The organism is Streptomyces sp. NPDC101178, assembly GCF_044767965.1.
Taxonomy (GTDB): Bacteria; Actinomycetota; Actinomycetes; order Streptomycetales; family Streptomycetaceae; genus Streptomyces.
This window is the reverse complement of sequence record NZ_JBIWOZ010000010.1, coordinates 1-57,671: the sequence shown is the minus strand read 5'-3', so window position 1 is coordinate 57,671 and position 57,671 is coordinate 1. Positions and strand designations below refer to the sequence as shown.

Here is a 57,671-nt window from a genome sequence, read left to right as displayed (position 1 = left end):
GACGCGCATGGCGACGTGGCGCGGGCCCCGGTCGACGACGAACTCGACGTTGACGCCGTCCGGGTAGACCGCGGCGGGGCTCACCGGAGGAGCGGAGAGCAGGTCGCCGGCGTGGGCCAGGTCCTCGACGAAGGCGACGGCGTGCGGGTTGCCCATGTTGACGTTGCGGGAGGGCCAGCTGCGCTCCCCGACGGCGACCGTGGCGCTCTCCTCGGGGAGGAGGGCACGGCCCATGGAAACGGTGATGTCGCCGTCCTTGGCGAGGTGCACCTGCTTGACGCCGCCGCGGGTGGCGACGGCGATGCCGCCCTGCTCGACGAGGCCCGCGCGCTGGAGGTAGTGCGCGAAGACGCGCACCCCGTTGCCGCACATCTCGGCGATCGAGCCGTCCCCGTTGCGGTAGTCCATGAACCACTCGGCCTCGGCGGCCATGTCCCGGGCTTCTGGATGGGCGGCGGAGCGGACCACGTGGAGCACACCGTCGGCGCCGATACCGGCCCGGCGGTCGCAGATCCGGGCGACGACGGACGCGGGCAGCGCGAGGGCGTTGTCCGGGTCGGGGACGATCACGAAGTCGTTCTCGGTGCCGTGACCCTTGAGGAAGGTGATCTGCGAAGTGCTCACAGGGCAACTGTACGAGCCACCGCTGGCAGTCGGCGAGGCCGGACCCGCCGGGCCTCATCCGAGGACGCCCCGGGCCGCTGACGAGGACGTCAGCGCAGGCGGGCCACGCGCCAGACGGCGAGGGCGACCAGTCCGGCACCTGTGGCGACGTACAGCGCGATCACACGCCAGTCGATGCGGTCGGCGGAGCCCCTGGCGGGCAGGCCGGGCCAGGTGTGGCCGACGCGGCGGGCCGCCATCATGCCCCAGCCGGCCGCACAGCAGCTGATCAGGAGCCCCAGCATGGCGACGACGGCACCGCCGTCACCGAACTCGAAGGCGAGCGGGAAGGCGAACATCAGGGAGCCGACGGCGGCCAGCGTGATGATGGGTGCGAGCTGCCAGATCCGCAGTCTGCGGGCGGGCCGCAGCTCGACCTCGACCTCCGGGGCCACGTCCTGCTCGTCGGGCCCGTCGGGACTCAGCCGCCCCGCGATCTCCCGCGGCGGCGGTACGTCGTACTGCTCCGTGTCGCGAGGGCCGGCCTCCATCGCCACGCGCCCTCCCTACTCGGACTCCACTGGTGGATCGATGCTCGATGATGGCACGATCACGGGTGCCGAATTGACTGCCTGAGCGTCCCGATGCCATCACGTGATCAGGCTGTGACCGCTCGTTCGATCAACGTCAGCGCCCGGTGCGGGAGTTCTTCCCGGTCAGCCTGTCCGCCGCCGAGCCAGTGGACGCGCGGGTCGCGGCGGAACCAGGAGTCCTGCCGGCGCGCGAAGCGCTTGGTGGCGCGCACGGTCTCGGCCCGCGCCTCCTCCTCGGTGCACTCCCCGGCAAGCGCCGCGAGGATCTGCTGGTAGCCGAGGGCCCGTGAGGCGGTGAGCCCGTCGCGCAGTCCGGACGCCTCCAGGGCACGCACCTCGTCCACGAGGCCCGCCCCCCACATCCGGTCGACGCGCACGGCGATGCGCTCGTCCAGTTCGGGGCGCTCGACGTCGACGCCGATCTGCACGGCGTCGTAGACCGGCTCGTCGCCCGGGAGGTTGGCGGTGAAGGGCTTGCCGGTGATCTCGATGACTTCGAGAGCGCGGACGATCCTGCGGCCGTTGCTCGCGAGGATGGACCGGGCGGCGTCGGGGTCGGCGGCGGCGAGCCGCTGGTGCAGGAAGCCGGAGCCGCGCTCGGCCAGCTCCGCTTCGAGGCGGGCGCGCACCCCGGGGTCCGTACCGGGGAACTCCAGGGCGTCGATGGCGCCCTTCACGTACAGTCCGGAGCCGCCCACGAGGATCGGTGTCCGGCCTTCGGCGAGCAGCCGGTCGATCTCCAGCCGGGCCAGGCGCTGGTACTCGGCGACGCTGGCGGCCTCGGTGACGTCCCAGATGTCCAGCAGGTGGTGCGGGACGCCCGCACGCTCGGCGGGTGTCATCTTCGCCGTACCGATGTCCATGCCCCGGTAGAGCTGCATGGAGTCGGCGTTGACCACCTCGCCGCCGAGTTCCCGGGCGAGGAGGACCCCCAGATCGGATTTTCCGGCCGCGGTGGGGCCGACGACGGTGATGACACGGGGGGCTGAAGCGGGACGGTTCACCGGGACAGTCTCCCAAATCCCCGGGGGGCTCCCGCCACACCGCCGAAAGCGTGGAAGGGCATCAGGGAAACGCTAAAGGGCGAGTAAAATCGGCAGGAAGGGACAGGTGACGGACAATGGGAGAGGGAGAACGCTCCCGCAGACCGTCCTCACTGCACGGAAGGTGACCCAATGGGGTTCCTGGACAACCTGAAGGCCAAGCTTGGCCCGGCCAAGGAGAAGGTCGGCGACCTCGCGCAGCAGCACGGGGGCAAGATCGAGCAGGGTCTCGACAAGGCCGCGCGCACGGTCGACCAGAAGACCAAGGGCAAGTACAGCGACAAGATCGACACGGGTACGCGCAAGGCCAAGGAGGCCGTGGACAAGCTGGGCCAGAAGGACGGCGGCACCCCCGGCGGGCACGGCACGCCCGGTACGCCCGGCGCCCATGGCACACCCGGCGGCGCCCCTGGTGCTCCGGGTACGCCCGGCACTCCTGGCACGACCCCGCCTCCTCCCCCGCCCGCCCACTGAGCAGGCGGCGGCAAGGCCACCGACGGCGGCACCGGAGGACTCCGGTGCCGCCGTCGGTGCGTTCGGGTCAGGACCAGGCGGCGACGGTGTAGCCGACCCCGTAGGGCGCGTCCTCGTACAGCAGCCGGCCTGCGAGGCCCGCTCCCCGCGCGGCACCGCTGAGCAGCTGCCAGGGCGCCCGGCCGGCCACCTTGAGTTCGTACGCGAGTGTCTCGTCCAGCGCGTCGAGTGCGGCCAGGTCAGCGGAGCCCAGCGCCTCGGTCGCCCGCGCGTCGAAGGCCTCGGCCCGCTCGTCCAGGTAGCCGGGCGCCTTGAGCGTGCGGCAGGCACTGCCGTCGCCCATCACCAGGAGCGCGACGCGTTCGGCGCGGGCGGCCAGCTCCTGTCCGGTCCGGGCGCACACGGCGGCGGGGCCGCGCCCGTCGACCGCGAGCCCTTCGACCGGTGCGCCGGTCCAGCGGGCCCGGTCCAGGAGCCAGGCGCCGACGGCGAGCGAGTCCGCGAGCGCCGGCCCCGGTGCGGCCGGGTCCGGTGCGCCGAGGGTGACGTCCAGGGCGACGCCGAAGCCGCGGAAGGAGCCGTGTCCGCCCGCCGGGTACTCCCGGCCGTCCCCCGGCCCCACGACCACGAGCAGATCGGGACGGGAGGCGGCGAGCACTCCCACAGCGTCGAGGCACGCGGCCCGCGCGGTGTCGAGTTCGGGCGCGGCCCCGGCGGCGACCTCGGGCACCAGGAGCGGCGGACAGGGGCACACGGCGGCGGCGACAAGCATGCCGGTCAGGGTACTTGCCGTGCTCGTAACCCCTCGTACGGACCGGGACGCCGACCTCCTCGCACCGGCCGGGGCGGGGAACCCCCCTTACGGGCCGGGGCGCGGACCCTCCCCGTACGGACCTGTCGCCCAGAGCCCGCCGCCCGGAGCCGTCAGCCGATCCCGCAGGCCGGGGCCGCGGCGGCCGGGAGCGGGGCCGGGGCCCCGATCGACGGCAGGCCGAGCATCACTCCGGCCGGCTTGGCGGCGGCCGCCGTGGTGCGCTTCTCCCAGGCGTCGCCCGCCCGGGTGGCCCGTACGGCGAGCGGGGTGCCCTCGGCGAGCAGGTGGTGCGGTGCGGCGTAGGTGATCTCGACGGTCACCACGTCGCCGGGGCGCACGTCCTGGTCCGGCTTGGTGAAGTGGACCAGGCGGTTGTCGGGGGCGCGGCCGGAGAGGCGGTGGGTGGCGCCGTCCTTGCGGCCCTCGCCCTCGGCGACCATGACCTCCAGGGTGCGGCCGACCTGTTTCTTGTTCTCGTCCCAGGAGATCTGCTCCTGGAGGGCGGACAGGCGCATGTACCGCTCCTGCACGACCTCCTTGGGGATCTGGCCGTCCATGTCGGCGGCCGGGGTCCCGGGGCGCTTGGAGTACTGGAAGGTGAACGCGTTGGCGAAACGCGCCTCGCGGACCGCGTGCATCGTCTGCTCGAAGTCCTCCTCGGTCTCGCCGGGGAAGCCCACGATGATGTCGGTGGAGATGGCGGCGTCCGGCATCGCGGCGCGCACCTTCTCGATGATGCCGAGGAAGCGCTCCTGGCGGTAGGAGCGACGCATCGCCTTGAGGACGCGGTCCGAGCCGGACTGCATCGGCATGTGGAGCTGCGGCATCACGTTGGGCGTCTCGGCCATGGCGGCGATGACGTCGTCGGTGAAGTCGCGCGGGTGCGGCGAGGTGAAGCGGACGCGCTCCAGGCCCTCGATCGTCCCGCAGGCGCGCAGCAGCTTGGAGAAGGCCTCGCGGTCGCCGATGTCGGAGCCGTACGCGTTGACGTTCTGGCCGAGCAGGGTGATCTCGGACACGCCTTCGGCGACCAGGGCCTCGATCTCGGCCAGGATGTCGCCGGTGCGGCGGTCCTTCTCCTTGCCGCGCAGGGCCGGGACGATGCAGAAGGTGCAGGTGTTGTTGCAGCCGACGGAGATGGAGACCCACGCGGCGTAGGCGGACTCGCGGCGGGTGGGGAGCGTGGAGGGGAAGGCCTCCAGGGATTCGGCGATCTCGATCTGCGCCTCCTCCTGGATGCGGGCGCGCTCCAGCAGCACGGGCAGCTTGCCGATGTTGTGCGTACCGAAGACGACGTCCACCCAGGGGGCGCGCTTGACGATGGTGTCGCGGTCCTTCTGGGCCAGGCAGCCGCCGACGGCGATCTGCATCCCGGGGCGCGTGGTCTTCATCGGGGCGAGCCGGCCGAGGTTCCCGTAGAGCTTGTTGTCGGCGTTCTCGCGCACCGCGCAGGTGTTGAAGACGACGACGTCCGCGTCGCCGTCGGCGCCCTCGGGAGCGCGTACGTAACCGGCGTCCTCCAGGAGGCCCGACAACCGTTCGGAGTCGTGGACGTTCATCTGGCACCCGTAGGTGCGCACCTCGTAGCTCTTCTGGACGTCCACTGCTTCTTCGCTCCGGTTGCCGCTGCTCATGTGACCAGGGTAGGCGGTGGGCGGGCGCGCCTTCGTCCCTGCCCGGCCGGGCCTGGTCACAGGGGCGGTGAGCTGGCAGGATCGCCCGCATGCTCCACGCTCTGTCCCGATTCGGCCGACGCCGCACCCTGCAGACGGGCGCCGTTCTCGCGGTCGTGCTCGGGCTGCTCGCGTGGTGGCTCCTGCCGCTGGGAGAACGGACCCCCAGTGGGTCGCTGACCTTCTCCACGGGGGTGCCGAGCGGCGTCTACCAGCGGTACGGAGAACGGCTGGAAGGCGCTCTTGCCAAGGACATGCCCGAGGTGTCGATAAAGCTCCTCACCAGTGAGGGCTCCCAGCAGAACCTCGCGCGGGTGGCGACAGGTGTGGCGGACTTCACCATCGCCACCGCCGACGCCGTGGCCACCTATGTACGCGACGGAAGGCCCGGCGCCCATCTGCTGCGCGGCTGTGTACGGCTCTACGACGACTACGTCCAGCTGGTCGTACCGCGCGACTCCGACATCGGCAGCGTCGCGGACCTGCGCGGCAAGCGGGTCGGCGTCGGCCAGGAGGGCTCCGGTGTGCGGCTGGTCGCCGACCGGCTGCTGAGCGCGGCGGGCGTCCATCCGAAGCAGGACGTGACGGCGGTGTCGGCGGGCATCGACACCATGCCGGACCGGCTGATCGCCGGTGGCCTCGACGCCTTCTTCTGGTCCGGCGGGCTCCCGACGGGAGCCGTGCAGGAGCTTTCGCAGCGGTTCGCGATCAAGCTGGTGCCGCTGGACGAGGCCCTGGTCAAGGAGTTGCAGTCGAACGGCGGCTCCGCCCGCTACTACCGGTCGGCCACGATCCCCGCCGACGCCTACCGCTTCGCCCAGCGCGGCACCTCGGTCGCCACCGTCGCCGTCGCCAATCTGCTCATCACCACGGACCGCACGGATCCGGCCATGACCGAGGCCTTCACCCGTACCGTGATCAACAGCCGGGACGGGATCGGCCGCGAGGTGCACGCGGCGCAGCTGGTGGATCTGCGGACGGCGATCTACACGGACCCGCTGGAGGTCCACGACGGCGCCAAGCGCTACTACCGCTCGGTCAAGCCCTGAGCCGTCTTCGCCGGCAGACGTGGCCCTCAGGGCGTGTGCGGCAGCTCGCGCGGCACGGAGACGGTGACCCGCAGCCCGTGCGGCTCATGGCTCTCGTACGTGATCGAGCCGCCGCCCGCCGCGAGCAGCACGCGGGAGATGGAGAGGCCGAGCCCGGACCCGTTCACGTTCTGGTGGCGGGTGGAGCGCCAGAAGCGGTCGCCGACGCGCTCCAGCTCCTGCTCGGTGAGGCCGGGCCCCCGGTCGGCGACCACGACGGTGGTCGCGGTGGTTCCGGCGGCCACCGTGACCCGTACGTCCTGTCCGGCAGGGGTGAACTTCAGGGCGTTGTCGATGACCGCGTCCAGCGCGCTGGAGAGCGCCACGGGGTCGGCCCAGGCGGTGGCGGCCGGGGCGCCGTCCTGGACGAGGCGCACGCCCTTCTCCTCCGCCATCGGGCGCCAGGAGGCGACGCGCTCGGCGGTGAGCGGGACGATGTCGGTCAGCTGGAGGTCCGCCTCTGCGTGTTCGGCCAGCGCCAGGTCGAGCAGATCGTCCAGGACCCGGGCCAGCCGCTTGCCCTCGGTGCGTACGGCGGCGATCTCCTCGTTGCCGTCGGGCAGCTCCAGGGCGAGGAGCTCGATGCGCAGGAGCAACGCGGCGAGCGGGTTGCGCAGCTGGTGCGAGGCGTCGGCGACGAAGGCGCGCTGCTGCTCCAGTACGTCCTCCACGTTGTCGGCCATCTCGTTGAAGGACCGGGCCAGCCGCCTCAGCTCCGGCGGTCCGCCCGAGGCGGCGACCCGGGAGCGCATGCGGCCGACGGCGATGTCGTGGGTGGCCGCGTCCAGGACCCGGACCGGCAGCAGCACCCAGCCGGTGAGCCGGACGGCGGCGCCCACCGCGACCAGCATGGCCAGGGCCTCGCCCAGGGCGATGAGGAGCCAGGTCCGCAAAATCCGGGAGCGCATCTCGTCGGTGGGCGAGTCGATGACGACCACGGCGACCACGTCGCCGTCGCGCACGACGGGCGAGGCGACGACGACCCGGCCGTCCTGCCAGGGCCAGACCTGCGGAGGGTCGTGCGAACGGCGGCCGAGCAGCGCCTCGTTGAAGGCGGTCCGCCCCTCTCCTTCGGCGGGCAGCATCCAGCCCTCCGGGGCCTTCGCCAGGGCCAGGTCGTTGCGGTAGAAGACGCCGGCCCGGATCCCGTACACCGAGGCGTAGACCTCCAGGTCGGTGGCGAGCGTCAGCCGGCGCTCGTCGTAGGCCGGGACGGTGTCGGTGATCGGCTGGGCGAGGGCGGCGAACCGGGCGGTGTCGTCGATCCGGTCGATGACCAGGCGCTGCTGCTCGGCGGCGGCCACGCTCACCGCGAGCGGGAAGCCGAGGGTGAGCAGGACGGCCGCCATGAGGGTGATGAGCAGCGGGAGGAGACGGGTGCGCACCGGGGAACGTACCGGCCGGTTACGCGGACGGCGCGACGAGCCGGTAGCCGACGCCCCGCACGGTCTCGATGAGGGCGGGCAGGCGCAGCTTGGAGCGGAGCGAGGCCACGTGCACCTCCAGGGTGCGCCCGGTCCCCTCCCAGCTGGTGCGCCAGACCTCGCTGATGATCTGCTCACGGCGGAAGACGACGCCGGGCCGCTGCGCGAGGAGGGCCAGCAGATCGAACTCCTTTCGGGTGAGCTGGACTTCGGTGCCGTCGATGCTGACGCGGCGGGTGGGCAGCTCGATCGCGACGGGGCCGAGGCGCAGAGCGGCGACGGGCGTCGGTGCGGTGTCCTCGCCGCTGGTGGCGCGCCGGGCGACCGCGTGGATACGGGCGAGCAGCTCACCGGTGTCGTACGGCTTGGTGACGTAGTCGTCGGCGCCGAGGTTGAGTCCGTGGATGCGCGAGCGCACGTCGGCACGGGCGGTCACCATGATCACCGGGGTGGCGGTGCGCTTGCGGATCTTGCCGCAGACCTCGTAGCCGTCCTGGTCGGGCAGGCCGAGGTCGAGCAGGATGACACCGAAGGGCTCCTTCTCCGCGGGCAGGAGCGCGCGCAGTGCCTCCTCGCCGTTGCGGGCGTGCACGACCTGGAACCCGTGCCGGGCGAGCACGGCGGACAGGGCCGCCGCGACATGGTCGTCGTCCTCGACGAGCAGCAGTCTCATGGCCCTCCTCTCCGTACGCCGGGTCTTCTGTCTCGCCGAGTCTTCCGCTCTGGCCGAAACACTCCGTTCAGCGGTGCTTCACGTTCATTTGCCGCACAGGGCATCCACTCCGATGACGGGTACGCCAGTCAAGGGGTTGCCGGTTACAGCAGGGTTTCCGTTATGCACCCGGTACGCCCGGGAGCCGCGCGTAGCGTCCCCTTCACACGGAGTGTCCGGTTGCCGCCGGATCGTTATGCTCAATTTCCGCTCAGATGTAATGACGCTGGTCGCACCGCGTCATTAGTGTCCTTGGAACCCGAGGAGGACGGAGCAAGAAGCCGATGAGCGGAGTTTCAGTGACCAAGGCCGCCGAGGAAGCCGCGCCCGCGGGCGACGACCTTGTCGTACTGAGCGACGTCAACAAGCACTTCGGCGCGCTGCATGTGCTCCAGGACATCGACCTGACCATCGCCCGTGGCGAGGTCGTGGTCGTCATCGGGCCCTCCGGGTCCGGGAAGTCCACGCTGTGCCGCACGATCAACCGCTTGGAGACGATCGATTCGGGTGCGATCTCGATCGACGGCAAGCCCCTGCCCCAGGAGGGCAAGGAGCTGGCGCGGCTGCGCGCCGACGTGGGCATGGTCTTCCAGTCGTTCAATCTCTTCGCGCACAAGACGGTGCTGGAGAACGTCATGCTGGGCCAGATCAAGGTCCGCAAGGCCGACAAGAAGGCCGCAGAGGAGAAGGCCCGGACCCTGCTCGACCGGGTCGGCGTCGGTGTGCAGGCGGACAAGTACCCGGCACAGCTCTCCGGTGGCCAGCAGCAACGCGTCGCGATCGCGCGGGCGTTGGCGATGGACCCGAAGGTCATGCTCTTCGACGAGCCCACGTCGGCTCTCGACCCGGAGATGATCAACGAGGTCCTCGAAGTCATGCAGCAGCTGGCCCGGGACGGGATGACGATGATCGTCGTCACCCACGAGATGGGCTTTGCCCGTTCGGCCGCCAACCGCGTGGTGTTCATGGCCGACGGAAAGATCGTCGAAGAGGCGACCCCCGAGCAGTTCTTCAGCAACCCGCGCAGCGACCGGGCCAAGGACTTCCTGTCGAAGATCCTTCACCACTGACGACCGTCGACAACGACCTACGGCATAAGGAAAACTCACATGAAGCTCCGCAAGTCGGCCGCCGTCGCGGCCATCGCCGTCCTCGCCCTGACCGCGACCGCGTGTGGTGGCAAGGAGGGCTCCGCCGGTGACAAACCGGGCGGCACCCAGCCCGGTTCCTCCGAGGCCCCCAAGCTCCCCACGTACGAGGTCGCCAAGGACGTCGCGCTGAACTCGCCGGTCTTCAAGAAGGCCAAGCAGCGCGGCAAGCTGATCATCGGCGCCAAGGCCGACCAGCCCTTCCTCGGCTTCGAGGACCAGTCGACCAAGGAGCGCTCCGGCTTCGACATCGAGCTCGCCCGGATGATCGCGGCGGACCTCGGCTTCTCGGAGGAGCAGATCGAGTGGAAGACGGTCGACTCCGGTGTCCGTGAGACGGCCATCTCCAAGAACCAGGTCGACTACTACGTCGGCACGTACACGATCAACGACGAGCGCAAGAAGCAGGTCGGCTTCGCCGGTCCGTACTACAAGGCGGGCGCGGACCTCCTGGTCCGCAAGGACGACGACTCCATCACCGGCAAGGAGTCGGTGAAGGGCAAGAAGGTCTGCTCGATCGTCGGTTCCACGCCGCTCCAGGAGATCAAGAAGCCGGAGTACGGCGCGAGCGTCGTCGAGCTGGCCAAGTACTCCGACTGCGTGCAGCAGCTGCTGACCAAGCAGGTCGACGCCGTCACCACGGACGACTCGATCCTCAAGGGCTACGCCGCCGCCAACTCCGGCAAGCTCAAGGTCGTCGGCAAGCCGTTCACCGACGAGCCCTACGGCGTCGGCCTGAACAAGGACGACAAGGTCCTGCGCGACGCGATCAGCGACTCGCTGGAGAACCGCGTCAAGGACGGCACGTACAAGAAGATCTACGAGGCCACGCTGGGCCTGTCCGGCTCGGACTACGTCGAGCCGCCGGCCCTCGAGCGCTACTGACGCCGTCCCCCGGCCGACGCCCCGTCACTGATGAACGTGTGACCCAGGCGTCCCGTACGCAGCCGCCGCTCCTGTGGGGCACGGCGGCGTACGGGGCGCCCCTTCCCCTGCCCTGATGCCGCTGCCCGCCGACGCGGAGACCTCATGAACGTACTGCTCGACAATTTCCCAGAGTTCCGCGACGGCTTCATAGGAACCGTGTCGATCACCGCCGTCAGCTCGGTTATCGCCCTGGTCCTCGGTGTCGTCATCGCCGGGTTCCGGGTCTCGCCGGTGCCACCGCTGCGGTTCTTCGGCACCGCCTGGGTGACGCTGATGCGCAACACGCCGCTGACGCTGCTCTTCCTGATCTTCTTCTTCGTCGTCCCGGAGATCCTCTTCCCGGGGATGAGCCCCTTCGTGCTCGGCTCGCTGGCGCTCGGCTTCTACACCTCCGCGTTCGTCTGCGAGGCGGTCCGCTCCGGTATCAACACCGTGCCGCTGGGCCAGGCCGAGGCCGCGCGCTCGATCGGCATGACGTTCTCCCAGACCCTGAGCATCGTGGTGCTCCCGCAGGCGACGCGTACCGTCATCCCCCCGCTGAGCAGCATCTTCATCGCACTCACCAAGAACTCCGCGATCGCCGGTGCCTTCAGCGTCGCCGAGCTCTTCGGCTGGCAGAAGCTGATGAGCGACAAGGGTTACGACATCGTCCCCGTCTTCATCTGGGTGGCCCTCGGCTACCTGGTGGTCACCTTTACCATCAGCGGCCTCTTCCGGCTGCTGGAGCGTCGCATGGAGGTCGCCCGATGAGCGCCAGCGTTCTCTACGACGCCCCGGGCCCCAAGGCTCTCGTCCGCAACCGGATCTACGCCGTCGTCGGCACCCTCGCCATCGCGGCCCTGATCGCCGTCAGCCTGATGCGCCTCGCCGACAAGGGCCACCTGGCCCCGGCGATGTGGGACATCTTCAACTACGCGGGCATCCGGCAGAACATCGCCGACGCCCTCGTCGCCACCCTCAAGGCCTTCGGCCTGGCGGCGGTCGGCTCGCTCGTCCTCGGCGTACTGCTCGCGGTGGGCCGCCTCTCCGACCACAAGCCGGTCCGCTGGGCGGCGACCACCTTCATCGAGCTGTTCCGCTCGCTCCCGCTGCTGATCACGATCTACGCCATCTGGGTCGGCTTCCTCACGGACTACTCGATGTGGGCGCTGGCGGCGGGCCTGTCCATCTACAACGGCTGCGTCCAGGCCGAGGTGCTGCGCGCCGGCGTCAACGCCGTCCCGCGGGGGCAGAGCGAGGCCGCGTACGCGCTCGGCATGCGCAAGACGCAGGTCATGGTCACCGTGCTGATGCCGCAGGCCGTCCGGTCGATGCTGCCGACGATCATCAGCCAGCTCGTGGTGACCCTCAAGGACACCTCGCTCGGCTTCATCATCCTGTACCCGGAGCTGCTCCAGACCGCGCGTCTGATCGCCTCCAACACACAGGTGAACGGCCAGTACCCGTACGTCTCGACGATCGCCGTCATCGGCACGATCTACATCGTGCTCTGTCTGCTGCTCTCGTCGCTGGCGACCTGGATCGAGAAGCGCGGCCGCCGCGCCAAGACCGGCATCGCGGTGGCGCCGGCCGTCCAGGCCCCCGGAACCATCGACGCGACGGCCGGCACGTTCGGCCCGGATGCGGGGGGCGCAGGGGGCGCGGGCGCCGGTATCGACGGTGCCGGTGGGGCCGGAGTGTCGAAGGACTGACCCTCACCGGTCTCTCCCGGCGGAAGCATTCGAGGCAGCGGCGCACGCGTCGCTGCCTCGGTCACTTGACGCAAGCACCACCAATGGGTTGCATACGTTCTGTGATCACGCACCCGGCTACCTCTGCCGCATTTCGCACGACCGTACGGGTCGGAGGGCACGCACCGTGGACCCGGTGATCGTCGTCGGCGCCGGACCCGTCGGTCTGACGCTGTCGCTGGCCCTCGCCGCCCAAGGCGTCCCGTGCGTGCTCCTGGACGAGGGGCCGGGTCCGGAGGAAGTACGTCTCGCCCGCACGGTCGTGCTGCGTGAGGACACCGCCGACCTGGTGCAGCGCCTCGGCGCCGCCGACCTGGAGAAGGACGGACTGCGGTGGAGCGGGTGGCGCTCCTTGCGCCGGAAGCAGCTGATCCGCGACGTACCGCTGGGCACCGACGACGACGGTACGGAGGAGGCTCCGCCGCCCTCCCCTCTGCACATCCCGCAGCACGCGCTGGCCTCCGCCCTGCGCACGGCCGTCGAAGCGGCGCCGCTGGTGAACCTGGTGGAACTCAGCCGCCTCGACACCCTGGAGCAGGACCGCGACGGCGTCACCGTGCACACCAAAGGGCCCGGTTCGACCTGGTGGCGCGGCAGCTATCTGGTCGGCTGCGACGGCGCCCGGTCGACCGTACGCAAGCTCCTGGACATCAGGTTTCCCGGTCGTACGGCGGTGGAGCGGCACGCCGTCGCCGCGCTCCGGGCCGAACTGCCCTGGCCCGGTGAGGCCGTGCTGCACCGGCAGCCGCCGTGGCGCAACGGAGGCGCCGAGGTCTGCGCGCGGCCACTGCCGGGCGGGGTCTGGCGGCTGGACTGGCTGCTGCCGCCGCGCGGCGAACTGGTCACCCCGGACGCCCTGATCGCCCGGATCCGGGACACCCTGGCCGGCTGGTGCGGCGAGACCCCGCCGTACGAGCTGCTCGACACCGGCGTCCACACGCTCCACCACCGCCTGGCCCGGCGTTGGCGGGTGCGGCGGGCCTTCCTGGCGGGCGACGCGGCGCACCTGCTGGGAGCGCTCGGGACGCAGGGGCTGGACGAGGGGATCCGCGACGCCGAAAACCTGGCCTGGAAGCTCGCCCACGCCTGGCACCACGGCGGCGCCGACCCGTTGCTCGACAGCTACCAGGCCGAACGCCGGGCCGCCGTGGCCGCCCGGCTGCGCGCCGCCGACCAGTCCCTGCCGATACTGCGGGGCGGCGGCGGGCTGCGGACGCTGGTCCCGGGCGCGGTCCGGGGCCACGACACGCTGCTCGCCGACGGCCACCTGGGCCGTGGAGCCCTCGGTGCGCCCCCTTCGTACTCGCACTCCCCCCTTGCACCGCCGCACGCCGAGGCGCACACCGCGGTGGGTACGCCCCCCGGTGCGCCGGTCGCCGATGTACGGGTGACGGCACCGGACGGGACCGCCGTACGGCTGCGCGAGCGGCTCGGGCGGGGCCACCCGCTGGTGATCCTGGTGGCGCCCGGCACCGGGGTGTGGGACCGGCGGCACTGGCTGACCGCCGGGATCATGCCGCGCCTGGTGGAGGCCGTGGAGGCGCTGCCGTCCACGGCGGAACTGCTGGTCACGGAGAGCTATCCGGGCGCGTCGGCGCACACCGTTCTGCTGGTGCGGCCCGACGGTCACCTGGTGGCCGCCTTCGCCGGCGTACGGCCTGCGGAACTGTTCGCGGCGGCGCGGGCGGCGCTGGGCGGGGCGCCGGAGGCATCGGGCCGTCCCGGTTCTCCCGAGGAGGGCGAGGACGGCGACGAGAAGCCGCAGGCGGCGCGCGCTCCGGGGCCTCGCGAGCGGGTTCACGCCGATCGGACCGCCAGGATCAATTGACCGTCATGGGCGCGCGTGGTGTACTCCAGATCATGACCGACACCGATGTGCGCCTGTGGCGGAGGGTCCATATGGACCTGCTCCTTTACGCGGGCTGCGTGTGTCGCCCGTCCTGCTGAATCGCCTTCCCCTGCCGGTCCGTGCCGCTCTCCGCACGGCCGGGATCTCACGCGAACTCTCAGGACGGTCCCTGTGTCTTCCCCTTCCTCCGCCGTGCCCACGGCCGCCGCCTCCGTACCCTCTCCCGCCACCGCGGTGGCTTCCGCTCCCGCCGTCTCCGCGCGGGTCGGCTCGGCCCGCTCCGCCTCCTCGGGCCCCACGGTCGCGGAGCTGCTCGACTTCGTACGCCGCACCGCCGAGGACACGGCGCTCATCGCCTCCCTCCCGCTGGATCCGGAGGGCCGCACCTGGGTGCGGCTGGACGGTCCCGGCGGCAGCGAGGCGTGGCTGATCGGCTGGCCGCCGGGGACCGGGACGGGCTGGCACGACCACGCCGACTCGGTCGGCGCCTTCACCACCGCGTCCGGCACCCTCAAGGAGCACTCGCTCGCCGTGCGGCTGCCCACCGACGGCTGGAAGACCCTGGAGCTGAACGAAGGGGTGGACCGCTCACGGGAGCTGGCGGCCGGTCAGGGCCGGGCCTTCGGGCAGAACCACGTGCACGAGGTCCTCAACGAGTCCGACGGCGTGCACGCCGTATCCGTCCACGCGTACTACCCGCCGCTGCCACGGATCCGCCGGTTCAGTCGGACCGGTGCCGTGCTCCGGCTGGAGCAGACCGAGAGCCCGGAGGACTGGCAGTGAGCGGCGACGAGAGCGGCGGGGCGGAGCGCGTGGACGCCGGGGAACAGGTGGTCTCCACGGAACGGGCGGTCTCCACGGAACAGGTGGTCTCCACGGAACAGGTCGGCATCGATGAGCTGCTGGAGCGGGTCCGGGCCGGTTACGAGCGGATCGGCCCGCACGAGGCTGCCGCGGCGGCGACGGACGGGGCACTGCTGGTGGACATCCGGTACGCGGAGCTCAGGGAGCGGGACGGGCTCATCCCCGGCGCGCTGGTCGTGGAGCGCAACGAACTGGAGTGGCGGCTCGACCCGCAGGGCAGCCACCGCGCCGCCGAGGCGGTGAGCCACGACCTCACGGTGGTCGTCATCTGCAACGAGGGGTACGCGTCCAGCCTCGCGGTGGCTTCGCTGCGGCAGCTCGGGCTGCACCGGACCACCGACCTGATCGGCGGCTTCCAGGCCTGGCGCGCGGCGGGCCTTCCGGTGTCCCCGGGCGCCGACGGCGGCTGATGCAGGGCCGGTGAGGGAGGGGGCGGCCACCGGCGTGACGTGGCCGCCCCCTCCCTCACTCGTGCCCATGGCTCATTTCTGAGCGGGACACCGAGCGGGACACACCCGAACGCCACACTCCGGTAGAGCGATCGCCGTACGCGACCGACATTCACCTCATACAGAGGCGAAATGTACGGAGATGGCGTACTTATGGCGATTCCTGCTCTCACCCCCGACCAGCTCGACGCCCAGGCCTCCCAGTTGTACGACACACAGGCGTGGCAGAGGATCGTCTCGGGGTGGGAGCACACTGCCCCCGAGCCCGTGGCGTCCCCGCCGGACCGTACGGAACCGGCCCGCGCTCAGCTCCCGGCGGCGGCTCACCCGCGGCCCCCGGCCGAGGCACCGGGCCATCCATCCGACTGGCGGAGCCTGCTGTCCATCCCCGTCGACCGGCTCATCGAAGACACGCTGCGGGCACTGCCGGCGGCGGCTCCGGCCGAGCGCGCCCTCCCCGGCCGGCTGGGTGCGGTCCTGCCCGATCGCGTCCACGCCTGGCGACGGGTCGGCCAGACCGATGTGCGGCCCTCCGTCCACCTCGGCTACGCCCGGCAGATCCTCGCCGAGTGGGGCTGGCAGAACACCCCGTACCGGCTGCGCAACGCCCGTGGGGCCCGCTGCGTCTGTGGCGCGCTGCTCACCGCGCACCGGCTCGGCTACGGCTCCACCGCCACCGTGGACCGAGCCGGCGCCTGGCTGATCACCGAGCTCCGCTCCCAGGGCTGGCCCGGCCTGATCGGCCCGTGGAACCGCGCACCGGGCCGCACCGCGACGGATGCGCTGGCCCTCGTAGACGCGGCCGCCCGCCGCGCGGCGGCAGCCGGACACTGACCACCGCCGACCTCGGCACGACGACAGATCCCGACGACAGATCCTGTCCCGCCCCGCCCCTCAGAACGGCTCGTCCAGACCCTCCGTGTCCTCGCCCTCCTCCTCCAGCGCCTGGCGCACCACCCGCAGGGCCATGCCCTCCCCGTACCCCTTGCGGGCGAGCATGCCGGCAAGGCGGCGCAGTCGTTTGTCGCGGTCCAGGCCGCGGGTGGAGCGGAGCTTGCGGGCCACCAGCTCCCGGGCCGTCTCCTCCTCCTGGTCCGCGTCGAGCTGCCCGACCGCCTCGTCGATCACCGACGGCTCGACGCCCTTCGTCCGCAGCTCACGGACGAGGGCGCGGCGGGCGAGGCCCCGGCCGTGGTGCCGGGACTCGACCCACGCCCCGGCGAAGGCCGCGTCGTCGATCAGCCCGACGTCCTCGAAGCGTGCGAGGACCTCCTCGGCCGCCTCGTCCGGGATCTCCCGCTTACGCAGGGCGTCCGCCAGCTGCTTGCGCGTGCGCGGCGTCCCGGTGAGCAGGCGCAGACAGATGTTGCGCGCCTGCTCGACCGGATCGCGCGGCTCCCTCTTGTCCCGCCGGTCGCGCGGCTCCCCCTGCTCGGCCCTCGACGAGGAGGGGGAACCGCTGCTTCTGGTGGTGGAGCGGGCACGGCGGCCCGCCCCTTCGCCGAACCCGCCGTCCGTCTCCGCTCCCCCGCGTGAGCGGCGCCCGGACCGCGCCCCGCGACCGGTCCCCGGCTCGTAGCCGGACCCGTCGGTGGGCCCGTCGACGAATTCGGGGCCGCCGGGGCCGTCTCCGGGCTCCGCCGGGCTGCCCGGCCACTCCGTACGACGTGTCACGGCCTAGCTCTTGGCCGCCGCGGTCTTGGCCGGCTTCGCCTTGGTGGCCGAAGCGGTCACCGGCTTCGCCGCACCGTCCGCCGCCGCTCCCGTGGTCGCGGCTCCTTCCGCTGCCGGCTCGGCGGACTCGGCCTCCGGCCGGACCCCGACACCCAGCTTCTCCAGGATCTTCTTCTCGATCTCGTTGGCGAGGTCGGGGTTGTCCTTGAGGAAGTTGCGGGCGTTCTCCTTGCCCTGGCCGAGCTGGTCGCCCTCGTACGTGTACCAGGCGCCGGCCTTGCGGACGAAGCCGTGCTCCACGCCCATGTCGATCAGCCCGCCCTCGCGGCTGATGCCCTGGCCGTAGAGGATGTCGAACTCGGCCTGCTTGAAGGGCGGCGCGACCTTGTTCTTGACGACCTTGACGCGGGTGCGGTTGCCGACGGCGTCGGTGCCGTCCTTGAGCGTCTCGATCCGGCGGATGTCGAGCCGCACCGAGGCGTAGAACTTCAGCGCCCGTCCACCGGTCGTGGTCTCCGGCGAGCCGAACATCACGCCGATCTTCTCGCGGAGCTGGTTGATGAAGATCGCCGTGGTCTTGGACTGGTTGAGCGCACTGGTGATCTTACGGAGGGCCTGGCTCATCAGACGGGCCTGGAGACCCACGTGCGAGTCACCCATCTCGCCCTCGATCTCCGCACGGGGCACCAGGGCCGCGACGGAGTCGATGACGATCAGGTCCAGCGCGCCGGAGCGGACCAGCATGTCGACGATCTCAAGGGCCTGCTCACCGTTGTCCGGCTGGGACAGGATGAGGCTGTCGATGTCGACGCCGAGCTTCTTGGCGTACTCCGGGTCCAGCGCGTGCTCGGCGTCGATGAACGCCACCGAGCCGCCGAGCCTCTGCGCGTTCGCCACGGCGTGCAGCGTCAGCGTCGTCTTACCGGAGGACTCCGGTCCGTACACCTCCACCACGCGGCCGCGCGGCAGGCCGCCGACGCCGAGCGCGACGTCGAGGGCGGTCGATCCCGTGGGGATGACCTCGATGGGCTCGTTGGGCCGCTCACCGAGGCGCATCACCGCGCCCTTGCCGAACTGTCGTTCAATCTGTGCGAGTGCGGCGTCCAGCGCCTTCTCGCGGTCGGTTCCTGCCATGGGTTCCACCCGATTTGCTTGAGTCGATCGCTTCACGTCAAAGACGCTAACCCCTGCCACTGACAATGGGCCTCGACGTCCTCCCGGCCTGTGGACAACTCCACGGTCGGGCCCGGAAAAACCCGGCCGAAATCCATGAGAATGGATGTTCGATTTTGGTGTCAAGCGCACCACGCGGGGCCGGGCGGCCGGAGAGGCGGGGCCCGGCCGGGCCGGAACGCCGCCGGAACGGTTGGGTACACCTACGCATTGTTCGACCTGCCCCCAGGGCTCGATTCTTCCTGAGGCGGCGGTGGCTCCGCCCCTCGTACATCCGCCGGCCCCCCAAGATCGGCATCCGCCGTACGAGGTCGACGTCGCATTCGTCCGGAGCCTCCGCCGCGCCCCTTCCTTCGCCCGTGCCCGGTGTTCGCCGTGCGCGGGCCCAGCCGGGACCGGAGCCGGTCCCGGCCAACCCCTCAGGAGGAATCGCATGGTGTCTCAAGCTGCGGTGTGGCGTGTCGCCGCTGCCGCGTGTGCGGTCGGCGCACTGATCGCCGGTGCCGGTACGGCCGGGGCGGCACCCACGCCCCCACCCACCGAAGGGCGCATCCTGGGCGCCGACCGGGCCGGCGCGGTGAAGGGCTCGTACATCGTCACCTTCAAGGACTCGGTGGCGCGGGCCGACGTCGACAAGGTGGCGAGATCCCTCACCGGTCGGCACGGCGGCACGATAGGCCACACCTACACCGCCGCCCTGCGCGGCTTCTCCGTGAAGGTGGGCGAGGAGCAGGCCCGGAAGCTGGCCGCCGACCCCTCCGTCGCGCGGGTGGAGGCCGACGGAGTCGCGTACGCCCTGGGCACCCAGAACGATCCGACCTGGGGCCTGGACCGCATCGACCAGCGTGACCTGCCGGGCGACCGGAAGTTCACGTACCCCAACACCGCCTCCGACGTGACGGCCTACGTGCTCGACACCGGGATACGCACCTCGCACCGGGAGTTCGGCGGCCGCGCGGCCAACGGCTACGACTTCATCGACAACGACGCCATAGCCCAGGACTGCAACGGGCACGGCACCCATGTGGCGGGCACGGTCGGCGGTGCGACCTACGGCGTGGCCAAGGCCGTGAAGCTCGTGGGCGTCCGGGTCCTGAACTGCCAGGGCTCCTCCGGCTCCACCTGGGCCCCGGTGCTCGCCGGCATCGACTGGGTGACGAAGAACGCGGTCAAGCCGGCCGTCGCCAACATGAGCATCGGCGGCGGGCGCACCTCCTCGGTGGACGACGCGCTGGCGAAGTCGATCGCCTCCGGCGTCACCTATGTCGTCGCCGCGGGCAATGACGGCGCCAACGCCTGCAACACCTCGCCCGCGGCGGTGCCGAGCGCGGTGACGGTCGGCGCCACCGACAGCCGCGACGCCCGGTCGATCTGGCCGAGCGGCAAGTCCTCCAACCACGGCACCTGCCTGGACCTCTTCGGCCCCGGTTCCGACATCGTCTCCGCCTCCCACCTCAACGACACCGGCTCCCGCTCCGACGGCGGCACCTCCATGGCCTCCCCGCACGTGGCGGGCGCGGCGGCCCTCATCCTCTCCGCCAATCCGTCCTGGACGCCCAAGCAGGTCCACGACCGGCTGATCGCCGACGCCACGCCGAACAAGGTCACCGACGCGAAGACCGGGTCGCCCAACCGTCTGCTGTACGTCCCGAACGACGGCGACACCACGCCTCCGCCCACCGGCAGGACCTTCGAGAACACCACCGGCTACCCGATCCGCGACAACGCGACCGTCGAGTCCCCCATCACCGTGAGCGGCATCACGGGCAACGCGCCCGCGACGCTCTCCGTCACGGTCGACATCCGGCACACCTTCCGCGGTGACCTGCGGGTCGACCTCGTCGCACCCGACGGCGGTGTCTTCCGGCTGAAGGACTACAACGCCAACGACAGCGCCGACGACGTACGCGGCACCTTCACCGTGAACGCCGCGTCCAAGCCCGCCAACGGCTCCTGGAAGCTGCGGGTGAGCGACAACTGGGTCAACGACACCGGCACGCTGAACTCCTGGTCGCTGAAGTTCTGATGGTCGCTGAAGTTCTGACCCGCGCCCTTCGGTAACACCCCACCGGACCGCCGGCGATCCATGCCCCGAACCCTGCTGGATCCCGGCGAACCCGGCCGGTGAGACCTCTCCGCGAACCTCACCGGCCGGTCGGGGGGACGCCTGCGGCGCCCGCACATGCGCCGCAGGCGTCACTCCTCTTTCGCCCCACCGCCGCGAAGCGCCATCATGCGCAAAAGCTCCCGCGAGGCCGGAAGGAAGCCGTGAACGCCGACCCGCCGATCCCCCTGCCAGGTGCCTTCATCGGGCGTTCCGCGCTCCTGGACGGCCTCCGCCCGGAGCTCGGCCGACGGCCCTCCGTCGTGGTGATCACCGGCGAGGCAGGCGTGGGAAAGAGCCGGCTGGTCCGCGAACTCCTCGACACGACAGTCTCGTCGGACACCCTGGTGGTCCGCTGCCGGGAATCGGACGCCCCTTATCCGTACGCACCACTCCTGGAGGCGCTGAGCCGCTTCCGCCCCCGCCCGGAAGACCTGCCACCGGTGACCGGAGCACTGCGCGGACTGCTGCCCGACCTCGCCGCGCTCCTGCCGCCCGCGCCGCCTCCCGTAGACGATCCGCGCACCGGACAGCACCGCGTTCTGCGGGCCCTGTGCGCGTTGACCGCGTCCCTGGGGAGCGCGGTTCTGGCCGTGGAGGACGTCCAATGGGCCGATGAGGACACGGCCGCCTTCCTGCGTACGCTCGTCTCCGACCCGCCGGCGGAGCTGGGACTCGTCCTCACCGTGCGCGGCCGGCCCGTCCCCGGGGGGCTCCCTTTCCCGCTGCGTCCGCCGCCTCATGTGGCGCTGGTGGAAAGACACCTGGCACCGCTGACGGTGGCGGAGACGGGTGTGATGGCCGCCGGGCTGCTCGGCGTACGGACGGTGCCTCAGGAGTTCGCCGACCGGCTGCACGGGTGGACGGGGGGTCTCCCTTACGTCATCGAGGAGGTGCTCCGGCGGTGGCCGGACTCCACGGCACGCCCGGCCGGAACAACGCGGGTGCCTGAGCCTCCGCTGCCCGCCTCCGTGCGCCGTGCGGTCGTGGAGCGGCTGCGCCACCTGCCTCCGGACGCGCGGCGGGTGGCCGGCGCGGCAGCGGTACTCGGCGACCTCGCGCCCGTACATCTGCTGGGAGCGGTGGCGGGGCTGGGCGAGCGAGAGACCCGCGGTGCGCTCACCATGGCGCTGGACGAAGGTGTCGTACGGGCGGTGGACGGCGCCTATGTCTTCCCGTACGGCCTGGCGCGCAGAGCTGTGTACGAGGCGGTCCCCGAGCCGGAACGGCCTGTACTGCACCTGCGTGCGGCCCGCGCCCTCGCCCGGCACGGCGGTCCTCTTCCGCTGGTGCGGATCGCCGAGCACTACCGGTGCGCCGGCCTCTCCACAGAGGCGGTGCGCTTCCTGGAGGCGGCCGCGGACCGCGCCGCCCGGGGCGGGGACGCGGGTGGGGCCACGGACGGCTATCTCGACGCCTTGCGCGGCGGGCCCTCGGCCGTCGTCCGCGACCGGATCGCCCTGAAGCTGGCCCGCGTCGCGCTGAACGCCAGGCCCGGCCCGCAGGTGCCCGCCGCCCTGCGGGAGGTGCTCGATCGGCGTTCCCTCGGTCCCGGGCCGAGCGGTGAGATCCGGCTGCTCCTGGGTCTGTTGCTGCGCAACCAGTCGGGTTCCGGTCTGGAGGCGCTGGAGGAGATAGCGCGGGCCGTTCCCGATCTGCTCGCCGTGTCGACGGGGCAGGCCGCGCGGGCGCTGGCGATCATCGCGATCCCCTCCCTCAAGGGCTGGCCGCTCGGCGAGCACCGGCGGCTCCTGGCCGAAGCGGAGCGGCTGCTGCCACGGGTCGAGGAGAAGGACCTGCGCTCGGCCGTGCTGGCCAATCGCGCCACCGCCCTGGCCCTGATGGGCGACCCGTCGGCGTGGGACGCGGTGGCCGATCTGCCCGACGCCCTCACCGGCGAGGCGGCGGCGCGGGTGCACGCCAATCTGGCGGGGGCCGCGACCGCTCTCGGCCATCCGGTACGTGCCCGCGCCTTCCAGGCCCGGGCGTGGCAGGCCGTCCGCACGAACCACGCTCCGTACCTCGAAGCGTTCGTCGAGACCACGGACATACTCGCCGCCTTCACGGGCGGCCGGTGGGAGGGGCTGCTGGAGCGGGCCGAGCACGCCGAGGAGCAGTACCGGGACGTACCCGACTTCCACGCGGAGGCCCTGCTGGTCTGCGGGCTGCTGCGCCTGCACACCAAGGGGCAGACCGATGTGGCGCGCCGCCTCCTGGAGCGGGCCGTCCGCACCACCGCGCTGGACACCGGCATCGTGCTGACCTCCGCAGCGGCCGCCGTGGTGCGGGTCCATCTGGCCGCCGACCGTCCCGCGCAGGCCGTCCAGGCGGTGGAGGGGGCGCTGCACCACGTCCGCCGTACCGGTGCGTGGGTCTGGGCGAGCGCCCTCGCGCCGTCGGCCGTTCAGGCGCTGGTCCGGGACGGCCGGGCCGGTGAGGCGCACCTCCTCGTCGCGGAGCTGGCCGACGGCATCACCGGCCGGGACGCGCCGGCCGCCCGGGCCGCCCTGCTGACCTGCCGGGCGCTGCTCACCACGGCGTCCGGCCTCCAGGCCGGGTCCGGCGGCTCGGACGGCCTGTACGCGGCCGCCACGGACTCCTGGACCACCTTGGAGCGACCCTACGAGGCCGCCTACGTCCGGGAGGCCTGGGGGCTGCGGCTGCTGGCCACGGGAGCGGCGGGCGGCCGTACCGTGCTGCACGAGGCCATCGCGGCCTACCAGGACATCGACGCCGTATGGGATGTGCTGCGCTGTCAGCGCGGGCTGCGGGAACACGGCCAGGTCACCGTGCGGAGACCCGGCGCGCTGGGGTACGGCGACCACCTCTCGCCCCGCGAGCGGGCGGTGGCGCGGCTGGCCGCGCTCGGCCTCTCGAACCGTGAGATCGCGCGCGAGCTGGTCCTCTCGCACCGGACGGTCGAGCACCATGTGGCGCGTGCCCTGCGGAAGCTGGGCGTGTCGTCCCGTACCGAGATCGGCTCGCAGCTCGGGCTCTGACGGAACGCGTGCCCTACGTCAAGGCGATAGGCGACCCTCTTCGGCACCGGATTCGCCGGACAGTGCCCCGCTACGGGCTCCGATCCCGCCGGACGGGCGGCGCTCGTCGCCCGCGTCTCAGCTCTCCGCCGCCGTGAACCCGAGGAACGCCCCCACTCCCCGTCCCGTACTCCGCGCCTATCCTTCCTGACATGTCCCTCCCTTCCGGTCCACGCGGTGGTGGCCTGTCCGCGCGCACGGCCGGCATCGGGGTGACCGCCGCCGTCACGCTGCTCGTGGTGGTCTGGACGCTGCTGACCATGCGGTACGAGAGCGAGCCGGTGAACCGTACGGTGATCGGCTGGGCGCTCATCGCGGTGGGCTGCGCCGCCCTGTACTTCCGCCGCCGCGCACCCGTCGCCGTGGCCACCGTGACACTGGCCGTGTGCGTCGTCTATTACCCGCTGTCCGTGTACGACGGTCCTCTTATGGTCACGTTCGCGCTCGCGCTCTACACGGCGGCCGCCGAGGGACGGTTCACGGCCGCCGTCGCCCTGGGCGTGGCCACTCTGATCGCCGTCGGATTCGGTGAGGCGCGCCAGCACGACGGCAACCGGCAGATCGACGACATGTCGCTGTTCATGCTCGCGGGCTGGCTGGTCAGCCTCGTCGCCGTGGGCCGGGCCCAGTTGACCCGTGGTGCCTATCTCGGCGAGGTGGAGCAGCGGGCCCTGGCCGCGGAGCGGGAGCAGGAGGCGCGGGCCGAGCAGAGCGCGACCGAGGAGCGGCTGCGCATCGCCCGGGAGCTGCACGACGTCCTGGGACACAGCATTTCGCTGATCAACGTGCAGTCGGGCGCGGTCCTGCACAAGTTGAGCAAGAACCCGGAGCCCGCCGCGGCCCTGTCCGCCGCAGAGGAGGCCCTGAAGGCGGTCAAGGCCACCAGCAAGGACGCGCTGCGCGAGCTGCGCTCCACCCTCGGCGCGCTGCGGAAGCCCGACGAGACGGCCCCGACCTCCCCCGTCTCAGGGCTCGACCGGCTCGACGAACTCGTCGCACGGGCCCGCGCCACCGGCATCGAGGTCCGCCTGCGCACCGAGGGCGAACGGCGTCCGCTGCCGCCTCCGGTCGATCTGGCGGCGTACCGGATCGTGCAGGAGTCGCTCACCAACGTCACCCGGCACGCCCGGGCGACCGGCGCGGTGGTGACGGTCGACCACACCGACGAACGAGCCGTACGGGTACGGATCGAGGACGACGGAGAGGGCTCGCCGGAGGGCTCTCCGGCCGGCAGCGGCATCCGGGGCATGGCCGAGCGTGCCAGGGCCTTCGGCGGCGAGCTGACGGCGCGGAACACCGCACAGGGCTTCGTCGTGAGCGCCCGGCTGCCGATCGAGGGGACCGAATGATCCGCGTAGTGCTGGCCGACGACCAGACCCTGGTACGGGCGGGCTTCCGCTCGATCCTGTCCGACGAGGACGACATCGAGGTCGTCGGTGAGGCGGCCGACGGCGAACAGTCCCTCGCCCTGGCCCGCGAACAGCGCCCGGACGTGGTCCTGATGGACATCCGGATGCCCGGCACCGACGGCCTGGAGGCCACCCGCCGCATCACCACCGACCCGCGCCTGGCGGACGTCCGGGTCATCATCCTGACCACCTTCGACATGGACGACCACGTCTACGGAGCCCTGCGCGCCGGTGCCTCCGGCTTCCTGGTCAAGGACACCGAGCCGATGGAACTGCTGCACGGCGTACGGGTGGTGGCGCGGGGCGACGCCCTGATCGCCCCGGCCGTGACCCGGCGGCTGATCTCGGAGTTCGCGAGCCGCCGGAAGCAGCCCGAGCCGGGTCCGCGCCTGAACGCCCTCACCGAGCGGGAACGCGAGGTCATGGGGCTGGTCGGGGCCGGGCTCTCCAACGACGAGATCGCCGCCCGGCTGGTGCTCAGCCCCGCCACCTCCAAGACCCATGTCAGCCGGATCATGACGAAGCTCGGCGTCCGCGACCGGGCCCAGCTGGTGATCCTCGCCTACGAGTCGGGCATGATCACGCCCGGCTGGCTGGCCTGAGAGCGGTCGAGCGCGGGCCGAGGTGCCAACTTCCGTAGTACGCGCACGAGCGCGGCCGCAACTCCTGTAGTAGGCGCGTTGCCCTCCCCGGGCCGACGCGCGGCACCGGACAGTGCACCGAGGCTTCCTGCGTGGATCCGGAATCGCTCGACCTCGCGCGGCTGCAGTTCGCCCTCACCGCCGGGGGTCACTTCCTCTTCGTCGCCCTGACGCTGGGCATGGCCCTCCTGGTGGCCTGCGTCCAGACAGCAGCCACGGTCACCCGTAAGGCAACGCATCAACGGATGGTGCGGTTCTGGGGGCAGCTGTATGTCATCAACTACGCGGTCGGCATCATCACCGGGCTGGTGATGGAGTTCCAGTTCGGGCTGAGCTGGAGCGGTCTGACGCACTACGCGGGCAATGTCTTCGGCGCCTCGCTGGCCGTCGAGACGATCGTCGCGTTCTTCGTGGAGTCGACGTTCCTGGGGCTGTGGATCTTCGGCTGGCACCGGTTCAACCGGTGGACCCACCTGGCGACGATCTGGGTCGTCGCCCTGACCGCTTGCGTGTCGGCATACTGGATCCTCGTCTCCAACGGCTTCCTCAACAACCCCGTGGGCCACCGCGCGGAGAACGGCACGCTGGTCCTCGCGGACGCCGGAGCGCTTCTCACCAACCCCAGTGCTCTGCTGGCCTTCGGTCACATCCTGGGCGGCGCGCTGCTGACAGCCGGCTTCTTCATGGCGGGCGTCAGCGCCTACCACCTCTTCCGGCGCACTCCCGAAGTGGCGTTCTTCGTACGGAGTCTGCGCATCGGAGTGTTCGTCTCCTTTCCCGCCCTGTGGGTCACGGCGGGGTTCGGCGGGGTCCAGCTGGCCTCGCTGACGGATCTGCAGCCGATGAAGTCCGCCGTCTTCAGCGGGAGGACGGCGGAGATCCGCGAACTCCAGGCGGAGATGGTCGCCCGGTTCGGCCCCGGCGACTACGTGCCCTCCGAGGTGTGGACGCGCGGCGGCGCCCTGGTGATGCTGCTCGCGTTCGCGCTGATGATGTACCCCTCCCTGGCCGGGACCGTGCTCGCCTGCTTCCGCAAGGCCGTCGTGCGCTTCCGGCTCTGGCACGTGGTGCTGATGGCCGCCGTTCCGCTGCCCTACCTGGCGATGATCAGCGGCTGGGTCTTCCGGGAGGCCGGGCGGCAGCCCTGGGTGGTGTACGGGCTGCTGAAGACCGAGGACGCGGTCTCCCGCCACTCCCACGGCACCATGCTCGCCTCGCTGATCACCTTCACCGTGCTGTTCGCGGCACTGGCCGTCGTCAACGGATGGCTGCTCCTGCGCCACGCGCGCCTGGGGCCGGTGGAGACGGGACTCGGCCACGACGATCGGCTCTCCGCGGATCCCGTACCCGTTGCTCCGGAAGCCCCGGCCGCTCCGGGTCCCGGCGGGCCCGCCGCACCTCCGCCGCCCTTCACCCCCCGCTACTGAGGGGCCGCCGTGGACATCTGGCCGTCTGCCTTCTCGCCTTCTTCGCCATCGGCTACTTCGTCCTCGCCGGTGCGGACATCGGCACCGGCATGCTGCTGCCGTACCTGGGCGCGGACGAGGGCGAACGACGCCTGGTGATCGCCGCCTTCGCGCCGTTCTTCCTGGGCAACGAGGTGTGGCTGGTGGCCGCAGCGGGCGTGCTCGTGGGCTGCTTCCCGGTCCTGGAGGGCGAGCTGCTGAGCGCCCAGTTCACCGTGTTCGTGCCGCTGGTCGCCGGGTGGATGGTGCGGGACGCCGGGCTGTGGCTGCGCGGGCGGGGCGGTGGGCGGCGGTGGCGGGCGGGGTGCGACGGCGCTGTGGTGTGCGGGAGCTGGGTGGTGGCGCTGGCCTGGGGGTGGCTGCTGGCCGCACTGTTCGCGGGTGCGCCGGAGCGTACGGCCGCGGCACCGATCGGGGCCGTGACCGCGCTCGCCGTCGCCGCACTGTTCGCCGCACACGGTCTGGGCTTCGCGGCCCTGCGCCTGACCGGGCGGCCCTGGGCCCGGGCGCACCGGCTCGTCGGGCGGACCGGCGCGGGCCGGTCCTTCGCGCTGACAGCCGTCCTGATGGCCGCCCTGCCGCTGTTCGCGGGCCCGGCACTCCGTCCGGCGGCGCACGCGGCGGACCGGGCGACGCTCACCCTCCTCGTCCCCGTCCTGCTCGCGTTCTGCCCGCTGCTGGTCGCCGCCCAGGCCTGGACCTGGCACACCTTCCGCCACCGTGTGACGCGTCCTTCGTACCTCTGACGCCGCTCTAGCCGCCCGTCCGGTCGGGGCCGCCGAGCGCCCGGCGTATCCGGGAGACGGCCGACCCGCCGCGCCGCGGTCGGTGTCCGCCGTGCACCCTGGGGTCGTCGGTGACGTCGTACCGCTTCACATAGGCCCCCAGGAACGCCTGGAGCGTGGCGACGGCGGGGATGGCGATCAGCGCGCCGACGGCTCCCAGCAGGGCTGTTCCGGCGACCACCGAACCGAAGGCGACCGCCGGATGGATGTCGACGGTCTTCGCGGTCAGCTTGGGCTGGAGGACGTAGTTCTCGAACTGCTGGTAGACCACGACGAACCCGAGCACCCACAGCGCGTACCAGGGGTTGACCGTGAACGCGATCAGCATCGGCAGGGCGCCCGCCAGATACGTACCGATGGTGGGGATGAACTGCGAGACGAGCCCCACCCAGACCGCGAGCGCCGGAGCGTAGGGCACGCCGAGGACGACCAGCAGGATGTAGTGCGCGACGCCGGAGATCAGGGCCATCAGGCCGCGCGAGTAGAGGTAGCCGCCGGTCTTGTCGACCGCGATCTCCCAGGCGCGCAGCACCTCGGTCTGCCGGGCCGGCGGCAGTACGGAGCAGAGGGCGCGCCGCAACCGGGGGCCGTCGGCCGCGAAGTAGAACGAGAACAGGAAGATCGTCAGCAGCCGGAACAGTCCGCCCAGGACCGTGGTGGAGACGTCGAGCACTCCTGAGGCGCTGTTCTGGACGTACTTCTGGAGCCAGTCGGAGTGCAGCAGACTGTCCTGGACCTGGACCCGCGACAGCTCGGTGTGGAAGGTGTGGTTGACCCAGTTGATCACCGAGTCGATGTACTTGGGGAAGTCGTCGACCATGTCGACGATCTGGCCCGCGAGCATCGACCCCAGCAGGACGACGAACCCGGCGCTGAAGATCATCAGTCCGATGAAGACGATGAACGTGGCCAGCCCCCGGCGCATGCCGCGGGCCGCCATCCGGCCGACCGCCGGCTCGATGGCGAGCGCGAGGAAGAACGCGATCAGCACATTGGTCAGCAACCCGATGAGCTGGTCGAACGCCCAGCTGCCGAGCTGGAAGCAGGCGTAGAGCGCGAGGGCCAGGACCATCGCGCGCGGCAGCCAGCCCGGCATGCGGGCGGGCCCCGGGCCGGACGGTGGCACGGGAGGCCCGGCGGGCGGGGCGTCGGACGGCTGGGCCGGAGCGGTCTCGTCTGTCGATGACACGGGACAAGTCTCGCCTACGCCACCGACAACCGGTCCCCCGGCCGGGGAACGGCGGAGGTCAGCGCTTGTCGGCGGGAACGTCCATGGCCGTGCAGACCGCGCGCCAGACGTCCTTCGCGTCCCAGCCCGCGTCCAGCGCCTGGTGCACCGTACGGCCGCCGAGTTCGGCCATCACATGGTCACGGGCGAAGGAGTCCGCGTAGGCACCACCGAAGTGGTCCGCCATCCGCTCCCAGAAAATCGTCAACCGCATGCCATCAGTATCCCGCTCCTGAGAGTGCACGGGTCCGCCGGGCATGTGCCGGAGCCTCTTTCCCCTCTACGGTCGGTCCATGGCTGGAACCGGAGCACATCCCCTCGTCCGCGCCGAGCACTTCATCTGGCTCACCGCCCGTGTCCTCGAACAGCGCAGGTTCGCCCACCGTTTCCTCGACGGCGCCCCGGGCCCCGTCGAGACGGCGCTCGCCGCCTACCGGAACGAGGACGGCGGCTACGCGCACGCGCTGGAACCCGACCTCCGCGGCCCGGTCAGCCAGCCGCTGCACACCGCCCACGCGCTCGCTGTCCTCGACTCGATCGGCCGCTGCGACGGTCTGCGCGCGGAACGGATCTGCCGCTATCTGAGCGACGTGTCGACAAAAGAAGGAGCGCTGCCCGCTCTGCTCCCTTCACAGCGCGGCTATCCGGCCGCGCCGTTCGTCCCTGTGGTCGACGACCCGCCGGCCGAACTGCTCGCGACCGGTCCGATCGTCGGACTGCTCCACCGCAACGAGGTGTGGCACGCGTGGCTGTTCCGGGCCACGGACTTCTGCTGGAGCGCCGTCGACGCCCTGGAGCAGTCGCATCCGTACGAGATCGAGGCCGCGATCGCCTTCCTGGACGGGGTGCCGGACCGCGCCCGGGCCGAGCGGGCGGCGGACCGGCTCGGCCGGCTGGTGCGCGGACAGCGGCTCGCGGTGCTCAATCCGGCCCGGCGCGCGGAGTACCCGGTGGCGCCGGGCTACGCGCCCGGCGAGCACCACTTCCCGCACGACTACGCCCGTACGCCGGGATCGCTGGCCCGCCGCTGGTTCACCGACGAGGAGCTGGAGCGCTCGCTCGACCATCTGGCGGCCGAGCAGCGGGAGGACGGCGGCTGGCCGGTCAACTGGCGGCAGTGGGCACCGGGCACCGCGCTGGAGGGGCGGCCGCTGGTGACGCTCAGGGCCCTGGAGACGCTCCAGGCGTACGGACGCCTGCCGGCGGCCTGACCGAGGCCCGTCGGCCGCCCGCCGGCTGACGAAGGCGCCTGGCTCAGCCCAGGGCGCGGACACCTGCCGTGACCACCACGGCCGCGCCGACGACCACCAGGAAGGGGGCGCGCAGGACCAGCGCGAGCGCCGCGGCGGCGAGTCCGGCGGCCCGGGCGTCGAGGACGAGCTGCTGTCCGTCGCCGAAGGTCTGCTGTGCGGTGAGGGCCGCCAGCAGCGCCACCGGCAGCAGGACCGCCATCCGCCGTACGAGCGGCCGCTCCAGCACTCCGGCGGGGACCAGCAGGCCCGCGTACTTGGCGAGGTAGCAGCCCACCGCCGTCAGTCCGATCGCTATCCAGACGTTCATGAGTCCTGTCCGCCCTTCTTCTCCGCCGTCTCCTTCTCCGAGGCCGTGTCCTCTCCGCGCTTGCGCCGTCCCATCAGGAAGAGGACGACGGGCGCCGCGAGCGCGGAGAGCAGGACCGGTACGCCGGCCGGCAGGACGGGCAGCAGTGTCAGGGCCAGCAGCACGGCGACGCCCGCCGTGACGCGTTCGACGGTGCTCCTGAGCATCGGTGCGAGCAGCGCGAGGAAGACGGCGGGGCTGGCCGCGTCCAGACCCCAGGCCTCGGTGTCGCCGAGCGCCTCGGCACCCATCGCACCCACCAGGGTGGTGAGGTTCCACAGCGCGTAGAGGGTGAGCCCGGTGACCGTGAAGCCCAGGCGCGCGGACCGCCGGTCGGGCTGCGCCACCGTCACCGCGGTCGTCTCGTCGATCACCCAGTGGGCCGCGAAGGGGCGTGCCATGCGCGGAAGGGCCAGCAGCTGCGAGAGCCGCAGACCGTAGAAGGCGTTGCGGACACCCAGGAAGAACGCCCCGGCCGCCGCCGTGTACGGATTGCCGCCCGCCGCCAACGCGCCGACCAGCGCGAACTGCGAGGCGCCGGTGAAGACGAAGAGGCTCAGGGCGCAGATCTGGAGCAGGCTGAGCCCGGAGCCGGCGGCCGTGACGCCGAAGGCGAAACCGGAGAGCCCTACGGCGACACCGACGGCGAGCGCGTCCCGGACGACGGCCGCGTCCGGCTTGTGCGGTGGGGTGCCGGGCGGACCGGCGGCTATGGCACCGGTCGCGACGGTGCTCTCTGGGGGTGCTGTCTGTTCTGCCACGCGCCGCACGTTACGGGGACGGTCCCGGCCCGGTCTTGTACGTTCTTGCGCACCCCCTTGCGCCCCGCGTCTTCCCCAGGGAGTTCCGTACGCGTCCTAGGAGGCGTCCCGCGCGCGCCGGTGGATACCTCGCTCGCGCTGGTACGCGCCGGGCGGCACCCCGACGATCCGGGTGAAGTGACGATTGAGGTGCGGCTGATCGGTGAAGCCGACGGCGGCCGCGGCCTCGGCAGGGGCGATGCCCGCGTCGAGCATCCGCCGGGCCCGCCGGACCCGGGCGTCGGTGAGCCAGGTGTGCGGCGGCATCCCGTACTCCTTCTTGAAGGCCCTCAGCAGAGCGAACGGGCTCGTGCCCAGCTCGGCGGCGAGCGCCTCCAGGGTGGGCGGCGCCTCCATCCGGCCCTCCAGCGCGCGGCGGGCGCGCTCGGCGTCCCGCGCGCCGCCCGCCCGGGGGGTCGCGCCGGGGAGTGAGCTGCCGTGCCGGGTGAGGAGGCGGGCTACCAGGACCCGCAGCAGACTGTCCGCGGCCAGCGCGTTGCCCTCCTCGGCGGCCCGGTGCACCTGGGTGATCAGCCGGGCGGCGTACGGGTCGGTCACCCGGGTTTCGGCGAAGCCCACCGTGCCGCGCAGGGGCGTCACCTCGGCCGCGATGTCGTTGATCGCCTGAGCCGACGGATAGAGCGTGTCGTACGCCCAGCCTTCGGGCTGCCCCGGACGGGCGGTGTGCGGCACCTCAGGGTTGATCATCACGACGGTGCCGGGGATCGCGTGGACCGTGCCGCCCGGCAGCCCCACGTCCTCCACCCCGCCGGTGACGGCACCGAACACGTACCCCTCGTGGCTGTGCCGGGGAAAGGTGTGGCGAACGTACCGGGCGCGCAGGAGATCGAGGTCGGGCAGCTCCGCGTACGTCCAGTGCCGCGCCCACTCCGTCGCCCGATCCGCTCCCGCCATGGCCACATTCTCGCAGGTCCCGGCCGTGCGTCGCAGGGCGAGTCAAGGCTGCCGGGCGGTGTCGGAGGCCCGTTGTCAGTGGCGGGGTGCACGATGGGGGACATGACCGGCTCCGCTCTCGACGCCTTCTCGCCCGCGACCCGCAGCTGGTTCGCCGGTGCCTTCAGCGCGCCCACCGCCGCGCAGGAAGGTGCCTGGCGGGCCATCGGCGAAGGCAGCGATGTGCTGGTGGTCGCGCCGACCGGCTCCGGCAAGACTCTGGCCGCCTTCCTCGCCTCGCTGGACCGGCTGGCCGCCGGTCCGCCGCCCGCCGAGGCGAAGAAGCGCTGCCGCGTGCTCTACGTATCCCCGCTCAAGGCGCTGGCGGTCGACGTGGAGCGCAACCTCCGCTCGCCGCTGACCGGCATCCGCCAGGAGTCGGTGCGCCTCGGCCTGCCCGAACCGGAGGTGCGGGTGGGCATCCGGTCCGGTGACACCCCGCCCGCCGAGCGGCGCTCGATGGTGACCCGGCCGCCGGACATCCTGATCACCACACCCGAGTCGCTGTTCCTGATGCTCACGTCCTCCGCCCGGGACGCGCTGGCGGGCGTCGAGACGGTGATCCTGGACGAGGTGCACGCGGTCGCCGGTACGAAGCGCGGCGCCCACCTCGCTCTCTCCCTGGAGCGCCTGGACGAGCTGCTGCCGCGGCCCGCCCGCCGGATCGGACTCTCCGCGACGGTCCGGCCGGTCGGCGAGGTGGCCCGCTTCCTGTCGCCTCAGCGGAAGGTGGAGGTCGTCCAGCCGCCCTCCACCAAGGAGTTCGACCTCTCGGTGGTCGTCCCGGTGGAGGATCTCGGCGAGCTGGGCGGCTCGCCCGCCACCGACGGGGACGCCGCACAGGCGGAGAAGCCCTCGATCTGGCCGCATGTGGAGGAGCGCATCGCCGACCTCGTCCAGTCGCACCGCTCCACCATCGTCTTCGCCAACTCACGGCGGCTGGCGGAGCGCCTGTGCAACCGGCTGAACGAGATCGCGTACGAACGGGCCACCGGCACCGCCTTCGACCCGGACAACCCGGACAACTCCGCACTCGACCTGCCGGAGGCACACGCTCCCGCCGAGGTCATGGCCCAGTCCGGCGCGGGCCGTGGCGCCCCCGCCCTGCTGGCCCGCGCCCACCACGGTTCGGTCTCCAAGGAGCAGCGGGCCCAGGTCGAGGAGGACCTCAAGGCGGGACGGCTGCCCGCCGTGGTGGCCACCTCCAGCCTGGAGCTCGGCATCGACATGGGCGCGGTCGACCTGGTGGTCCAGGTCGAGTCGCCGCCCTCCGTCGCCTCCGGCCTCCAGCGGGTGGGCCGGGCCGGGCACCAGGTGGGCGCGGTCTCCACCGGTGTGGTCTTCCCGAAGTACCGCGGCGACCTGGTGCAGGCCGCCGTCGTCACCGAGCGGATGCGCGAAGGGGCCATCGAGGCACTGCGCATCCCCTCCAACCCGCTGGACGTCCTGGCCCAGCAGCTCGTCGCCATGGTGGCCCTGGACAGCTGGCAGGCGGACGACCTGCTGGCCCTGGTCCGCCGGGCCGCGCCGTTCGCCTCGCTCCCGGAGTCGGCGTTCACGGCCGTGCTCGACATGCTCGCCGGCCGCTACCCCTCCGACGCCTTCGCCGAGCTGCGGCCCCGGGTCGTCTGGGACCGCGTCGGCGGTACGGTCACGGGCCGCCCGGGCGCGCAGCGGCTCGCCGTCACCTCGGGCGGCACCATTCCGGACCGGGGCCTCTTCGGGGTCTTCCTGGCCGGCGCGGACCCGAAGAAGGGCGGCGGCCGGGTCGGCGAGCTGGACGAGGAGATGGTCTACGAGTCCCGCGTCGGCGACGTCTTCACCCTGGGCACCACGTCCTGGCGGATCGAGGACATCACCCGCGACCGGGTCCTCGTCTCCCCCGCCCCCGGCGTTCCGGGACGGCTGCCGTTCTGGAAGGGCGACCAGCTGGGCCGCCCTCTGGAGCTCGGCCGCGCCCTGGGGGCCTTCCTCCGCGAGATCGGCGGCCTCTCCGAGGAGGACGCCCGGCTGCGGCTGCTCGCCGCCGGGCTGGATGCCTGGGCGGCGGACAACATCCTGGCCTACCTGGACGAGCAGCGCCGGGCCTGCGGCCATGTGCCGGACGACCGGACGATCCTGGTCGAGCGGTTCCGGGACGAGCTGGGCGACTGGCGGGTCGTCGTGCACTCCCCGTTCGGCGCCCAGGTCCACGCCCCGTGGGCGCTCGCCCTCTCCGCCCGCCTCGGTGAGCGGTACGGGATGGACGCCCAGGTCATGCACGCCGACGACGGCATCGTGCTGCGGCTCCCCGACGCCGACATGATGGGCCTGGACCTCCTCGACTTCGACGCCCCGCCGACCACGGAGGCGGCGGACGACGCACCGGCCCCGCAGCCTTTCTCGTACGACAGCGAACAGCCTCCGGTAGGCGCCACCGATGTCGTCTTCGACCAGGGCGAGGTGCAGCAGATCGTCACCGACCAGGTCGGTGGCTCGGCGCTGTTCGCCGCCCGCTTCCGCGAGTGCGCCGCCCGCGCCCTCCTGCTGCCCCGCCGCTCCCCCGGCAAGCGCACCCCGCTCTGGCAGCAACGCCAGCGCGCCTCGCAGCTGCTGCAGGTGGCCTCCGAGTTCGGCTCGTTCCCGATCGTCCTGGAGGCCGTCCGCGAATGCCTCCAGGACGTCTTCGACGTTCCCGGGCTCACGGAGCTGATGGGCGACCTGGAGGCGCGCCGGGTCCGGCTGGTCGAGGTCACCACCCAGGAGCCCTCCCCGTTCGCCCGCTCGCTCCTCTTCGGTTACGTCGCGCAGTTCCTGTACGAGGGCGACTCACCGCTCGCCGAGCGGCGGGCCGCCGCACTCTCCCTGGACTCCCACCTCCTGGCCGAGCTGCTGGGCCAGGCCGAGCTGCGCGAGCTGCTCGACCCCGAGGTCCTCACCGAGCTGGAGCAGGAGCTCCAGTGGCTCACAGAGGACCGCCGGATCAAGGACGTCGAAGGCGTCGCGGACCTGCTGCGCGTCCTGGGCCCCCTGACCGACGCCGAGCTGGCCGAGCGCGGCGCAGAGCCCACCTGGGCTCCGGAGCTGGCCACGACCCGCCGGGCCATCCAGGTCCGCATCGCCGGGGCCGACCACTGGGCGGCGATCGAGGACGCCGGAAGGCTGCGCGACGCCCTGGGCACAGCACTCCCGGTCGGTGTTCCCGAGGCGTTCACCGAGCCGGTGAAGGACCCTCTCGGCGATCTCCTCGCCCGCTTCGCCCGGACACATGGTCCGTTCACCGCCGCCCGGGCCGCCGAGCGGTTCGGGCTCGGCACGGCCGTCACGGACGGTGCGCTGCACCGGCTCGCCGCTTCCGGCCGGACCGTGCAAGGTGAGTTCCATCCGGCGGGCATCGGCCAGGAGTGGTGCGACGCCACCGTCCTGCGCCGGCTCCGCCGCCGTTCGCTGGCCGCGCTCCGCCAGGAGCTGGAGCCGGTGGAGCCCGCCGCGCTCGCCTCCTTCCTGCCGCAGTGGCAGCACTTCGGCTCCCACCGGCTGCGCGGCATCGACGGGCTGGCCCGCGCCGTCGAACAGCTCCAAGGAGCGCCCGTACCCGCCTCCGCCCTGGAGAAGCTGATCCTGCCGAGCCGCGTCATGGGCTACACCCCGGCCATGCTCGACGAGCTGACGACCACGGGCGAGGTCGTCTGGGCCGGAGCGGGAGCACTGCCCGGCAAGGACGGCTGGCTCTCCCTCTACCCCGCCGACAGCGCACCCCTGCTCCTGCCCGCACCGCACCCCCTGGAGCTGTCCGCGCTCCACGAGTCCGTGCTCACCACGCTCTCCGGCGGATACGGCCTCTTCTTCCGGCAGATCGCCGACCAGGTCCGGGCCACCACCCACCCGGACTCCTCCGAACAGCAGCTCGCCGACGCCCTCTGGGAGCTGGCCTGGTCGGGCAGGCTCACCAACGACACCCTCGCCCCGCTCCGCTCACTCCTCGGCTCCGGGCGGACAGCGGGCTCCACCGCCCACCGCGCCAGACGCACCGTGCCCCGCGGACGGTACGGATCGCTCACCGCGGCCGCCCGGCCCGCCTCCCGCACCGGCCCTCCGACGGTCTCCGGCCGCTGGTCCCTGCTGCCGCCACGCGAGCCGGAGCCGACCCACCGCGCCCACGCCCTGGCCCGCACCCTGCTCGACCGGCACGGCGTGGTGACCCGTGGCGCGGTGCAGGCCGAAGGGGTGGAGGGCGGCTTCTCGGCGACGTACCGCATCCTGGCCGCCTTCGAGGACAGCGGGCAGGCCCGGCGGGGCTATGTGGTGGAGGGTCTCGGTGCTGCGCAGTTCGCGATGGACGGAGCGGTGGACCGGCTGCGGGCGGCCGCCACGGCCCGCGACCGCCGCGACCCGGGCACCGCGCACCAGGCCCTGGTGCTCGCCGCCGCCGACCCGGCCAACGCCTACGGCGCCGCCCTGCCGTGGCCGGAGTCCCCGGACGGCGCCGGGCACAAACCGGGCCGCAAGGCCGGAGCTCTGGTGGTCCTCGTCGACGGCGAGCTCACGCTCTACATGGAGCGCGGCGGCAAGTCCCTGCTCGCCTGGCCCACCGACCCCGAGTCGCCCGCGTTGCTGGCGGCGGCCGAGGCCCTGGCCGCTTCCGCGCGCGCCGGTGCGCTCGGCACGGTGACGGTGGAGCGGACCAACGGAGCCTCCTCGCTCACCTCGCCGCTGGGCCGCACCCTGGAGGCGGCCGGCTTCCTCGCCACCCCGAAGGGCCTGCGCCTGAGAGCCTGAGTCCCGACGGGCCCACACCGCCGCACCTCACCACCTCACCGCCCCTGGCCCCCATCATGGAGGTATGCCCGAAGGAGACACCGTCCTGCAAACCGCCGCCCGGCTGCACGCAGCGCTGGCGGGCCGGGTCCTGACCCATGCCGACCTGCGCGTCCCGCGGTTCGCGACCTCCGACCTGAGCGGCCGTACCGTCCTGGACGTCACCGCACGCGGCAAGCACCTGCTGACCCGCGTCGAAGGCGGGCTGACCCTGCACAGCCACCTCCGGATGGACGGGACCTGGCGGATCTACGCGCCGGGCGAGCGCTGGCGCGGCGGCCCCGGCCACCAGATCCGCGCAGTTCTGGCCAACACCGAGCACACCGCCGTCGGCTACCGCCTCCCCGTCCTCGAACTGCTGCGCACCAGCGAGGAGAGCAAGGCCGTCGGCCACCTGGGGCCGGATCTGCTGGGCCCGGACTGGGACCCCGACCTCGCCGTCGAGCGGCTCCTCGCCGCCCCGGACCGCCCCATCGGGGACGCGCTCCTGGACCAGCGCAACCTCGCCGGCATCGGCAATGTCTACAAATGCGAGCTCTGCTTCCTGGCCCGCGTCACACCCTGGCTCCCCGTAGGCGCCCTCCCCGAAGGAACGCTGCCCCGGCTGGTCGCCCTGGCCCACCGCCTCCTCGACGCCAACCGCGACCGTCCCACCCGCACCACCACCATCCGAGCCGAACGCCGACCCCGCCCGAACACCCCGGCCTCCACCTCCCCACACCGTCCCCTCCCGCCTCTCCGGGTCCAGGACCCCCTCTACGTCTACGGGCGGGTCCGCCGCCCCTGCCTGCGCTGCGGCACCCCGATCCGCAAGATCGACCAGGAGGACCGGCCCACGTACTGGTGCCCGGCCTGCCAGTCGGGCCCGACGCCGTAGGAAGCCCGGAACCCGCACGCTGGTTGACGATCCGTCAGATACGGTCGTACGGTCCCGTCATGCCCCTCTCCGCGTACGGCGCGTTCAACGCGTACGACCTCACGGGCCGCTCCGCGTTCGTCACCGGAGCGGCGAGCGGAATCGGCCGGGCGAGCGCCGTGCTGCTGGCGGAGGCCGGGGCCACGGTCCACTGCGCCGACCGCGACGAGACGGGCCTGCGCCGGACGTACGAGGCGATCACGAACGCCGGCGGCCGGGCCAGTACCCACCCGCTCGACGTCACCGACCGCGAACAGGTCCGGACGGCCGTTCGGGCGGCGGGAGAGCCCGACATCCTGGTCGCCTCGGCCGGAATCATGCACACCAGCAGCGTCCTGGAGACCGAGGACGAGGACCTGGACCGGGTGCTGGCGGTCAATTTCACAGGGGTGCTGTACGCCTGCCAGGAGGTGGCCCGCTCCTTGGTCGCCCGTTCCGCACCCGGTTCGCTGGTCACGATGGCGTCCGGCGCCGTGGACTCCGCGAGCGCGGGCCTGCTCTGCTACAGCGCGGCGAAGGCGGCCGTGGTCCAGCTCACGAAGACGCTCGCCACCGAGCTGGGCCCGCACGCCATACGGGTGAACGCGGTGGCCCCGGGCTGGATCCGTACGCCGATGACCGGCCGGCACGGAGCGGAACCGCAGCAGCGGGCGGAGGCCACGATGGCCCGCATCTCCCCGCTGGGCCGGGTCGGTGAACCCGAGGACGTCGCCCACACCGTGCTGCACCTGGCGTCCGACGCGTCGGCCTTCACCACCGGCCAGATCCTCCGCCCGAACGGCGGCGTCGCCATGCCCTGGTGATCCCCGCCCCGAACCGCGACGGCCCCGCCGCAAGCCGCCCACGCCAGGCCTGCCCCGTAAACCGCCCACGCCAGGCCCGTGAAGTCCGCTCCCCCGGCCCCGACCCCGCCCGCCCCACCGCCGCAGCCACCGACGCCACATGGACCGGCAGCAGGCTCAGCCCCCAGCCGCCCGCCGCCACCGCACCCTCCACCGCACCGGCCTGCTCCGGCTGCAGCACCAGCCGCAGCACCGCCCACCACCACACCCCACCGAGGACCAGCGCCGGTATCCATCGCCGTACCATCGCTGCCCTCCTGCGGCCGACGCCCTTTCGGGCAGTTTCTCCTGGCAGCGGCGCCCCCGCACGCAGAACGTACGACCGACGGCTCCCCCCACGCACGGGTGCTCCGCCGGAGATCAGCTCCCCATACGCACGGGTGCCCCCGCCGGAGATCGGCGGGGGCACCCGGGAAGGACAGCGGCGCGAGGCGCCGCCGGCCCTTACTTGTCGTTGTCGTTGCGCAGCGAGTCCGTGACGCCCTTGGCGCGGTCACCAGCCTCGTCGACCTTGTCCTTGGCCGTGGCCTTGGCCTGGTCTGCCTTGCCCTCGGCCTCCTTGCGGCGGTCGCCGGTCAGCTTGCCGACGGCCTCCTTGCCCTTGCCCTTGAGCTTGTCCATGGCGTTGTCACCAGTCACGATGTCGATTCCTTCCGCTCAGGCACTTTCGGCCTGGAACATCCAGGCGTGCTTCTCGAGGTCTGCGGTCAGTGCGATCAGGATGTCCTGGGTGACGGGATCCGGCGCGTCGGTCACTTCGATGCGCTCCCGCATCCGGCCGATCACCACACCCAGGGCGTCGACGAGCGCCTTCACGGCGTCGGTGTCCTTGATCCAGCCTTCGGAGACGGCCTGGATGGCGGTCTCCTTGGCGACGGTCGCGGAGCGGCCGTCCGGGTTGACGCCGATCGCGGAGGCACGCTCGGCGACCGTGTCGGAGTGCTGCCGGGCCGTGACGACCACGTCGTCGAGCTGGAGGTGTACGGACCGGAATCGCGGGCCGACCACGTTCCAGTGGATCTGCTTCGCCACGAGGGAGAGGTCGACGAGATCGACCAGCGCGCCCTGCAGCGCTTCTCCGACGAGCTTGAGATCGCTCTCGGACAGTGGGCTCTTCACCACAGACATGCAAACACTCCCATCCGTCAGGCGTACTGCTGACCGTCGTCAGGCGTTTCGCTGACCATTCCTGCGCACCACTCACGATGACACAAATGAAACAAAACAGTCATGTTGGCCTCAACCTCCGTTTGCCCGCTTCCTCGCGGCTCACACACGCGGAGCGCACACAGAAAGAGCACACGGCTGGAACACACGGCGAGAACACCTACCGGGCACGCCGAAGGGCACACACGCCGGAGTCCCGGCCGACCCCTGTGGGGCCGACCGGGACTCCGGTCGAGCACTGTGCCGCGCGGATCAGGCGGCGACGACGTCCACCGCTTCCGCGGGCGCCTTGATGGTCACCCGGCCCGACGGCACACCCGCGACCGACGAGACGGAGACGGAATTGAGCATGGGACGAACCGGTACTGGGACCGGATCACTGGCAGCTGCCGACTCGGCCAGCTCGGCGAGCGAGAGCTCGTCGCTCACTTCCCGCATGAGCTCGGACATCCGTACGTCAAGCGCGTCGCAAATCGCGGAGAGCAGCTCGGAGGATGCCTCCTTCTGCCCCCGCTCCACCTCGGACAGATAACCGAGCGAGACCCGGGCGGACGAGGAGACTTCGCGCAGAGTACGGCCTTGGCGCTGGCGCTGCCGACGCAGCACGTCACCCAGCAGGCGACGGAGCAGAATCATCGGTGGCTCCCTCCTCGGACCGCGTAGCCGCATCCTTCACGCCCTACCGTACCGCCTTGTGCTGCGGCCGTGCGGGGAGCGATGTCGTGTTCACTCAGGGCTGCAAACATCAATTCCCCCCGATCTGTTCCGTATCCTGTGCCCGCGCGTTTCCGCCGAGTTCGTTCAGGAGCAGACCGAGGACGCTTCGTACGCTCTCTCTACGGATGTCCGCCCTCGATCCATTCAACCGCAGAGCGGCCACTTTCTCGACGCCGGAAGGTCCCGCTACGGCAATGTGGACCGTTCCGACGGGCTGCCCGTCCTGCGGCTCCGGGCCGGCGACACCGGTCGTGGAGAGGCCCCAGTCGGCGCCGAGCGCGCGGCGCACACCGGCGGCCATCTGGCGTGCGACCTCGGGATCGACCGCCCCGCGCTCCGCCAGCAGAGTCCCGTCCACGCCGAGGACCTCGCTTTTGAGGGCGGTGGCGTACGCGGTGACCGATCCTCGGAACGACCGTGAGGCACCGGGTACGGAGGTGAGCTCGGCCGCCACCAGCCCGCCAGTCAGCGATTCGGCGACGGCGAGCGTCTCACCGCGCTCCGCGAGCCGCTCCAGCGCCCGGGCAGCGACTGTCACCGCTCGGCCTCCGCGGCGTCCCGCGCCCCCAGAACAGGCTCCACAGACGTGGGACCACCGGAGACGCGCACAGCAGACTCGGAATCAGCGGCACCCGCACCAGCACCACCGGAAACACCGGCACCACCGGAAGCACCAGCAACGCCAGAAGCTCCCGAGACACCGACCGCCCCAGGAGACCCTGCGGCCTCGTTCAGCGCCTCCGCCGTGCGCCCCACGGCCGCGCGCTCGGCGGCCAGGCTCCGGCGGCGCAGGACGACGGCCTGGCGTACGTAATCGAGTCCGGTGACGACCGTCAGCACGACGGCCACCATCATCATCCAGAAGCGCAGGGTGGCCAGCGGCCCGGTGAGCACCAGGACGTACATCCCGGCCGCCGTCCCCTGCGCCAGGGTCTTGAGCTTGCCGCCTCTGCTGGCCGGGATCACCGCGTGCCGGATCACCCAGAACCGCATCAGCGTGATGCCCAGCTCACGGGCGAGGATCACCCCGGTGATCCACCACGGCAGATCGCCCAGGATCGAGAGGGAGATCAGCGCCGCCCCCATGATCGCCTTGTCGGCGATCGGATCCGCGATCTTCCCGAAGTCGGTGACCAGGTTGTACGTGCGGGCCAGATGACCGTCGAAGAGGTCGGTGATCATGGCGATGGCGAAGGCCGCCCAGGCGAAGGAGCGCCAGGCCGGGTCGTATCCGCCGTTGTGGAACAGGAGGAGGACGAACCCGGGTACGAGCAGCAGCCGCACCATGGTCAGGATGTTGGCGATGTTCCACAGGCTGGCCTGGTTGACGGCCGCAGTCCCCAGCTTGCCGCCGCGGACCGGCTTCGCGCCGGAACCGCCTGCCGCGGATGCCGGGACTCCCGTCATCTGGCTGCCTCCGCAAGCTCGTGGTGTTCGGCCACCAGGTCGACGCCCTCGGTGCCCACTGCCTTTGCCTCGACCATAAGGCCGGGCACGAGTCCCTCGCGTGTGGTGAAGACCACCTGGCCGTCCGTTTCCGGAGCCTGGTGCGCGGCGCGGCCGATCGCGACCTCGCCGTCCTCGTCCGACTCGACGGACTCCACGAGCACCTGGAGGGTCTCGCCGACGCGCTCCTCGGCGCGCTGCGAGGTCAGCTCCTCGGCCAGCTGGGAGATGTGGGCGAGCCGCTCGGCGATGGTGTCGGCGTCCAGCTTGTTCGCGTAGCCGACCGCCTCGGTGCCCTCCTCGTCGGAGTAGCCGAAGACGCCGATGGCGTCGAGGCGGGCGCCGGTGAGGAAGCGTTCCAGCTCGGCGAGGTCGGCCTCGGTCTCGCCGGGGAAGCCGACGATGAAGTTGGAGCGCGCACCGGCCTCGGGGGCCTTGGACCGGATGGTGTCCAGCAGCTCCAGGAAGCGGTCGGTGTCACCGAAGCGGCGCATCGTGCGCAGCACGCTCGGGGAGGAGTGCTGGAAGGAGAGGTCGAAGTACGGGGCGACCTTCGGCGTCGAGGTGAGGACGTCGATGAGGCCGGGGCGCATCTCGGCGGGCTGGAGGTAGCTGACCCGGATCCGCTCGATGCCGTCCACGTCGGCCAGCTCCGGCAGCAGGGTCTCCAGGAGGCGGATGTCGCCGAGGTCCTTGCCGTACGAGGTGTTGTTCTCGGAGACGAGCATGACCTCCTTCACGCCCTGCTCGGCCAGCCAGCGGGTCTCCTGGAGCACGTCCGAGGGGCGGCGCGAGATGAAGGAGCCGCGGAAGGAGGGGATGGCGCAGAAGGAGCAGCGGCGGTCGCAGCCGGAGGCCAGCTTGACCGAGGCGACGGGGCTGGTGCCGAGGCGGCGGCGCAGCGGGGCGCGCGGTCCGGAGACCGGAGCGACACCCTCCGGGAGGTCCGCGGGCGCGGGTGCGGGTTCCGTCTCCTGGGCGTGCCCCGGCAGGGACACCGCTGCGGACTGCCGCTCGGCGGGGCTGATCGGGAGCAGCTTGCGGCGGTCGCGCGGGGTGTGCGAGGCGTGGATGCCGCCGTTGAGGATGGTCTGCAGCCGGTCGGAGATGTCGGCGTAGTCGTCGAACCCGAGGACGCCGTCCGCCTCCGGCAGGGCCTCGGCGAGGTCCTTGCCGTAGCGCTCGGCCATGCAGCCGACGGCGACGACGGCCTGGGTGCGGCCGTGGTCCTTGAGATCGTTGGCTTCGAGCAGGGCGTCGACGGAGTCCTTCTTGGCGGCTTCGACGAACCCACAGGTGTTGACGACTGCGACATCCGCGTCCGAGGCGTCCTCGACGAGGTCCCAGCCGTCCGCTGCCAAGCGGCCTGCAAGCTCCTCCGAGTCCACCTCGTTACGGGCGCAGCCAAGAGTGACAAGGGCGACGGTACGGCGTTCGGGCATGGACTCAAGACTACTTCGTCCCGGCGGCCCTCCCGCCGAGCAGGGTTGCCTGCGCTCTCTCCTGCTACGGGGAGTGACTGGCGGGAGGTCCGCCGGAAACGCCGACGGGCGCCCGGCGCGAGGCCGGACGCCCGTCGAAGGGGTGAGGAGGCGCGGACTCAGCCGGCCTCGGGGTCACCCTTGGTGTACGTGAGCCGCTCGACCTGGCCCGGCTCGAAGCGGTCCTGCAGCTTCTTGCCGTTGACGAAGAGCTCGATCGCTCCGGCGTTGCCGAGGACGAGGTCGATGCGCTCCTCGTCCTGGAAGGTCTTGGACTCACCTTCGAGCAGCAGCCCGTCGAAGAGCAGCTGTCCATTGTGGTCCTTGACGGAGATCCAGCTCTTGCCCTGGTTCGCGCCGAGCTTGACCGTCACCTTGTCCCGGGGGGCAGCGGCGATGGCACTCTCGGACGGCACGGGCTTGGGCTCGGCCGGCTTGGTGGTGGCGGGTTTGGCCGCGGTCTTGTCGGGCTTGGAGCCCTCCGCGACCTGGGCGGTGTTCGACGGCTTGTCCTCTCCTCCGTTGAAGAGGGTGAAGCCGACGAAACCGATGACGGCGACGATGGCCGCGACCATCGCCGCGGTCCAGTTGGGCCGCCGCGGTTCGGAACGGATGCGCTCCGCCTCGAACAGCGGAGCGGCGGGGGTCGGTGCGGGACGGCCGCCGTGGTCGGCGTCGAAACGTTCGACCAGGGGTTCCGGGTCGATGCCGACGGCACGGGCGATGTTGCGGATGTGGCCGCGCGCGTACACGTCGCCGCCACAGCGCGAGAAGTCGTCCTCCTCGATCGCGTGCACGATGGGGATGCGCACCCGGGTGGAGCTGCTGACCTCCTCGACCGTCAGACCTGCGGCGATGCGAGCCTGCTGAAGGGCACGACCGATCGAAGGCCGGTCGTCTTCGGGGGAGTTGCCGATGGACACGGGGGCGCCTTTCGAGCGTGAGCCACCTGCTGGATGTTCAGTCTAGGGGGGGTACGAAAGGGAGGGGCAACCGGGAGGGACGACTTTGTACGCCATCGGGTTCGCCGGGCGGCCCCGTGGACCTCTCCGCGGACGGAGCGGCACCGGGACCGTGCCCCAGTTGAGGGACTGGGCAACCTGGAGTGGGCCGAACAGGGTGGGTGACAACGGGCTGGGCGGGAGGAGCATCGTTCCTCCCCTCCCTCCAACTGGACGTACGACCGCACGAAACGGTTGCCCACAAAACCTTTACGGGTGGACTACCCCTATGGAGCGGATTCCCCGCGGATGACGGCCAACACCCCGTCGAGCTCGTCCGGCTTCACCATCACGTCCCGCGCCTTGGACCCTTCGCTGGGTCCGACGATGTTGCGGGACTCCATCAGGTCCATCAGCCGCCCGGCCTTGGCGAAGCCGACGCGCAGCTTGCGCTGGAGCATCGAGGTCGACCCGAACTGGGTGGAGACGACCAGTTCGGCGGCCTGGCAGAGCAGGTCCAGGTCGTCGCCGATGTCCTCGTCGATCTCCTTCTTCTGCTTCGTACCGACGACGACGTCGTCCCGGAAGACCGGGGCCATCTGGTCCTTGCAGTGCTGGACGACGGCCGCGACCTCGTCCTCGGTGACGAAGGCGCCCTGCATACGGGTGGGCTTGTTGGCGCCCATCGGGAGGAAGAGGCCGTCGCCCTTGCCGATGAGCTTCTCGGCGCCGGGCTGGTCGAGGATGACCCGGCTGTCGGCGAGGGAGGAGGTGGCGAAGGCGAGCCGCGAGGGCACGTTCGCCTTGATCAGACCGGTCACCACGTCGACCGAGGGGCGCTGGGTGGCGAGCACCAGGTGGATGCCGGCGGCGCGGGCGAGCTGGGTGATGCGGACGATGGAGTCCTCGACGTCGCGCGGGGCGACCATCATCAGGTCGGCCAGCTCGTCGACGATCACCAGCAGATACGGGTACGGCGACAGCTCCCGCTCGCTGCCCTTGGGCGTCTTGCACTTGCCGGTGCGCACGGCGTGGTTGAAGTCGTCGATGTGCCGGTAGCCGAAGGCGGCCAGGTCGTCGTAGCGCAGGTCCATCTCCCGCACGACCCACTGGAGCGCCTCGGCGGCCTTCTTGGGGTTGGTGATGATCGGCGTGATCAGGTGCGGGATGCCCTCGTACGCGGTGAGCTCGACGCGCTTGGGGTCGACGAGGACCATCCGGACGTCCTCCGGGGTGGCCCGCACCATGATGGAGGTGATGAGGCAGTTGATGCAGGACGACTTACCCGATCCGGTGGCGCCGGCGACCAGGACGTGCGGCATCTTCGCCAGGTTGGCCATCTCGTAGCCGCCCTCGACGTTCTTGCCGAGCGCCACGAGCATCGGGTGGTCGTCCTCGGCCGCGTCGGCGAGGCGCAGGACGTCACCGAGGTTGACCATCTCCCGGTCGGAGTTGGGGATCTCGATGCCGACGGCGGACTTGCCGGGGATCGGCGAGATGATCCGTACGTCCGGACTGGCCACGGCGTACGCGATGTTCTTGGCGAGCGCCGTGATCTTCTCGACCTTCACGGCGGGGCCGAGCTCGATCTCGTACCGGGTGACCGTCGGGCCGCGGGTGAAGCCGGTGACGACGGCGTCGACCTTGAACTCGGTGAACACGTTGGTCAGCGAGGCGACGACGGCGTCGTTGGCCGCGCTGCGGGTCTTGCCGGGCCCGCCGCGCTCCAGCAGGTCGAGCGAGGGCAGCGAGTACGTGATGTCGCCGGAGAGCTGGAGCTGCTCGGCGCGGGCCGGCAGGTCGCCGGTGCGCTCGGGAGCGGGCTTGGTCAGATCCGGTACGCCACCGGGATCGCCGGGCCCAAAGGACGCCCCGTCCCGGCCCGCGCTCCGGTCCTCCTTCTCCGCGCCGCCGTCCCGCTCGGCCTCGCGGGCGCCGGGGACGGGCGTGGAGCCGGTACGGTCCCGGTCGCGGTCGGCCGAGACGCCCTGGGTCAGGTCGGCGACGACCGGCGAGGGCGAAATGCCGTTGAGCACGGCCCCGTCGAGCGCCGCGGCCGCGGCCGCCGCGACGTCCACCGCGTCCATGGACCGGTTCATCGCGGGCTGCGCGGCGGGCCTGCGGGGCCGCCTGCGCTTGGTGAGGGCCTCCTCCTCGGCGCTGTCGTGGTCGTACACGGCGTCGTCGGCTTCCGGCGCGCGGCGGCGGGCGGAGCCGCGCCGCGTCCCGGCGGGCAGCGCCTCGCGCCACTGCTCGTCGTACCGCTCGTCGTCGTCCTCGTACACCTCGCCGGGTTCGTACGCCGGTTCCACGATGCCGAGGCGGACGCCGAGCTGGCGCAGCCGGCGCGGGATGGCGTTGACCGGGGTCGCGGTGACGACGAGGAGGCCGAAGACGGTGAGCAGCACCAGCAGCGGTACGGCGAGGACCTCGCCCATCATGAAGATCAGCGGCTTCGACGCGGCCCAGCCGATCAGCCCGCCCGCGTCCTGCATGGCCTCCGTGCCGTCCTCGCGGCCCGGCGAGCCGCAGGCGATGTGGACCTGGCCGAGGATCCCGACGACGAGGGCGGAGAGCCCGATGACGATCCGGCCATTGGCGTCGGGGCGCTCCGGATACAGGATGAGGCGTACGGCCATGGCGCCCAGCAGTATCGGCGCGAGCAGATCGAGCCGGCCGAACGCGCCGGTCACCAGCATCTCCACCAGGTCGCCGACCGGCCCCTGGAGGTTGGACCAGGTTCCCGCGGCGACGATCAGCGCGAGGCCGAGGAGCAGGAGCGCGAGGCCGTCCTTGCGGTGGGCGGGGTCAAGTCCCTTCGCACCGCGCCCTATGGAGCGGAACACCGCGCCGACACCGTGCGCCATGCCGAGCCAGACGGCGCGCACGAGCCGGTAGACGCCGTTGGTGGGGGACGGCGCGGGTTTGGGCGCGGGCCGCTTGGCCGCCGCCTTCTTCGCGGGTGCCCTCTTCGCGGGCGCGGCCGCCTTCCTGGGGACGGTCTTCCTGGCGGGCGCGGCTTTCTTCGCCGGCCCAGGCGTACGGCCGGCGCTCTTCGCGGTGCCCGCTGTGGACTGGGAACCCTTGCCGGACGTACGTGAGGCCATGGTGCCGAGGTTACCGTTGTCGACGCCCGTGAACACGTTCGCCTACGGGTTCACCCGACTGTGTCGCCGCCCGACGGCCGGGAACTGACGGGCCCTCAGCGACAGGAGCGCTCCGGGCACGGCCTGAAGCCCCCTGATTGGTACGGCAGAAGACGGAAAGGCCTGGGGTGCGCCCGGCCTGATCCGCCGGACGCCCCTTAGCTCTGAGCCGGCAGGATCCCGGCGCCGCCGCCCGTGCCCGGCTCCAGCGCGTCGAGCGCGCGGCGCAGGCCGGTCAGCTTGCGTTCGAGATGGGCCGCCGTGGCGACGGCCGCCGCGTCGGCGGACTCGTCGTCGAGCTGCTTGGAGAGGGCCTCCGCCTGCTCCTCGACCGCCGCGAGCCGCGCGGAGAGCTCGGCCAGCAGACCGGCCGGCTCCTTCTCGTGCTCACCGTTCGCCTGGCCGTCGCCGTCCAGCTGGAGCCGCAGCAGCGCGGCCTGCTCGCGGAGCTTGCAGTTCTTCATGTACAGCTCGACGAAGACCGAGACCTTGGCGCGCAGCACCCACGGGTCGAACGGCTTGGAGATGTAGTCCACCGCGCCGGCCGCGTATCCCCGGAAGGTGTGGTGCGGGCCGTGGTTGATCGCGGTGAGGAAGATGATCGGGATGTCCCGCGTGCGCTCCCGCCGCTTGATGTGGGCGGCGGTCTCGAAACCGTCCATGCCCGGCATCTGGACGTCCAGCAGAATGACCGCGAAATCGTCCGTGAGCAGCGCTTTGAGCGCCTCCTCCCCTGACGATGCCCGGACCAGTGTCTGATCGAGCGCAGAGAGGATGGCCTCCAGCGCCAGCAGATTCTCCGGCCGGTCATCGACCAGGAGGATCTTGGCCTTCTGCACCATGGCCCGCCCTCCTCGCCCCGGAAATGCACCGGGTGCCGCCCCTGGGACGACTCCCTTTCGCCGTCCGTCCTTGTGCCGGTCATGGTAGCCGCACCCCGCCCGCCACCACACCCTGTCACCGTGATGTCACTGTGCACATACCGCAAACGCGGTGGGAGACCAGAAGGTTCCCCGGATGCAGGCCGTTCACACCCGTTCGCGCACAGCCGGTCAGCAACTCACACTGATTCATTCAAAATCCGATCACTCTCCGTGCATCCACCGCTCCATGACCGCCAGCAGATGATCAGGATCGACCGGCTTCGTCACATAGTCGGAAGCACCGCAGTCGATCGCCTTCTCCCGGTCGCCCTTCATCGCCTTGGCGGTGAGCGCGACGATCGGCAGCCCGGCGAACTGCGGCATGCGCCGGATCGCGGTGGTGGTCGCGTACCCGTCCATCTCAGGCATCATGATGTCCATCAGCACGACCGTCACATCGTCGTGCTGCTCCAGGACTTCGATCCCCTCACGGCCGTTCTCCGCGTACAGCACGGCCAGTCCGTGCTGCTCCAGCACGCTGGTGAGTGCGAAGACGTTACGGATGTCGTCGTCGACGATGAGCACCTTCTCGCCCCGGAACCGGAACGTCCGCCGAGGCTCCGCCGCCTCCTCCCCCGCGGCCGCGCTGCCCTGCACCCACTCCTCGTGCGGGATACTCTCGCCCGCCGGCCGGCCGGCGGGCAGAGCGGGACGCCGGGCCGCGTCCCCGAGAGCCTTGCGCCGCCGCCGGAACACCCCGGCGGAGTTGGCGGGGTCCCCGAGCGGGGCGGAGTCGCCGCCCTGCGGCGCCTGGCCGTTCTCGGACCCGACGCCCAGCCCCTCGCCGGAACCGGAACCCACCTGCGGGAAGCCCTGGGGCGGCAGTTCGGCGCGGTGCAGCGGCAGGTACAGCGTGAAGGTCGAGCCCCGGCCCGGCTCGCTCGCCGCGTGGATCTCACCGCCGAGCAGCCGCGCGATCTCCCGGCTGATGGAGAGCCCGAGGCCCGTACCGCCGTACTTGCGGCTCGTCGTCCCGTCCGCCTGCTTGAACGCCTCGAAGATCACCAGCATCTTGCTGGACGCGATCCCGATCCCGGTGTCGGTGACCGAGAAGGCGATCAGGTCGGCGTCGGCGTCCCGCAGCGAACCGGCCTCCAGCAGATGCTCGCGGATCGCGTTCGGCACATCGGCGCCGGCCGGCCGGATCACCAGCTCCACCGCCCCGGTGTCCGTGAACTTCACCGCGTTCGACAGCAGGTTGCGCAACACCTGGAGCAGCCGCTGCTCGTCCGTGTGCAGCGTCGCGGGAAGCTCCGGCGAGACCCGTACGGAGAAGTCGAGCCCCTTCTCCGCGGTGAGCGGGCGGAAGGTCGCCTCCACGTAGTCGACCAGCTGGACCAGTGCGATCCGGGTCGGACTGACGTCCATCTTGCCCGCCTCGACCTTCGACAGGTCCAGGATGTCGTTGATCAGCTGGAGCAGGTCGGAACCGGCCCCGTGGATCGTCTCGGCGAACTCGACCTGCTTCGGCGACAGATTGCCCTCGGCGTTGTCCGCCAGCAGCTTGGCCAGGATCAGCAGCGAGTTGAGCGGCGTACGCAGCTCGTGCGACATGTTCGCCAGGAACTCGGACTTGTAACGCATCGAGACGGCGAGCTGCTCGGCGCGCTCCTCCAGGACCTGCCGTGCCTCCTCGATCTCGGTGTTCTTCACCTCGATGTCGCGGTTCTGCTGGGCCAGCAGCTCGGCCTTCTCCTCCAGTTCGGCGTTGGACGCCTGGAGGGCCTTCTGCCGGTTCTCCAACTCCTGCGAGCGGTCGCGCAGTTGCTCGGTCAGCTCCTGCGACTGCTCAAGGAGCTTCTCGGTCTTGGTGTTGACGCTGATCGTGTTGACGCTCGTCGCGATCATCTCGGCGAGCTGGTTGAGGAAGTCCCGCTGGATGTGCGTGAACGGCTGGAACGAGGCCAGCTCGATCACACCGAGCACCTTGCCCTCGAAGAGCACCGGCAGCACGATGACATGCGCGGGCGGCGCCTCGCCGAGGCCGGAGGAGATCTTCAGATAGCCCGGCGGAACGTTGTCCACCTGGATCGTCCGCTTCTCCTCGGCCGCCGTCCCGATGAGCGTCTCCCCGGGCCGGAACGAGGTCGGCATCGAGCCCGCGGAGTAGCCGTAACTCCCGCGCATCCGCAGCTCGTACGAGGTGTCGTCGGCGGTTTCCGGACCCACCTCGTCGGAGTCGCCCGGGGACATGGCCAGGAAGAACGCGCCGTGCTGCGCCGAGACCACCGGCGTCAGCTCGCTCATGATCAGCGAGGCCACGTCGTCCAGATCGCGGCGGCCCTGCATCAGACCGGAGATCCGGGCCAGGTTGCCCTTCAGCCAGTCCTGCTCCTTGTTGGCGAGGGTGGTGTCGCGCAGGTTGGCGATCATCGTGTTGATGTTGTCCTGGAGGACCTGGATCTCGCCGGCCGCGTCCACATCGATCTTCAGGTTCAGATCGCCGCGGGTCACCGCCGTGGCGACGGCCGCGATGGCGCGCACCTGACGGGTCAGGTTCCCGGCCATCTCGTTCACCGACTCGGTGAGGTCGCGCCAGGTGCCGTCCACGTCCCGCACCCGCGCCTGACCGCCCAGCTGGCCTTCCGTGCCCACCTCACGCGCGACCCGGGTCACCTGCTCGGCGAACGAGGAGAGCTGGTCGACCATCGTGTTGATGGTGTTCTTCAGCTCCTGGATCTCACCGCGCGCGTCGATGTCGATCTTCTTGGTGAGGTCGCCCTTGGCGATGGCCGTGGTGACCGTGGCGATCTGCCGCACCTGGCCGGTCAGGTTGGAGGCCATCGAGTTCACGGACTCGGTGAGGTCCTTCCACGTACCCGAGACGCCCGGCACCCTGGCCTGACCGCCCAGCTCACCTTCCGTACCCACCTCACGGGCCACCCGCGTGACCTCGTCCGCGAACGAGGAGAGCGTCGTCACCATGGTGTTGACGGTGTCGGCCAGCTCGGCGACCTCGCCGCGCGCCTCCACGGTGACCTTCTTGGTCAGGTCACCGTTGGCGACCGCGGAGGAGACCCGGGAGATGTTCCGTACCTGGCTGGTCAGGTTGTTGGCCATCAGGTTGACGTTGTCGCTGAGGTCCTTCCAGATGCCGGTCGCCCCGCGCACCCGCGCCTGGCCGCCGAGAATGCCCTCGGTGCCCACCTCGCGGGCCACCCTGGTCACCTCGTCGGCGAAGTTGAGCAACTGGTCGACCATCGTGTTGACGGTCGTGACCAGTTCGAGGATCTCGCCCTTGGCGTCGACGGTGATCTTCTTGGAGAGATCGCCCTTGGCGACCGCGGTGGTGACCTCGGCGATGTTGCGGACCTGGAGGGTCAGGTTGTTCGCCATGCCGTTGACGGACTGCGTGAGGTCCTTCCACGTACCGGAGACGCCCTGTACCTCGGCCTGACCGCCGAGGATGCCTTCCGTACCCACCTCACGGGCTACCCGCGTCACCTGCTCGGCGAAGTTGGAGAGCTGGTCCACCATCGTGTTGAGGGTGTTCTTCAGCTCCAGGATCTCGCCGCGCGCGTCCACGTCGATCTTCTGCGACAGGTCACCGCGCGCCACTGCCGTGGCGACCTGCGCGATGTTGCGGACCTGGGCGGTCAGGTTCCCCGCCATCCCGTTCACCGAATCGGTGAGATCGCGCCACACTCCGGCCACACCGGGCACCTGCGCCTGACCGCCGAGACGGCCGTCCGTACCCACCTCACGGGCCACCCGGGTCACCTGGTCGGCGAAGGCCGAGAGCTGGTCGACCATGGTGTTGATCGTGTTCTTCAGCTCGAGGATCTCGCCCCGGGCATCCACGTCGATCTTCTGCGACAGGTCGCCCCGCGCCACCGCCGTCGTCACCTGGGCGATCTGCCGCACCTGGGAGGTGAGGTTGCCGGCCATGAAGTTGACGGAGTCCGTCAGCTCCTTCCACGTCCCGGAGACGCCGTCCACGCGCGCCTGACCGCCGAGCCGGCCCTCGGTTCCCACGTCCCGGGCCATCCGCGTCACCTGGTCGGCGAAGCTGGAGAGCTGCGCCACCATCGTGTTGACGGTGTTCTTCAGCTCCAGCATCTCCCCGGCCACATCCACGGTGACCTTCTGGGACAGGTCACCGTTGGCGACCGCCGTGGTGACCTGCGCGATGTCACGGACCTGACCGGTCAGGTTGCGGAAGGCGGTGTTCACCGAGTCGGTGAGGTCCTTCCACGTCCCGGCGGCACCCGGGACCTCCGCCTGGCCGCCGAGCCGGCCCTCGACGCCGACCTCCCGCGCGACGCGCGTCACCTCGGAACCGAACGACTGAAGCTGGTCCACCATCGTGTTGACGGTGTTCTTCAGCTCCAGCATCTCCCCGGCCACGTCGACCGTGACCTTCTGCGACATGTCACCGCTGGCCACCGCGGTCGTCACCTGCGCGATGTCCCGCACCTGCGTCGTCAGGTTCCGGAAGACCGTGTTCACCGAATCGGTGAGGTCCTTCCACGTCCCGGCGGCACCCGGCACCTGCGCCTGACCACCCAGGAGGCCTTCGCCACCGACCTCGCTCGCCACACGTGTCACTTCGTCCGCGAAGGTGCGCAGCGTCTCGGTCATCTGGTTGATCGTCTCGGCGAGCTGCGCGACCTCGCCGCGCGCGCTCACCGTGACCTTCTGCGTCAGGTCACCGCTGGCGACCGCCGTCGTCACCTCCGCGATACCGCGCACCTGGGAGGTGAGGTTGCCCGCCATCGTGTTGACGGAGTCGGTGAGGTCCTTCCACACCCCGGCCACGCCCGGCACGGTCGCCTGACCGCCCAGCTCACCCTCCGTACCCACCTCACGGGCGACGCGCGTCACTTCTGAGGAGAACGAGGACAGCTGGTCGACCATCGTGTTGACGGTGTTCTTCAGCTGGAGCATCTCACCGGCCACATGGACGGTGACCTTCCGCGAGAGATCACCCTTGGCGACCGCCGTCGTCACCAGCGCGATGTCCCGCACCTGGGCGGTGAGGCGGTACGCCATGGTGTTGACGGAGTCCGTCAGGTCCTTCCACGACCCGGACATCCCGCGCACCTGCGCCTGACCGCCGAGCTTGCCCTCGGTACCCACCTCGACGGCGACCCGGGTCACCTGCTCGGTGAAGACCGACAGCTGGTCGACGAGGTTGTTGACCGTACGGGCGACCTTCAGGAACTCGCCGCGCAGCGGCCGCACCGTCTCGTCCGTCGTGTGCGACCGCAGCTCCATCCGCTGCTCCAGGTCACCGTCGGCGACCGCCGACAGCACCCGTCCCACCTCGGAGACCGGTCGCGCGAGATCGTCGACGAGCTCGTTGGAGGCGTCGATCGCGGCGGCCCAGGACCCCTCGCAGGCGCCCGTCTCCAGCCGCTCGGTCAGCTTGCCCTCACGCCCGACCACACGCCGTACCCGCGCCAATTCACCGGTGAGGTGGAGATTGCGGTCGGCGACCTCGTTGAAGACCGCCGCGATCTCCGTCATCACACCGTCGCCGGAGACGGTGAGCCGCCTGCGGAAATTGCCGTCGCGCATCGCCACGAGTCCCGCCAGCAGTCTGTTCAGAGCTGCCGCGTCGACCTCGACGGTGCCATTGCGCTGCTTTTTCACGGACTGTCCGCCTTTTGTACGCGTTTCTGAACCCCGCGCCGCCACGCCAGACTCCACCGTGTCCCTCCCGCAGGGGTTGACCGTTTCGCTCGGGCCTATCCGGAAGCTTGCCCAGTTCCACTGTGGACCACCGCCACAGCACACCGTCAACGGGTAGCCGGGCGGACGTCAAATCGTTGCAACGTACCAGGCCGGAACAGGTCGGCGGGCAACCTCCCCCGCTTGCACCCCATCACTCCCACCGGGAGACATACTCGTGCGCCCGCGCACGACTCCCGGGGAGACCTGTCCCGATCTCGGCCCTCGTGTACCCGGCGCCCTTGCCGAACGTCTAGCCTGGCAAGCGAATCGAAGCGGCGAGAAACGGGCACAGGACTCGGGGAAGCGACGAGACACCAATATGGGGAGTGCTGTGATCACCGCGCGCGCGGCCGCCACTTTTGAACCGGTCGGGCGCTCGGTCGCGACCGCCCGCGCCTTCGTCCGGGACACCCTCCAGGGGTGGGGGTACAACGATGTCGTCGATGACGCCGTCGTCCTCACCAGCGAGCTCGTCACCAATGCCGTGATCCACGCGGGCACGGCGGCCGACGTCCTCTGCCTCCGTACCGAGGACGGCGTACGCGTCGAGGTCGCCGACCACTATCCGGAGCGCGAGGTCCCGCTCCAGAGCAACGGGCTCGACTTCGGCTCACCGGACCGCGAGAACGGCCGCGGCCTCCTGCTCTGCGCCGCACTCGCCACCCGCTGGGGCGTCGAGTACACCCCCACCCGTAAACATGTCTGGTTTCAGCTGGACCTCCCCGAGCGCCCGGTCGGCATCCGCTCCGCGGGCCCGCTCCTGCCCACCGCGCTGCTGCCCGCGGCCGACCAGCGCGTACGGGTCGCGGTCGTCCAGATCGACCACTCCGGCGCGATCGCCGCGTGGAACGACGACGCGGTCTTCCTCTTCGGCCACGGGACCGACGAGGTCTCCGGCAAGCAGCTCACCGACTTCGTCGCCTGGCCCCACACGCCCGGCACCAACACCGGCATCGCGGACGCGCTCCGGCTCTCCCGCTGGGAGGGCAGCTACGGCATCCGCTGCGCCGACGGCCGCCTCACCCCGGTCTACGCCTCCCATCTGCGGGTCCGCGACACCGAGGGCGAACCGTCCACGGTCTGCCTCCTCGTCCGCGACTACGAACGCGCCGTCCTCCAGTCCCCGGTCCGCGCCCCGGTCTCCGACCCCTCGTCCGAGAACCGCACCACGGACCCGTTCGAGGTCTTCATCGGCTCTCCGGCCCCCGACGACCTGGACGGCCTGCTCCAGCGAACGGTCGAGCGGGCCCGCGACATGCTCGACGCCGACTCCGCGTTCCTGCTCCTGGCCACCGACGACGAGACGGAGCTGGAGGTCCGCGCCACGACGGGCCTGCCCTCGGCCCGCCAGCGCTTCGCCAGAGTGCCCGTGGAGGCCGGAACAGGACGCTACGGCTCCGCCCGCATGCCGGCCGTCCACGAGGACCTGACCGCCGTGCCCGGCGCCGTCCCACTCCTCACCGACACCGGGATGCGCTCGGTCGTCACGGTCCCGCTGAAGGTCGAAGGCCGCCTCACCGGCTCCCTGGGTGTCGCGGCCGAGGCGCCCGGACGCTACTCGAACGAGGAGGCCCTGCGCCTCCAGTTCGCCGCCGACCGCATCGCGCTGGCCGTCGAGTCCGCCCGCCTCGGCGAGCTGGAACGGCTGCGGCGCGGCTCGCTCTCCTTCCTCGTCGAGGCCTCCGACCTGCTGGCCGGCACCCTCGACCGGGACCAGACCCTGGCCCTGATGGCCCAGATGACGGTCCCGACCCTGGCCACCTGGTGCGCGGTCTACACGATCGCGGACCAGTCCTCGGACCCGTACCTCTCGTACGTGCTCCACGAGGACGAGGACCTCATCGACGGCCTCAAGGCCCTGCTCTCCAAGATCGACCCGCCGGACCCGGTCCCGACGCCGGGAGCGCGCGTCTGGGCGGCCCCTTCGGAGGCCGGTCACCGAGCGGCGCTGTCCACGTCGACCCGCAGCCTGGACCACGATGCGCCGTTGAGCATGTCCACGGCCACCCGCACCATCCTCGCCACAGCCCAGGCCGTCGGCGGCGAGACGGTGGTCCTGCCGCTGGTCGCCCGCAACCGCGTGATCGGCATGCTGACGCTCGGGAAGCCCTCGGACGACCACTTCCGCCAGGAGATCCTGGAACTGGCCGAGGACCTCTCCCGCCGGGCCGCCCTGGCCCTGGACAACGCCCGCCTGTACTCGGAGCGCATGGCCATCAGCCAGTCCCTCCAGCGCAGCCTCCTGCCCCCGGGCCTCCCCGACGTCCCGAACGTCGAGATCGAGGTCATCTACCGCGCGGCCGGCGAGGGCAACGAGGTCGGCGGCGACTTCTACGACGTCTTCCCGATCCGCGACGGTGCGTACGGCTTCGCCATCGGCGACGTCTGCGGTACGGGCCCCGAGGCCGCCGCCGTCACGGGCCTCGCCCGCCACGCGCTGCGCCTGCTGGCCCGCGAGGGCTTCCCCGGCCCGGCGGTCCTGGAGCGCCTCAACGCGGCGATCCTCGACGAGGGCGCCCGCAGCCGCTTCCTCACGCTCCTGTACGGCGAGCTGTGGCCCCAGGAGGACGGCAGCGCCCTCCTGAAGGTGGTCTGCGCCGGCCACCCGCTCCCGCTGCGCCTGCGCCAGGACGGCTCGGTGGAGTCGGCGGCCGAACCGCAGCCCCTCCTCGGCGTCCTGGAGGACCTGGAGCTGTACGAGGAGGAGGTCACACTCAACCCTGGCGATGTCCTCCTCTGCGTCACGGACGGCGTCACCGAACGCCGCGAGGGCACCCGCATGCTCGGCGACGACGGCCTCGCGGAGGTCCTGTCGACCTGTACGGGCCTGACGGCCGGAGCGGTCGCCGCACGTATCCTGCGGGCCGTGGAACGCTTCGCCGCGGAGCCCGCCTCGGACGACATGGCCATCCTGGCCATGCGCGTCCCGGAGCCGCCGCGTATCTGATCCAAGGCCGGCAACGAGAAAGGCCCCCGCCATGTGGCGGGAGCCTTTCTCTTCTTCTCGCTGAGCCCCAATGCGGAATCGAACCGCAGACCTTCTCCTTACCATGGAGACGCTCTACCGACTGAGCTATTGGGGCCTCGTTGCGCTGTGGCAACGAGGTAAACCATACACGGGATCCAGGGATACGCATAATCGCGGCCGGCACGCTTTCCCGGGACCTCGGCGAAAGGCCTGCCGCCCACGGCGGGACAGAGCCGACGGGCGCTATCTGGCCCGGAACGCAGGAAAGCCCCGTGCCATAAGGCACGGGGCTTTCCCACAATAATTGTTCGGCGGCGTCCTACTCTCCCACAGGGTCCCCCCTGCAGTACCATCGGCGCTGAAAGGCTTAGCTTCCGGGTTCGGAATGT

The 57,671-nt window shown here is 71.3% G+C and carries 46 protein-coding genes, 1 tRNA gene and 1 rRNA gene (1 of these 48 running past the window's edge); 21 read left to right on the top strand and 27 right to left on the bottom strand.

The window, feature by feature from the left end; translation table 11 throughout:
* The 3 genes from dapF to miaA form a co-directional block, all read right to left on the bottom strand.
* Positions 1–624, bottom strand: the 5' portion of a protein-coding gene (gene dapF / locus ACIRR8_RS26775; RefSeq protein WP_404069540.1) for a diaminopimelate epimerase. It extends 249 nt beyond the left edge of the window; the window shows 624 of its 873 coding nt (coding positions 1–624); its start codon is at positions 622–624; its stop codon lies off the left edge, out of view.
* Between the two features lie 89 nt (positions 625–713).
* The gene (locus ACIRR8_RS26770) at positions 714–1,154 is read right to left on the bottom strand and encodes a hypothetical protein (protein WP_404069744.1); all 441 of its coding nucleotides are present in this window, start codon (positions 1,152–1,154) and stop codon (positions 714–716) included.
* 107 nt (positions 1,155–1,261) lie between these two features.
* Positions 1,262–2,200 carry a tRNA (adenosine(37)-N6)-dimethylallyltransferase MiaA gene (gene miaA, locus ACIRR8_RS26765; protein ID WP_404069538.1) on the bottom strand — a complete coding sequence of 313 codons (939 nt, stop codon included), beginning with the start codon at positions 2,198–2,200 and terminating at the stop codon, positions 1,262–1,264.
* Between the two features lie 171 nt (positions 2,201–2,371).
* Between miaA and ACIRR8_RS26760 the strand changes: the two genes are divergently transcribed.
* Positions 2,372–2,713 carry an antitoxin gene (locus ACIRR8_RS26760; RefSeq protein WP_404069536.1) on the top strand — a complete coding sequence of 114 codons (342 nt, stop codon included), beginning with the start codon at positions 2,372–2,374 and terminating at the stop codon, positions 2,711–2,713.
* 67 nt (positions 2,714–2,780) lie between these two features.
* Here the strand turns inward: ACIRR8_RS26760 and ACIRR8_RS26755 are convergent, their stop codons facing one another.
* Complete coding sequence (locus tag ACIRR8_RS26755) at positions 2,781–3,485, bottom strand: class III extradiol dioxygenase subunit B-like domain-containing protein (RefSeq protein ID WP_404069534.1); 705 nt, start codon at positions 3,483–3,485, stop codon at positions 2,781–2,783.
* 152 nt (positions 3,486–3,637) lie between these two features.
* Positions 3,638–5,161 carry a tRNA (N6-isopentenyl adenosine(37)-C2)-methylthiotransferase MiaB gene (gene miaB / locus ACIRR8_RS26750; protein WP_404069532.1) on the bottom strand — a complete coding sequence of 508 codons (1,524 nt, stop codon included), beginning with the start codon at positions 5,159–5,161 and terminating at the stop codon, positions 3,638–3,640.
* Positions 5,162–5,250: 89 nt separating this feature from the next.
* On the opposite strand from miaB, the gene ACIRR8_RS26745 reads away from it, so the two are divergent.
* Positions 5,251–6,249, top strand: coding sequence for a TAXI family TRAP transporter solute-binding subunit (locus ACIRR8_RS26745; protein WP_404069530.1), 999 nt, complete (start codon positions 5,251–5,253; stop codon positions 6,247–6,249).
* Positions 6,250–6,275: 26 nt separating this feature from the next.
* Here ACIRR8_RS26745 and ACIRR8_RS26740 read toward each other — a convergent pair whose 3' ends face one another.
* Positions 6,276–7,673, bottom strand: coding sequence for an ATP-binding protein (locus ACIRR8_RS26740; RefSeq protein ID WP_404069528.1), 1,398 nt, complete (start codon positions 7,671–7,673; stop codon positions 6,276–6,278).
* Positions 7,674–7,692: 19 nt separating this feature from the next.
* Positions 7,693–8,385 carry a response regulator transcription factor gene (locus ACIRR8_RS26735; RefSeq protein WP_404069526.1) on the bottom strand — a complete coding sequence of 231 codons (693 nt, stop codon included), beginning with the start codon at positions 8,383–8,385 and terminating at the stop codon, positions 7,693–7,695.
* Between the two features lie 323 nt (positions 8,386–8,708).
* Here ACIRR8_RS26735 and ACIRR8_RS26730 point away from each other — a divergent pair, with 323 nt between their 5' ends.
* From ACIRR8_RS26730 to ACIRR8_RS26695, 8 genes are all read left to right on the top strand, one after another.
* Positions 8,709–9,494 carry an amino acid ABC transporter ATP-binding protein gene (locus ACIRR8_RS26730; protein WP_404069524.1) on the top strand — a complete coding sequence of 262 codons (786 nt, stop codon included), beginning with the start codon at positions 8,709–8,711 and terminating at the stop codon, positions 9,492–9,494.
* Positions 9,495–9,533: 39 nt separating this feature from the next.
* Complete coding sequence (locus ACIRR8_RS26725; RefSeq protein WP_404069522.1) at positions 9,534–10,457, top strand: glutamate ABC transporter substrate-binding protein; 924 nt, start codon at positions 9,534–9,536, stop codon at positions 10,455–10,457.
* Positions 10,458–10,601: 144 nt separating this feature from the next.
* Positions 10,602–11,249 (top strand): amino acid ABC transporter permease, encoded by a 648-nt coding sequence (locus tag ACIRR8_RS26720; protein WP_404069520.1) that lies wholly within the window; start codon positions 10,602–10,604, stop codon positions 11,247–11,249.
* Positions 11,246–12,190, top strand: a complete 945-nt coding sequence (locus ACIRR8_RS26715; protein WP_404069518.1) for an amino acid ABC transporter permease — start codon at positions 11,246–11,248, stop codon at positions 12,188–12,190. Before ACIRR8_RS26720 ends, ACIRR8_RS26715 begins: the two co-directional genes overlap by 4 nt.
* A 166-nt stretch (positions 12,191–12,356) precedes the next feature.
* Positions 12,357–14,057, top strand: coding sequence for an FAD-dependent monooxygenase (locus ACIRR8_RS26710; RefSeq protein ID WP_404069516.1), 1,701 nt, complete (start codon positions 12,357–12,359; stop codon positions 14,055–14,057).
* A 192-nt stretch (positions 14,058–14,249) separates the two neighbouring features.
* Complete coding sequence (locus ACIRR8_RS26705; protein WP_404069514.1) at positions 14,250–14,861, top strand: cysteine dioxygenase; 612 nt, start codon at positions 14,250–14,252, stop codon at positions 14,859–14,861.
* A 47-nt stretch (positions 14,862–14,908) separates the two neighbouring features.
* Positions 14,909–15,352 carry a rhodanese-like domain-containing protein gene (locus ACIRR8_RS26700; protein WP_404069743.1) on the top strand — a complete coding sequence of 148 codons (444 nt, stop codon included), beginning with the start codon at positions 14,909–14,911 and terminating at the stop codon, positions 15,350–15,352.
* A 192-nt stretch (positions 15,353–15,544) separates the two neighbouring features.
* Positions 15,545–16,225, top strand: coding sequence for a hypothetical protein (locus tag ACIRR8_RS26695; RefSeq protein WP_404069512.1), 681 nt, complete (start codon positions 15,545–15,547; stop codon positions 16,223–16,225).
* 60 nt (positions 16,226–16,285) lie between these two features.
* Here ACIRR8_RS26695 and recX read toward each other — a convergent pair whose 3' ends face one another.
* A complete protein-coding gene (recX, locus tag ACIRR8_RS26690; protein WP_404069510.1) occupies positions 16,286–17,065 on the bottom strand; it encodes a recombination regulator RecX in 780 nt (259 codons plus the stop codon).
* Between the two features lie 3 nt (positions 17,066–17,068).
* A complete protein-coding gene (gene recA / locus ACIRR8_RS26685; protein WP_404069508.1) occupies positions 17,069–18,199 on the bottom strand; it encodes a recombinase RecA in 1,131 nt (376 codons plus the stop codon).
* A gap of 472 nt (positions 18,200–18,671) precedes the next feature.
* Between recA and ACIRR8_RS26680 the strand changes: the two genes are divergently transcribed.
* The 6 genes from ACIRR8_RS26680 to ACIRR8_RS26655 all read left to right on the top strand — a co-directional run bounded on the left by ACIRR8_RS26680 (position 18,672) and on the right by ACIRR8_RS26655 (position 27,642).
* Positions 18,672–20,264 carry a S8 family peptidase gene (locus ACIRR8_RS26680; protein ID WP_404069506.1) on the top strand — a complete coding sequence of 531 codons (1,593 nt, stop codon included), beginning with the start codon at positions 18,672–18,674 and terminating at the stop codon, positions 20,262–20,264.
* Positions 20,265–20,506: 242 nt separating this feature from the next.
* Complete coding sequence (locus tag ACIRR8_RS26675) at positions 20,507–23,341, top strand: ATP-binding protein (protein WP_404069504.1); 2,835 nt, start codon at positions 20,507–20,509, stop codon at positions 23,339–23,341.
* 191 nt (positions 23,342–23,532) lie between these two features.
* A complete protein-coding gene (locus tag ACIRR8_RS26670; protein ID WP_404069502.1) occupies positions 23,533–24,729 on the top strand; it encodes a sensor histidine kinase in 1,197 nt (398 codons plus the stop codon).
* Entirely contained in the window at positions 24,726–25,391 is a 666-nt protein-coding gene (locus ACIRR8_RS26665; RefSeq protein ID WP_404069500.1) for a response regulator, read from the top strand. Before ACIRR8_RS26670 ends, ACIRR8_RS26665 begins: the two co-directional genes overlap by 4 nt.
* A gap of 131 nt (positions 25,392–25,522) precedes the next feature.
* Complete coding sequence (locus ACIRR8_RS26660) at positions 25,523–26,857, top strand: cytochrome ubiquinol oxidase subunit I (RefSeq protein WP_404069498.1); 1,335 nt, start codon at positions 25,523–25,525, stop codon at positions 26,855–26,857.
* A complete protein-coding gene (locus ACIRR8_RS26655; RefSeq protein WP_404069741.1) occupies positions 26,854–27,642 on the top strand; it encodes a cytochrome d ubiquinol oxidase subunit II in 789 nt (262 codons plus the stop codon). The genes ACIRR8_RS26660 and ACIRR8_RS26655 overlap by 4 nt, the downstream gene beginning before the upstream one ends.
* A 7-nt stretch (positions 27,643–27,649) precedes the next feature.
* Here the strand turns inward: ACIRR8_RS26655 and ACIRR8_RS26650 are convergent, their stop codons facing one another.
* Entirely contained in the window at positions 27,650–28,777 is a 1,128-nt protein-coding gene (locus ACIRR8_RS26650; RefSeq protein WP_404069740.1) for an AI-2E family transporter, read from the bottom strand.
* Positions 28,778–28,928: 151 nt separating this feature from the next.
* Positions 28,929–29,123, bottom strand: a complete 195-nt coding sequence (locus ACIRR8_RS26645; protein ID WP_404069496.1) for a DUF3046 domain-containing protein — start codon at positions 29,121–29,123, stop codon at positions 28,929–28,931.
* Positions 29,124–29,202: 79 nt separating this feature from the next.
* Between ACIRR8_RS26645 and ACIRR8_RS26640 the strand changes: the two genes are divergently transcribed.
* On the top strand, positions 29,203–30,120 hold the full coding sequence (locus ACIRR8_RS26640) for a hypothetical protein (protein ID WP_404069494.1): 918 nt from the start codon (positions 29,203–29,205) through the stop codon (positions 30,118–30,120).
* A 43-nt stretch (positions 30,121–30,163) separates the two neighbouring features.
* On the opposite strand, the gene ACIRR8_RS26635 is transcribed toward ACIRR8_RS26640, so the two are convergent.
* The 3 genes from ACIRR8_RS26635 to ACIRR8_RS26625 form a co-directional block, all read right to left on the bottom strand.
* Positions 30,164–30,469, bottom strand: coding sequence for an AzlD domain-containing protein (locus ACIRR8_RS26635; protein WP_359209534.1), 306 nt, complete (start codon positions 30,467–30,469; stop codon positions 30,164–30,166).
* A complete protein-coding gene (locus tag ACIRR8_RS26630; RefSeq protein ID WP_404069492.1) occupies positions 30,466–31,269 on the bottom strand; it encodes an AzlC family ABC transporter permease in 804 nt (267 codons plus the stop codon). Before ACIRR8_RS26630 ends, ACIRR8_RS26635 begins: the two co-directional genes overlap by 4 nt.
* Before the next feature lie 96 nt (positions 31,270–31,365).
* Positions 31,366–32,223, bottom strand: coding sequence for an AraC family transcriptional regulator (locus ACIRR8_RS26625; RefSeq protein ID WP_404069490.1), 858 nt, complete (start codon positions 32,221–32,223; stop codon positions 31,366–31,368).
* Positions 32,224–32,325: 102 nt separating this feature from the next.
* On the opposite strand from ACIRR8_RS26625, the gene ACIRR8_RS26620 reads away from it, so the two are divergent.
* The 3 genes from ACIRR8_RS26620 (at position 32,326) to ACIRR8_RS26610 (ending at position 38,778) form a co-directional block, all read left to right on the top strand.
* The gene (locus ACIRR8_RS26620; protein WP_404069488.1) at positions 32,326–37,020 is read left to right on the top strand and encodes a DEAD/DEAH box helicase; all 4,695 of its coding nucleotides are present in this window, start codon (positions 32,326–32,328) and stop codon (positions 37,018–37,020) included.
* A gap of 64 nt (positions 37,021–37,084) precedes the next feature.
* Entirely contained in the window at positions 37,085–37,936 is an 852-nt protein-coding gene (locus ACIRR8_RS26615) for an Fpg/Nei family DNA glycosylase (RefSeq protein WP_404069486.1), read from the top strand.
* A gap of 59 nt (positions 37,937–37,995) precedes the next feature.
* The gene (locus ACIRR8_RS26610; RefSeq protein WP_404069484.1) at positions 37,996–38,778 is read left to right on the top strand and encodes an SDR family NAD(P)-dependent oxidoreductase; all 783 of its coding nucleotides are present in this window, start codon (positions 37,996–37,998) and stop codon (positions 38,776–38,778) included.
* Here ACIRR8_RS26610 and ACIRR8_RS26605 read toward each other — a convergent pair.
* The 11 genes from ACIRR8_RS26605 to ACIRR8_RS26555 all read right to left on the bottom strand — a co-directional run bounded on the left by ACIRR8_RS26605 (position 38,726) and on the right by ACIRR8_RS26555 (position 54,233).
* Complete coding sequence (locus ACIRR8_RS26605) at positions 38,726–39,064, bottom strand: hypothetical protein (protein ID WP_404069482.1); 339 nt, start codon at positions 39,062–39,064, stop codon at positions 38,726–38,728. The two genes, ACIRR8_RS26610 and ACIRR8_RS26605, sit on opposite strands and share 53 nt — an antisense overlap.
* 197 nt (positions 39,065–39,261) lie before the next feature.
* The gene (locus ACIRR8_RS26600) at positions 39,262–39,438 is read right to left on the bottom strand and encodes a CsbD family protein (protein ID WP_404069738.1); all 177 of its coding nucleotides are present in this window, start codon (positions 39,436–39,438) and stop codon (positions 39,262–39,264) included.
* Positions 39,439–39,474: 36 nt separating this feature from the next.
* On the bottom strand, positions 39,475–39,945 hold the full coding sequence (locus ACIRR8_RS26595; RefSeq protein WP_404069480.1) for a Dps family protein: 471 nt from the start codon (positions 39,943–39,945) through the stop codon (positions 39,475–39,477).
* A 291-nt stretch (positions 39,946–40,236) separates the two neighbouring features.
* Complete coding sequence (locus ACIRR8_RS26590) at positions 40,237–40,620, bottom strand: helix-turn-helix domain-containing protein (protein WP_003965837.1); 384 nt, start codon at positions 40,618–40,620, stop codon at positions 40,237–40,239.
* Between the two features lie 109 nt (positions 40,621–40,729).
* A complete protein-coding gene (locus tag ACIRR8_RS26585; RefSeq protein ID WP_404069478.1) occupies positions 40,730–41,239 on the bottom strand; it encodes a CinA family protein in 510 nt (169 codons plus the stop codon).
* A complete protein-coding gene (gene pgsA / locus ACIRR8_RS26580; protein ID WP_404069476.1) occupies positions 41,236–42,108 on the bottom strand; it encodes a CDP-diacylglycerol--glycerol-3-phosphate 3-phosphatidyltransferase in 873 nt (290 codons plus the stop codon). Before pgsA ends, ACIRR8_RS26585 begins: the two co-directional genes overlap by 4 nt.
* Positions 42,105–43,589, bottom strand: coding sequence for a 30S ribosomal protein S12 methylthiotransferase RimO (rimO, locus tag ACIRR8_RS26575; RefSeq protein WP_404069474.1), 1,485 nt, complete (start codon positions 43,587–43,589; stop codon positions 42,105–42,107). The genes pgsA and rimO overlap by 4 nt, the downstream gene beginning before the upstream one ends.
* Before the next feature lie 158 nt (positions 43,590–43,747).
* Positions 43,748–44,551 (bottom strand): helix-turn-helix domain-containing protein, encoded by an 804-nt coding sequence (locus ACIRR8_RS26570; RefSeq protein WP_404069472.1) that lies wholly within the window; start codon positions 44,549–44,551, stop codon positions 43,748–43,750.
* A 305-nt stretch (positions 44,552–44,856) separates the two neighbouring features.
* Positions 44,857–47,676 (bottom strand): DNA translocase FtsK, encoded by a 2,820-nt coding sequence (locus tag ACIRR8_RS26565; RefSeq protein ID WP_404069470.1) that lies wholly within the window; start codon positions 47,674–47,676, stop codon positions 44,857–44,859.
* A 197-nt stretch (positions 47,677–47,873) separates the two neighbouring features.
* Entirely contained in the window at positions 47,874–48,557 is a 684-nt protein-coding gene (locus ACIRR8_RS26560) for a two-component system response regulator (RefSeq protein WP_404069468.1), read from the bottom strand.
* A 243-nt stretch (positions 48,558–48,800) separates the two neighbouring features.
* Entirely contained in the window at positions 48,801–54,233 is a 5,433-nt protein-coding gene (locus ACIRR8_RS26555) for a HAMP domain-containing protein (protein ID WP_404069466.1), read from the bottom strand.
* 400 nt (positions 54,234–54,633) lie between these two features.
* Between ACIRR8_RS26555 and ACIRR8_RS26550 the strand changes: the two genes are divergently transcribed.
* Complete coding sequence (locus tag ACIRR8_RS26550) at positions 54,634–57,261, top strand: SpoIIE family protein phosphatase (protein ID WP_404069464.1); 2,628 nt, start codon at positions 54,634–54,636, stop codon at positions 57,259–57,261.
* Positions 57,262–57,324: 63 nt separating this feature from the next.
* On the opposite strand, the gene ACIRR8_RS26545 is transcribed toward ACIRR8_RS26550, so the two are convergent.
* Positions 57,325–57,397: transfer RNA gene (locus tag ACIRR8_RS26545), tRNA-Thr, on the bottom strand.
* Positions 57,398–57,588: 191 nt separating this feature from the next.
* Positions 57,589–57,671 (bottom strand): 5S ribosomal RNA (gene rrf, locus ACIRR8_RS26540); the annotation flags it as partial.

Bases quoted from the DNA above. Each gene is read 5' to 3' on its own strand.
- miaB (WP_404069532.1), bottom strand. From the start codon at position 5,161: ATGAGCAGCGGCAACCGGAGCGAAGAAGCAGTGGACGTCCAGAAGAGC.
- recA (WP_404069508.1), bottom strand. From the start codon at position 18,199: ATGGCAGGAACCGACCGCGAGAAGGCGCTGGACGCCGCACTCGCACAG.
- ACIRR8_RS26670 (WP_404069502.1), top strand. From the start codon at position 23,533: ATGTCCCTCCCTTCCGGTCCACGCGGTGGTGGCCTGTCCGCGCGCACG.
- ACIRR8_RS26720 (WP_404069520.1), top strand. From the start codon at position 10,602: ATGAACGTACTGCTCGACAATTTCCCAGAGTTCCGCGACGGCTTCATA.
- ACIRR8_RS26755 (WP_404069534.1), bottom strand. From the start codon at position 3,485: ATGCTTGTCGCCGCCGCCGTGTGCCCCTGTCCGCCGCTCCTGGTGCCC.
- ACIRR8_RS26715 (WP_404069518.1), top strand. From the start codon at position 11,246: ATGAGCGCCAGCGTTCTCTACGACGCCCCGGGCCCCAAGGCTCTCGTC.
- ACIRR8_RS26735 (WP_404069526.1), bottom strand. From the start codon at position 8,385: ATGAGACTGCTGCTCGTCGAGGACGACGACCATGTCGCGGCGGCCCTG.
- pgsA (WP_404069476.1), bottom strand. From the start codon at position 42,108: ATGACGGGAGTCCCGGCATCCGCGGCAGGCGGTTCCGGCGCGAAGCCG.
- ACIRR8_RS26590 (WP_003965837.1), bottom strand. From the start codon at position 40,620: ATGATTCTGCTCCGTCGCCTGCTGGGTGACGTGCTGCGTCGGCAGCGC.
- ACIRR8_RS26695 (WP_404069512.1), top strand. From the start codon at position 15,545: ATGGCGATTCCTGCTCTCACCCCCGACCAGCTCGACGCCCAGGCCTCC.
- ACIRR8_RS26595 (WP_404069480.1), bottom strand. From the start codon at position 39,945: ATGTCTGTGGTGAAGAGCCCACTGTCCGAGAGCGATCTCAAGCTCGTC.
- ACIRR8_RS26725 (WP_404069522.1), top strand. From the start codon at position 9,534: ATGAAGCTCCGCAAGTCGGCCGCCGTCGCGGCCATCGCCGTCCTCGCC.
- ACIRR8_RS26730 (WP_404069524.1), top strand. From the start codon at position 8,709: ATGAGCGGAGTTTCAGTGACCAAGGCCGCCGAGGAAGCCGCGCCCGCG.
- ACIRR8_RS26745 (WP_404069530.1), top strand. From the start codon at position 5,251: ATGCTCCACGCTCTGTCCCGATTCGGCCGACGCCGCACCCTGCAGACG.
- ACIRR8_RS26635 (WP_359209534.1), bottom strand. From the start codon at position 30,469: ATGAACGTCTGGATAGCGATCGGACTGACGGCGGTGGGCTGCTACCTC.
- ACIRR8_RS26645 (WP_404069496.1), bottom strand. From the start codon at position 29,123: ATGCGGTTGACGATTTTCTGGGAGCGGATGGCGGACCACTTCGGTGGT.
- ACIRR8_RS26760 (WP_404069536.1), top strand. From the start codon at position 2,372: ATGGGGTTCCTGGACAACCTGAAGGCCAAGCTTGGCCCGGCCAAGGAG.
- ACIRR8_RS26600 (WP_404069738.1), bottom strand. From the start codon at position 39,438: ATGGACAAGCTCAAGGGCAAGGGCAAGGAGGCCGTCGGCAAGCTGACC.
- ACIRR8_RS26565 (WP_404069470.1), bottom strand. From the start codon at position 47,676: ATGGCCTCACGTACGTCCGGCAAGGGTTCCCAGTCCACAGCGGGCACC.
- ACIRR8_RS26640 (WP_404069494.1), top strand. From the start codon at position 29,203: ATGGCTGGAACCGGAGCACATCCCCTCGTCCGCGCCGAGCACTTCATC.
- ACIRR8_RS26665 (WP_404069500.1), top strand. From the start codon at position 24,726: ATGATCCGCGTAGTGCTGGCCGACGACCAGACCCTGGTACGGGCGGGC.
- ACIRR8_RS26625 (WP_404069490.1), bottom strand. From the start codon at position 32,223: ATGGCGGGAGCGGATCGGGCGACGGAGTGGGCGCGGCACTGGACGTAC.
- ACIRR8_RS26650 (WP_404069740.1), bottom strand. From the start codon at position 28,777: ATGCCGGGCTGGCTGCCGCGCGCGATGGTCCTGGCCCTCGCGCTCTAC.
- ACIRR8_RS26615 (WP_404069486.1), top strand. From the start codon at position 37,085: ATGCCCGAAGGAGACACCGTCCTGCAAACCGCCGCCCGGCTGCACGCA.
- ACIRR8_RS26550 (WP_404069464.1), top strand. From the start codon at position 54,634: ATGGGGAGTGCTGTGATCACCGCGCGCGCGGCCGCCACTTTTGAACCG.
- ACIRR8_RS26560 (WP_404069468.1), bottom strand. From the start codon at position 48,557: ATGGTGCAGAAGGCCAAGATCCTCCTGGTCGATGACCGGCCGGAGAAT.
- ACIRR8_RS26770 (WP_404069744.1), bottom strand. From the start codon at position 1,154: ATGGAGGCCGGCCCTCGCGACACGGAGCAGTACGACGTACCGCCGCCG.
- ACIRR8_RS26610 (WP_404069484.1), top strand. From the start codon at position 37,996: ATGCCCCTCTCCGCGTACGGCGCGTTCAACGCGTACGACCTCACGGGC.
- ACIRR8_RS26620 (WP_404069488.1), top strand. From the start codon at position 32,326: ATGACCGGCTCCGCTCTCGACGCCTTCTCGCCCGCGACCCGCAGCTGG.
- ACIRR8_RS26680 (WP_404069506.1), top strand. From the start codon at position 18,672: ATGGTGTCTCAAGCTGCGGTGTGGCGTGTCGCCGCTGCCGCGTGTGCG.
- rimO (WP_404069474.1), bottom strand. From the start codon at position 43,589: ATGCCCGAACGCCGTACCGTCGCCCTTGTCACTCTTGGCTGCGCCCGT.
- ACIRR8_RS26605 (WP_404069482.1), bottom strand. From the start codon at position 39,064: ATGGTACGGCGATGGATACCGGCGCTGGTCCTCGGTGGGGTGTGGTGG.